Annotated in this window: 56 protein-coding genes and 1 riboswitch; of the genes, 19 read left to right on the top strand and 37 right to left on the bottom strand. The window is 71.1% G+C overall.

Annotation, left to right across the window (positions count from 1 at the left end):
- The first annotated feature begins 135 nt into the window (after positions 1-135).
- Entirely contained in the window at positions 136-336 is a 201-nt protein-coding gene (locus tag IF67_RS0135420; protein WP_030992738.1) for an N-acetyltransferase, read from the top strand.
- A gap of 51 nt (positions 337-387) precedes the next feature.
- On the opposite strand, the gene IF67_RS0135415 is transcribed toward IF67_RS0135420, so the two are convergent.
- The 7 genes from IF67_RS0135415 to IF67_RS45870 form a co-directional block, all read right to left on the bottom strand.
- Positions 388-2,061, bottom strand: coding sequence for a TraM recognition domain-containing protein (locus IF67_RS0135415; protein ID WP_030992736.1), 1,674 nt, complete (start codon positions 2,059-2,061; stop codon positions 388-390).
- Positions 2,058-3,500 carry an ATP-binding protein gene (locus IF67_RS0135410; RefSeq protein WP_030992734.1) on the bottom strand — a complete coding sequence of 481 codons (1,443 nt, stop codon included), beginning with the start codon at positions 3,498-3,500 and terminating at the stop codon, positions 2,058-2,060. The genes IF67_RS0135415 and IF67_RS0135410 overlap by 4 nt, the downstream gene beginning before the upstream one ends.
- A gap of 29 nt (positions 3,501-3,529) precedes the next feature.
- Complete coding sequence (locus tag IF67_RS0135405; protein WP_030992730.1) at positions 3,530-5,092, bottom strand: SCO6880 family protein; 1,563 nt, start codon at positions 5,090-5,092, stop codon at positions 3,530-3,532.
- Entirely contained in the window at positions 5,089-6,402 is a 1,314-nt protein-coding gene (locus tag IF67_RS0135400; protein WP_030992728.1) for a hypothetical protein, read from the bottom strand. Before IF67_RS0135400 ends, IF67_RS0135405 begins: the two co-directional genes overlap by 4 nt.
- Positions 6,392-7,246: a hypothetical protein gene (locus IF67_RS0135395; RefSeq protein WP_030992726.1), complete on the bottom strand. Its 855-nt coding sequence runs from the start codon at positions 7,244-7,246 to the stop codon at positions 6,392-6,394. The genes IF67_RS0135400 and IF67_RS0135395 overlap by 11 nt, the downstream gene beginning before the upstream one ends.
- Before the next feature lie 500 nt (positions 7,247-7,746).
- The gene (locus IF67_RS0135390; protein ID WP_006603970.1) at positions 7,747-8,055 is read right to left on the bottom strand and encodes a hypothetical protein; all 309 of its coding nucleotides are present in this window, start codon (positions 8,053-8,055) and stop codon (positions 7,747-7,749) included.
- Positions 8,056-8,350: 295 nt separating this feature from the next.
- On the bottom strand, positions 8,351-8,473 hold the full coding sequence (locus IF67_RS45870) for a hypothetical protein (protein WP_267959244.1): 123 nt from the start codon (positions 8,471-8,473) through the stop codon (positions 8,351-8,353).
- Between the two features lie 218 nt (positions 8,474-8,691).
- On the opposite strand from IF67_RS45870, the gene IF67_RS0135380 reads away from it, so the two are divergent.
- On the top strand, positions 8,692-9,696 hold the full coding sequence (locus IF67_RS0135380) for an NlpC/P60 family protein (protein ID WP_030992723.1): 1,005 nt from the start codon (positions 8,692-8,694) through the stop codon (positions 9,694-9,696).
- Between the two features lie 205 nt (positions 9,697-9,901).
- Positions 9,902-10,630: a phosphatase PAP2 family protein gene (locus IF67_RS0135375; protein WP_030992721.1), complete on the top strand. Its 729-nt coding sequence runs from the start codon at positions 9,902-9,904 to the stop codon at positions 10,628-10,630.
- A 110-nt stretch (positions 10,631-10,740) separates the two neighbouring features.
- Here IF67_RS0135375 and IF67_RS0135370 read toward each other — a convergent pair whose 3' ends face one another.
- Entirely contained in the window at positions 10,741-12,360 is a 1,620-nt protein-coding gene (locus IF67_RS0135370; protein ID WP_030992719.1) for an FAD-binding oxidoreductase, read from the bottom strand.
- A gap of 255 nt (positions 12,361-12,615) precedes the next feature.
- Complete coding sequence (locus tag IF67_RS0135365; protein WP_030992717.1) at positions 12,616-12,807, bottom strand: hypothetical protein; 192 nt, start codon at positions 12,805-12,807, stop codon at positions 12,616-12,618.
- A gap of 173 nt (positions 12,808-12,980) precedes the next feature.
- On the opposite strand from IF67_RS0135365, the gene IF67_RS0135360 reads away from it, so the two are divergent.
- Positions 12,981-13,841, top strand: coding sequence for a hypothetical protein (locus IF67_RS0135360; RefSeq protein ID WP_030992715.1), 861 nt, complete (start codon positions 12,981-12,983; stop codon positions 13,839-13,841).
- A 146-nt stretch (positions 13,842-13,987) separates the two neighbouring features.
- A complete protein-coding gene (locus IF67_RS0135355) occupies positions 13,988-14,206 on the top strand; it encodes a hypothetical protein (protein ID WP_051818956.1) in 219 nt (72 codons plus the stop codon).
- Between the two features lie 25 nt (positions 14,207-14,231).
- Here the strand turns inward: IF67_RS0135355 and IF67_RS46095 are convergent, their stop codons facing one another.
- Entirely contained in the window at positions 14,232-14,672 is a 441-nt protein-coding gene (locus IF67_RS46095) for a metal-sensitive transcriptional regulator (RefSeq protein WP_030992711.1), read from the bottom strand.
- Between the two features lie 194 nt (positions 14,673-14,866).
- Between IF67_RS46095 and IF67_RS0135345 the strand changes: the two genes are divergently transcribed.
- Both IF67_RS0135345 and IF67_RS0135340 read left to right on the top strand, forming a co-directional pair.
- On the top strand, positions 14,867-15,487 hold the full coding sequence (locus tag IF67_RS0135345; RefSeq protein WP_026170326.1) for a DUF47 domain-containing protein: 621 nt from the start codon (positions 14,867-14,869) through the stop codon (positions 15,485-15,487).
- A 9-nt stretch (positions 15,488-15,496) separates the two neighbouring features.
- On the top strand, positions 15,497-16,495 hold the full coding sequence (locus tag IF67_RS0135340; RefSeq protein WP_030992708.1) for an inorganic phosphate transporter: 999 nt from the start codon (positions 15,497-15,499) through the stop codon (positions 16,493-16,495).
- Between the two features lie 251 nt (positions 16,496-16,746).
- Here IF67_RS0135340 and pstB read toward each other — a convergent pair whose 3' ends face one another.
- From pstB to pstS, 4 genes are all read right to left on the bottom strand, one after another.
- On the bottom strand, positions 16,747-17,523 hold the full coding sequence (gene pstB, locus IF67_RS0135335; protein WP_030992706.1) for a phosphate ABC transporter ATP-binding protein PstB: 777 nt from the start codon (positions 17,521-17,523) through the stop codon (positions 16,747-16,749).
- A gap of 35 nt (positions 17,524-17,558) precedes the next feature.
- The gene (gene pstA / locus IF67_RS0135330; RefSeq protein WP_030992704.1) at positions 17,559-18,638 is read right to left on the bottom strand and encodes a phosphate ABC transporter permease PstA; all 1,080 of its coding nucleotides are present in this window, start codon (positions 18,636-18,638) and stop codon (positions 17,559-17,561) included.
- A 73-nt stretch (positions 18,639-18,711) separates the two neighbouring features.
- Positions 18,712-19,710 (bottom strand): phosphate ABC transporter permease subunit PstC, encoded by a 999-nt coding sequence (gene pstC / locus IF67_RS0135325; protein WP_030992703.1) that lies wholly within the window; start codon positions 19,708-19,710, stop codon positions 18,712-18,714.
- A gap of 133 nt (positions 19,711-19,843) precedes the next feature.
- Positions 19,844-20,956 (bottom strand): phosphate ABC transporter substrate-binding protein PstS, encoded by a 1,113-nt coding sequence (gene pstS / locus IF67_RS0135320; protein ID WP_030992701.1) that lies wholly within the window; start codon positions 20,954-20,956, stop codon positions 19,844-19,846.
- Positions 20,957-21,381: 425 nt separating this feature from the next.
- On the opposite strand from pstS, the gene IF67_RS0135315 reads away from it, so the two are divergent.
- Both IF67_RS0135315 and IF67_RS0135310 read left to right on the top strand, forming a co-directional pair.
- Positions 21,382-22,461, top strand: a complete 1,080-nt coding sequence (locus IF67_RS0135315; RefSeq protein WP_030992699.1) for a C40 family peptidase — start codon at positions 21,382-21,384, stop codon at positions 22,459-22,461.
- Between the two features lie 328 nt (positions 22,462-22,789).
- Positions 22,790-24,184 carry a PP2C family protein-serine/threonine phosphatase gene (locus IF67_RS0135310; protein ID WP_030992698.1) on the top strand — a complete coding sequence of 465 codons (1,395 nt, stop codon included), beginning with the start codon at positions 22,790-22,792 and terminating at the stop codon, positions 24,182-24,184.
- A gap of 85 nt (positions 24,185-24,269) precedes the next feature.
- On the opposite strand, the gene IF67_RS0135305 is transcribed toward IF67_RS0135310, so the two are convergent.
- The 4 genes from IF67_RS0135305 to IF67_RS0135290 all read right to left on the bottom strand — a co-directional run bounded on the left by IF67_RS0135305 (position 24,270) and on the right by IF67_RS0135290 (position 27,091).
- On the bottom strand, positions 24,270-24,614 hold the full coding sequence (locus IF67_RS0135305) for a DUF2516 family protein (protein ID WP_030992697.1): 345 nt from the start codon (positions 24,612-24,614) through the stop codon (positions 24,270-24,272).
- A gap of 189 nt (positions 24,615-24,803) precedes the next feature.
- The gene (locus tag IF67_RS0135300; protein WP_030992696.1) at positions 24,804-25,451 is read right to left on the bottom strand and encodes a hypothetical protein; all 648 of its coding nucleotides are present in this window, start codon (positions 25,449-25,451) and stop codon (positions 24,804-24,806) included.
- A 33-nt stretch (positions 25,452-25,484) separates the two neighbouring features.
- The gene (locus IF67_RS0135295) at positions 25,485-25,931 is read right to left on the bottom strand and encodes a helix-turn-helix domain-containing protein (protein WP_030992695.1); all 447 of its coding nucleotides are present in this window, start codon (positions 25,929-25,931) and stop codon (positions 25,485-25,487) included.
- Between the two features lie 155 nt (positions 25,932-26,086).
- Positions 26,087-27,091 (bottom strand): helix-turn-helix domain-containing protein, encoded by a 1,005-nt coding sequence (locus IF67_RS0135290; RefSeq protein WP_030992693.1) that lies wholly within the window; start codon positions 27,089-27,091, stop codon positions 26,087-26,089.
- A 67-nt stretch (positions 27,092-27,158) separates the two neighbouring features.
- Between IF67_RS0135290 and IF67_RS0135285 the strand changes: the two genes are divergently transcribed.
- Entirely contained in the window at positions 27,159-28,415 is a 1,257-nt protein-coding gene (locus IF67_RS0135285; RefSeq protein ID WP_199812834.1) for an MFS transporter, read from the top strand.
- 79 nt (positions 28,416-28,494) lie between these two features.
- Here IF67_RS0135285 and IF67_RS0135280 read toward each other — a convergent pair whose 3' ends face one another.
- Positions 28,495-29,358 (bottom strand): putative protein N(5)-glutamine methyltransferase, encoded by an 864-nt coding sequence (locus tag IF67_RS0135280; RefSeq protein WP_234341555.1) that lies wholly within the window; start codon positions 29,356-29,358, stop codon positions 28,495-28,497.
- 462 nt (positions 29,359-29,820) lie between these two features.
- Here IF67_RS0135280 and IF67_RS0135275 point away from each other — a divergent pair, with 462 nt between their 5' ends.
- The 3 genes from IF67_RS0135275 to IF67_RS0135265 all read left to right on the top strand — a co-directional run bounded on the left by IF67_RS0135275 (position 29,821) and on the right by IF67_RS0135265 (position 31,779).
- The gene (locus tag IF67_RS0135275; protein ID WP_030992686.1) at positions 29,821-30,240 is read left to right on the top strand and encodes a hypothetical protein; all 420 of its coding nucleotides are present in this window, start codon (positions 29,821-29,823) and stop codon (positions 30,238-30,240) included.
- Positions 30,237-30,554, top strand: coding sequence for a winged helix-turn-helix domain-containing protein (locus IF67_RS0135270; protein WP_030992678.1), 318 nt, complete (start codon positions 30,237-30,239; stop codon positions 30,552-30,554). Before IF67_RS0135275 ends, IF67_RS0135270 begins: the two co-directional genes overlap by 4 nt.
- Positions 30,555-30,786: 232 nt before the next feature.
- Positions 30,787-31,779 (top strand): aldo/keto reductase, encoded by a 993-nt coding sequence (locus IF67_RS0135265; RefSeq protein ID WP_030992676.1) that lies wholly within the window; start codon positions 30,787-30,789, stop codon positions 31,777-31,779.
- A 45-nt stretch (positions 31,780-31,824) separates the two neighbouring features.
- Here the strand turns inward: IF67_RS0135265 and IF67_RS0135260 are convergent, their stop codons facing one another.
- Positions 31,825-32,253 (bottom strand): VOC family protein, encoded by a 429-nt coding sequence (locus IF67_RS0135260; protein WP_051818951.1) that lies wholly within the window; start codon positions 32,251-32,253, stop codon positions 31,825-31,827.
- On the bottom strand, positions 32,253-32,897 hold the full coding sequence (locus IF67_RS0135255; protein WP_030992672.1) for a TetR/AcrR family transcriptional regulator: 645 nt from the start codon (positions 32,895-32,897) through the stop codon (positions 32,253-32,255). Before IF67_RS0135255 ends, IF67_RS0135260 begins: the two co-directional genes overlap by 1 nt.
- Before the next feature lie 203 nt (positions 32,898-33,100).
- On the opposite strand from IF67_RS0135255, the gene IF67_RS0135250 reads away from it, so the two are divergent.
- Together IF67_RS0135250 and IF67_RS0135245 are read left to right on the top strand one after the other, a co-directional pair.
- Positions 33,101-33,511 carry a VOC family protein gene (locus IF67_RS0135250; protein WP_030992670.1) on the top strand — a complete coding sequence of 137 codons (411 nt, stop codon included), beginning with the start codon at positions 33,101-33,103 and terminating at the stop codon, positions 33,509-33,511.
- Between the two features lie 33 nt (positions 33,512-33,544).
- Positions 33,545-34,375 carry a class I SAM-dependent methyltransferase gene (locus IF67_RS0135245; RefSeq protein ID WP_030992669.1) on the top strand — a complete coding sequence of 277 codons (831 nt, stop codon included), beginning with the start codon at positions 33,545-33,547 and terminating at the stop codon, positions 34,373-34,375.
- A 178-nt stretch (positions 34,376-34,553) separates the two neighbouring features.
- Here the strand turns inward: IF67_RS0135245 and IF67_RS0135240 are convergent, their stop codons facing one another.
- The 4 genes from IF67_RS0135240 to IF67_RS0135225 form a co-directional block, all read right to left on the bottom strand.
- Positions 34,554-35,120, bottom strand: coding sequence for an NADPH-dependent FMN reductase (locus IF67_RS0135240; RefSeq protein ID WP_030992667.1), 567 nt, complete (start codon positions 35,118-35,120; stop codon positions 34,554-34,556).
- A gap of 310 nt (positions 35,121-35,430) precedes the next feature.
- Positions 35,431-35,862, bottom strand: a complete 432-nt coding sequence (locus IF67_RS0135235) for an ankyrin repeat domain-containing protein (RefSeq protein ID WP_030992664.1) — start codon at positions 35,860-35,862, stop codon at positions 35,431-35,433.
- 153 nt (positions 35,863-36,015) lie between these two features.
- On the bottom strand, positions 36,016-37,035 hold the full coding sequence (locus IF67_RS0135230) for an asparaginase (protein ID WP_030992663.1): 1,020 nt from the start codon (positions 37,033-37,035) through the stop codon (positions 36,016-36,018).
- Positions 37,036-37,086: 51 nt separating this feature from the next.
- Positions 37,087-37,824: an ABC transporter substrate-binding protein gene (locus tag IF67_RS0135225; RefSeq protein ID WP_234341554.1), complete on the bottom strand. Its 738-nt coding sequence runs from the start codon at positions 37,822-37,824 to the stop codon at positions 37,087-37,089.
- 175 nt (positions 37,825-37,999) lie between these two features.
- Here IF67_RS0135225 and dtd point away from each other — a divergent pair, with 175 nt between their 5' ends.
- Positions 38,000-38,425: a D-aminoacyl-tRNA deacylase gene (gene dtd, locus IF67_RS0135220; protein ID WP_030085382.1), complete on the top strand. Its 426-nt coding sequence runs from the start codon at positions 38,000-38,002 to the stop codon at positions 38,423-38,425.
- Between the two features lie 67 nt (positions 38,426-38,492).
- On the opposite strand, the gene IF67_RS0135215 is transcribed toward dtd, so the two are convergent.
- The 6 genes from IF67_RS0135215 to IF67_RS0135190 all read right to left on the bottom strand — a co-directional run bounded on the left by IF67_RS0135215 (position 38,493) and on the right by IF67_RS0135190 (position 43,755).
- Entirely contained in the window at positions 38,493-39,473 is a 981-nt protein-coding gene (locus tag IF67_RS0135215; protein WP_030992658.1) for a YgfZ/GcvT domain-containing protein, read from the bottom strand.
- Between the two features lie 31 nt (positions 39,474-39,504).
- Positions 39,505-39,942: a Fur family transcriptional regulator gene (locus tag IF67_RS0135210; protein ID WP_030992657.1), complete on the bottom strand. Its 438-nt coding sequence runs from the start codon at positions 39,940-39,942 to the stop codon at positions 39,505-39,507.
- 47 nt (positions 39,943-39,989) lie between these two features.
- Positions 39,990-41,027 carry an ABC transporter substrate-binding protein gene (locus IF67_RS0135205; protein ID WP_030992656.1) on the bottom strand — a complete coding sequence of 346 codons (1,038 nt, stop codon included), beginning with the start codon at positions 41,025-41,027 and terminating at the stop codon, positions 39,990-39,992.
- A 10-nt stretch (positions 41,028-41,037) separates the two neighbouring features.
- Positions 41,038-41,835: an ABC transporter ATP-binding protein gene (locus tag IF67_RS0135200; protein ID WP_030992655.1), complete on the bottom strand. Its 798-nt coding sequence runs from the start codon at positions 41,833-41,835 to the stop codon at positions 41,038-41,040.
- Positions 41,835-42,929, bottom strand: coding sequence for a FecCD family ABC transporter permease (locus IF67_RS0135195; protein ID WP_030992654.1), 1,095 nt, complete (start codon positions 42,927-42,929; stop codon positions 41,835-41,837). Before IF67_RS0135195 ends, IF67_RS0135200 begins: the two co-directional genes overlap by 1 nt.
- A 122-nt stretch (positions 42,930-43,051) precedes the next feature.
- Positions 43,052-43,125: riboswitch (cobalamin riboswitch) on the bottom strand.
- A gap of 42 nt (positions 43,126-43,167) precedes the next feature.
- Positions 43,168-43,755, bottom strand: a complete 588-nt coding sequence (locus IF67_RS0135190; RefSeq protein WP_030992653.1) for an FABP family protein — start codon at positions 43,753-43,755, stop codon at positions 43,168-43,170.
- A 318-nt stretch (positions 43,756-44,073) separates the two neighbouring features.
- On the opposite strand from IF67_RS0135190, the gene IF67_RS0135180 reads away from it, so the two are divergent.
- Positions 44,074-44,439 carry a DsrE family protein gene (locus IF67_RS0135180; protein ID WP_030085401.1) on the top strand — a complete coding sequence of 122 codons (366 nt, stop codon included), beginning with the start codon at positions 44,074-44,076 and terminating at the stop codon, positions 44,437-44,439.
- Positions 44,440-44,512: 73 nt separating this feature from the next.
- Here IF67_RS0135180 and IF67_RS39845 read toward each other — a convergent pair whose 3' ends face one another.
- From IF67_RS39845 to IF67_RS0135150, 6 genes are all read right to left on the bottom strand, one after another.
- Positions 44,513-44,800, bottom strand: a complete 288-nt coding sequence (locus IF67_RS39845; RefSeq protein WP_030085403.1) for a DUF3099 domain-containing protein — start codon at positions 44,798-44,800, stop codon at positions 44,513-44,515.
- Positions 44,801-44,979: 179 nt separating this feature from the next.
- Positions 44,980-45,267, bottom strand: coding sequence for a DUF1416 domain-containing protein (locus IF67_RS0135170; protein WP_030085405.1), 288 nt, complete (start codon positions 45,265-45,267; stop codon positions 44,980-44,982).
- 38 nt (positions 45,268-45,305) lie between these two features.
- Positions 45,306-46,151, bottom strand: coding sequence for a sulfurtransferase (locus IF67_RS0135165; RefSeq protein ID WP_030085407.1), 846 nt, complete (start codon positions 46,149-46,151; stop codon positions 45,306-45,308).
- 540 nt (positions 46,152-46,691) lie between these two features.
- On the bottom strand, positions 46,692-47,393 hold the full coding sequence (locus IF67_RS0135160) for a DUF2993 domain-containing protein (protein WP_030992648.1): 702 nt from the start codon (positions 47,391-47,393) through the stop codon (positions 46,692-46,694).
- Positions 47,394-47,547: 154 nt separating this feature from the next.
- The gene (locus IF67_RS0135155; RefSeq protein WP_030992646.1) at positions 47,548-48,891 is read right to left on the bottom strand and encodes a membrane protein; all 1,344 of its coding nucleotides are present in this window, start codon (positions 48,889-48,891) and stop codon (positions 47,548-47,550) included.
- Positions 48,892-48,901: 10 nt separating this feature from the next.
- Positions 48,902-49,147, bottom strand: a complete 246-nt coding sequence (locus IF67_RS0135150) for a MoaD/ThiS family protein (RefSeq protein ID WP_030085413.1) — start codon at positions 49,145-49,147, stop codon at positions 48,902-48,904.
- Between the two features lie 204 nt (positions 49,148-49,351).
- On the opposite strand from IF67_RS0135150, the gene IF67_RS0135145 reads away from it, so the two are divergent.
- Positions 49,352-51,085: an ABC transporter ATP-binding protein gene (locus IF67_RS0135145; RefSeq protein WP_030992644.1), complete on the top strand. Its 1,734-nt coding sequence runs from the start codon at positions 49,352-49,354 to the stop codon at positions 51,083-51,085.
- 110 nt (positions 51,086-51,195) lie between these two features.
- Positions 51,196-53,097: an ABC transporter ATP-binding protein gene (locus tag IF67_RS0135140; protein WP_030992642.1), complete on the top strand. Its 1,902-nt coding sequence runs from the start codon at positions 51,196-51,198 to the stop codon at positions 53,095-53,097.
- Positions 53,098-53,350 lie beyond the last annotated feature (253 nt).

Raw genomic sequence — 53,350 nt, 5'->3', positions numbered from 1 at the left:
TTGTGGGAAGCCCCGCACCTTATGGTGCGGGGCTTTTCTGCGTTCCGGGGTGCCTCGTTTCCGGGTTTCGGTCCGGGGGCGGGGCATTTTCGCGTGGGGACTCGGCGCTGGGGCGGTGGGGTGTATGGGAGATATGTGGTCAGGGCGGTGCGGGCGGGGGAGTGGGAGCGGCTCAAGGAGCCGGTGGTGGAGCGCGTACGGCTGTGGGTGCACGAGGAGAACCTGCGGGCCGAGGCCTTCTATCGGGCTCTGGGCTTCGTTGCGACCGGGCTGACCCATGCCGATCCGAAGAACCCCGGTGCTGTGGAGCGGGCGATGGCGCTGCTCAGGGCGTAGCGAGCGGCCGGCCGGCGCTGGGGCACTTCCGTGGAAGGCCTCGGGCAGGCGTCAGGCCGGCAGGGAGTGGTGGGGCCAGCGGGCGCGGGCCTGTTCGCGGGAGCGCATCGTCGCCAGCGTCAGCAGTCCGCGGCTGCGGCCCGTTTCGAGGAGGCCGGGGAGTGCGGGCAGCGGGGCTAGGGCCGCGATGTCGTCCAGGACGAGGGTGAGTGGTGGGTCGAGCCGACCGTCAGATGACCGTTCGGCCATGCGGCGGCCGTGCTCGACCACGTTCGAGAGGAGTGCGGTGAGCAAGGGCATCGCACCCGGGTCGGTACGCGGATCCTCGATGGGATCGCCTACCACGTAAAGCGTTCCCCCCTCGTCGATAAATGATTCGAGGAGGGCCGAATCTGCTCGAAGTGGATTGCAGGCGTCCCGGATATGGATCGAGGAGAGGGCGGTCAGCGCGCGGCCGACCAACTGCTGTGCCGCCTCCCGGCGTTCGGGGTGTGCGGTGAGCACGGACTCCAGCTCGCCGGCCTGGCCGGCGGAGGCCTTGGCGCTGGTGCGCAGGATGCGTACGGGTTCCTGGGCGGCACCGGTGGCGTGTGCCCAGCGGTGCAGCTGGCGGAACGGGCGGCCGTCCACCGCGGCGGCGTGCAGCCAGCAGCGCAGCAGGGTCTGGGCGGCGTCCGCGACGGCCGAGTCCAGCGCCCCGGATGGGCGTACGGGGGCCAGCAGGGCGGCGGCGCGGGTGGTGGCGGTGGCGAGGTCCGTGCAGCCGGAGGTCGGCGACCAGCGCAGCCGGGCCGGGGTGTCGAGGCGGTGCGTGGGGTCGTAGGTCAGCAGCGGGCCGAGCTTGGCGCGGGAGTCCTTGGTCTCGGACCAGAGGGTGGGGTCCGTCGTGGCGACGATCAGGGGGCCCGGGGCGGCGGCCGCGGCGGTGAGGGACGCCGCGAGGGTGAGGGCGCGCTCGGTGGCGAACTGGAGGCGGGGGAGTGCGGGTTCGGCGAGAGGGTCGGCCCCCCGGGGCGTCGCGGCGGCCGGGGGAGCGGTGCGCTGCTCGGGGACGGGGCCGGTGGCCGCGGCCGCGGGTTCGAGGAGCGGTGAGGGCGTGGTGGAGGTGGCGGGCCTGGCCGGCGCATCCTCGCTGGACGCCGTGGACGCCGTGGACGCCGTGGACGCCGTGGACGCCGTGGACGCCGTGGACGCCGTGGACGCCGTGGCGGGGTGTGCCGTCTCCCGGACCGTCTCCCGGGCTTCGCGCGCCTCTCCGGCCTGCCGTGCGGAGCGTTCCGCCTCCCGGGCCTCGTGTGCCGCCTGACGGGCTTCTCGGGCCGTCGCCCGCCGGGCCGTTCGTACGGCGCGATAGCGGGTGATCGTCCCCAGGGTGAAGATCGTCAGGACCAGCAGCACCATCAGCTCGCCGATGAGGATGCCCCAGAACAGGCCGTACCCGGAGAGCTGGGCCTTGGGGGTGTCGGGCCAGGCGGCGGCCATGTCGTGCGGTGCGGAGACCAGATGGCGCAGCGCGATCGGAGTACCGGGGTAGGTGACGCCGTCGGGCCAGGCGCCGTGGGTGAACAGGCCGGCCAGACCGGTCGCGGTCCACACCAGCACGGTCAGGCCCAGCAGGAAAGCGAGCAGTCCGACCAGCAGGGAGTCGGGGATGCCGCGACCCCGGCCGCCGGGCGCGTCGCGGTAGCCGCGGCCGCCTCGTTCGTCGTCGTATCCGCGCGTCACGCCACCGTCTCGCTCGACTCGTCTCTCCACTGCCGCTCCATCGCCATGGCCTCGGCGCGTGCCTCGGCCTCGGCGTCCGCCGCCGCCTGGAGGGCGCGTGCCTCGTCCGTCGGCATCGCGGAGGCCTCGCTCATTGCGGAGGACTCGGTCATCGCGCGGTCGGTGTAGACCAGCGGGCGTTCGGCCTCGGTGATGAGGTGTTTGACGACCTGGACGTTGCCGTTGACGTCCCAGACCGCGATGCCGGGGGTCAGGGTCGGGATGATCTCGACGGCCCAGCGTGGCAGGCCGAGCACCCGCCCCGTGGCCCGTGCCTCGTCGGCCTTCTGGGCGTAGATGGTGCGGGTGGAGGCCATCTTGAGGATGGCCGCGGCCTCCCGTGCGGCGGCGCCGTCGACCACGTCGCTGAGGTGGTGGACGACGGCCACGAACGACAGGCCGAGCCGGCGGCCGAACTTCAGCAGCCGCTGGAAGAGCTGGGCCACGAAGGGCGAGTTGATGATGTGCCAGGCCTCTTCGACCAGGAAGATGCGCTTCTTGCGGTCGGGGCGGATCCAGGTGTGTTCCAGCCAGACGCCGACGATCGCCATCAGGATCGGCATGGCGATGGAGTTGCGGTCGATGTGCGAGAGGTCGAAGACGATCAGCGGGGCGTCGAGGTCGATGCCCGCCGAGGTGGGGCCGTCGAACATGCCGCGCAGGTCACCGTCGACGAGCCGGTCGAGAACCAGCGCCACGTCCAGACCCCAGGCCCGGACGTCATCTATGTCGACGTTCATGGCCTCCGCCGACTCCGCTTCCGGGTGCCGCAGCTGCTCGACGATGTCGGTCAGCACGGGCTGCCGGGTGGTGATGGTCTCGGTGACGTAGGCGTGCGCGACCTTGAGGGCGAAGCCGGAGCGCTCGTCGAGGCCGTGGCCCATCGCGACCTCGATGATCGTACGCAGCAGGGCCAGCTGGCCCGTGGTGGTGATCGACGGGTCGAGGGGGTTGAGGCGGATGCCGCCGTTGAGGGCGGCCGTCGGGTCCAGGCGGATGGGGGTTATCCCCAGTTCCTGGGCGATGAGATTCCACTCGCCGACGCCGTCCTCGCCCTGGGCGTCCAGCACCACGACCTGACGGTCACGGAACCTCAACTGCCGCAGGACGTACGTCTTCTCCAGCGCCGACTTGCCGTTGCCGGACTCGCCGAGGACCAGCCAGTGCGGGGCGGGCAGCTGCTGCCCGTAGAGCTGGAAGGGGTCGTAGATGTATCCCTTGCCGCTGTAGACCTCACGGCCGATGATCACGCCGGAGTCGCCGAGACCGGGGGCCGCGGTGGGCAGATAGACCGCCTGAGCCTGGCCGGTGGAGGTGCGTACGGGCAGCCGGGTCGTCTCCACCTTCCCGAACAGGAAGCTGGTGAACGCCTCGGTGAGCGCTCCGAGTGGATCGAGCATGGCCATGACGTACGCGCCTCCCAGCGGCTTTAGCGGCGGATCCCGGTCGCGAACGGCAGGGTGTTGACGAACGCCCGGTGGTGCTCGCGGTCGCACCACTCCAGCTTGAGGTAGGACTTGCCGGCCGAGGCGCGGATGGTGCGCTTGTCGCGCGCGAGCGCCTCGGGTGAGCGGGAGGAGACCGTGAGGTAGCCGACGAGGTTGACGCCGGCGGCGCCGGACGCCAGGTCCTCGCCGCGCTGGTCGACGCGGCCGTGGTGGGCGACGTCCCGTGGGTCGACGACCCGGTTCATCTTGGCCGCGCGGCTGGCCTCCGCGTCGTCGTTGGTCTTCTCCGTCAGCATCCGCTCGATGGCGATCTCGGTGGGCTCCAGGTCCATGCAGACCGCGACCGTACGGATCACGTCCGGGGTGTGCACCAGGAGGGGCGCGAGGAAGTTGACGCCCACCGGGGTCAGCGGCCACTCCTTGACCCAGGCGGTGGCGTGGCACCACGGCGCGCGGGTCGTCGACTCCCGCGTCTTGGCCTGGAGATACGTCGGCTCCATCGCGTCGAGCTCGGCCGGCCAGGCGTTGCGCTTGCTCATCGCCTGGATGTGGTCGATGGGGTGGTCCGGGTCGTACATGGAGTGCACGAGGGAGGCGAGGCGGGCCTGGCCGAGGGGCTGGCGTACGCGGATGTCGGCCTCGGCGAGCCGGGCGCAGATATCGGTCAGCTCACGGGCCATGACGACCGCGAGACCTGCGTCCCGGTCCAGCTTCTTGCGCAGCAGGCCGCCCTGGTGCGTCCGGGCGGCGCGCGCCATGGTGTGCGCCTCGGCGGCCAGCTCGCGGGTGTAGTGCATACAGGCGACGAGGTAGGCGCGGTGCTGCTCGGAGGAGGTGGAGACCATCGACTGGAGCTGGTCGTAGGACTCCTGGAGCCAGGCCGGGGAGGAGCGGTCGCCGCGCTGGGAGACGTCCTTGGCGTGGGCGTCCGGGTCGGCGGGCAGCGTACGGGCCAGCATCTGAATCCGGGTCACGAAGCCGTCGCCGTTGGCCACGTGCTTGAGCAGCGTCCCGAAGCGGTCGACCAGCGCCTCCTGGTCCTCGCTGTCGCGCAGGCCGACGCCCGGCCCCTCGATCTCGATGGCGGCCGTCACCGTCTTGCGGTCGGCGTGCAGCAGCACCGCGATCTCGTCCGGGCCGAACGGGGCGGAGAGCCAGTTGATCCGGCCGATGCCGGGCGGCGGGCCGATCTCGACCTCCCGGCCGTCCAGCCGGATGCCGGCCTCGGCGGAGCCGGAGCGGTAGGTGGCGCCGCGGCGGACCGTACGGCGGAAGCTGCGCCGGATCTCGAACCACTTGTAGAACGTACGGCCCTTGTACGGCACGTAGACGAGGGCGAGCCCCAGCATCGGGAAGCCGGTGAGCGACGCGATCCGCAGCGGCAGCATGGGCACCAGCAGCCCGCACATCATGCCGAGGAACGCCCCCGCGATGATCAGCGCGATCTCACCGGTCTCGCGGTTCTTGCCGACGATCGCGTTGGGCCGGGCGCGGCCGATGAGATAGGTGCGACGTGGCGCGATCGGGTGGGACTGCGTGCTCAACGCCCCTCACCTCCTGCTGTCTTGCCGGTGCGGGAGCTGCTGCTCGGGCCGGGGTTCGTACGGGGAGCGGGGGTGGCGGGTGCCGAGGAGCGGCCGCCGCCGGTGCGGGAGCTGTGCGCGGCGACACCGCCGGCCACGGCGTCGGCCGGCCGGGACTGGCCGCCCTGCGCGCCCTGGGCACCGCCGTCCCCGCCGGACCTGCGGGAGCTGTGGGTCTTGATGCCCTGGGACACCAGCGCCGCGGGCGAGGAGATCATGGCGGCGGCCTGGCTGCCGTCGGTGGCCCGGCCCTTGTTCGTACGGGCCGAGACCATCTCGTCGCCGAAGCCGGGGACGAATCGGTAGATCACCGCGCTGGCGAAGATGGCGAGGATGATGATCGCGAGGCCGGAGACGACCGCGGAGAAGGCGTTCGGGCCCTTGTCGTGGGAGAGCGCACCGGCGATGCCGAGCACGATCACGATGACCGGCTTCACCATGATCACTGCGATCATGATGCCCGCCCAGCGGCGCACATGCCCCCACATGTTCTTGTCGACCAGCCCGGCGTAGACGACCGTGCCGAGCAGCGCCCCGACGTACAGCAGCGCGGCCCGGATCACCAGCTCCAGCCACAGCACACCGGCGGCAAGGACGGAGACCAGTGACACCACGATCAGCATGATCGGGCCGCCGCCGATGTCCGTGCCCTTCGTGAGCGCCTGCGAGAACGCCCCGAAGAAGGTGTCGGTCTGCGCCCCCGTCCCCTTGGCGATGATCTCGGTGACCCCGTCGGTCGCCGAGACGATCGTGTAGAGGATGAGCGGGGTGAAGGCGGAGGCGAGCACGGTCAGCCAGAGGAACCCGACCGCCTCACTGATCGCCTCCGTGAGCCGCACCCCGCGCACGGCGCGCTTGGCGACGGCCAGCAGCCACAGGACGAGGGTGAGGATGGTCGAGGCGGCGAAGACGACGGCGTACTGCCGCAGGAAGGCCGTGTTGGTGAAGTCCACCTGGGAGGTGGCCTTCACCGCGTCGGAGAGCTTGGTGACGATCCAGGCGGCGGCTTTGGCGCAGCCCTTGGCCAGGGAGTCGAGGGGGTCGAGGGGGTTGTTGTCGAGGGGGCTGGTGGGCGGCGAGCTGCCGCCACCTTGGCTCTGCCGTTCGCAGGACTGCCGGGCAGGGCCGCTGAAGATCTTGCAGTGTGAGGTGTCCGGGTCGGGCGACGGCGCGGCCATGGCGCGTGTCGCAAGCATGAAGGTGAAGGTTTGTACGCTTGCCAGCACGGCGGCGACCGACATCGCGCGGCGGTACTTGGGTTCACCGGGCATACGTGAAACCTCCGTAGCCTTGCACGGCCTTGGTCATGTCCTCTGCCGACGCGGCAGCTTGGTCCCTCCCGATCGGAGCGGGACCGTCCTTCTGTGTGAAGTTCGTGACCTTCCAGTCCCCGCCCGTCCACTGAAGGTCGAAGGTGTTCGTGTACCAGCTCTCCGTGACGGGGTTCTTGGACTGCGACCCCGCGAGGCCGAAGAGAGCGGAATACCAGACCGATACCTTGGCCGTGTCGCCCTTGAACGATTCGGCCTTCGTGCCTACCGGGTTGGCGCGCGAAACGAAGGTCATTCCCTTGGGGGGCGCGCCGTTCGGCTCGAGACCGATCCGGCCGAGGAAGGTGCGATCGGAGTACACCTTGTCGAGGTCGTTCTTGCGCGCCGCTGCCACGGATGGCGCATAGACGGCTTGGGCGATCTCCTGCCGACTGTCGGCCTGGTACATGCCGTCGCTGGTGAGCGCCACCGCATAATTCGCCGCCGCCGACTGAGCCCCCTGCTCCGTCTTGGCGAAGCCCGCGGCGATCCCCCCGTTTTTGCCGGTGGCCGGCTTGGTGCCGGTGGGGGCGGTGGGCTGGGCGTGGTCGGCGTCCTTGGCGGAGTCGCCGGCCGGGGTTTCGCTGTTGCCGCTTCCGCCGCGGTTGGCGAAGGCGATGGCCGCGAGCAGCAGGACGATCACGCCGACGATGGTGACGAGGTTGCGGCTGGACATGCCTGCGCGCGGTCGCCGTCCCGAGCCGTAGATGTCGCCGTCGTTGTCGGGAAGTCTGGTGCGTGTCTGGCCCGTCTCGGAACCGCGGTGGCCGTCGCCGCCGTAGCCGCCGTCGTCACTGAGACTCATCGAGCCTGTGCCCCCTCTGCCGCCGTCGCGTTCGTGCCGTAGTTGTGCCGCCCTCATATGACCGTAGCCGCGCGGGCGGCGGCTCGGGTGCAGCGGTACGAGTACATCTCACCGTGACGGGTCCTCAGATGCGGTACGGCAGAGGCGAATGGGGGACTCTGGGTCATTTGTGCTCATAGTCCGCTCCACGGTTGCCGTCGCCTTCTTGTGCCTTCCTGCCCCCGGGTCCACCTGTCCCCGCGCAGCGGCCGGCCCAATCGGTCCGCTGGTGGCGGGGGTGACGAGGGCGCGGGGGCGGGGTCCGCCGGGCCGGGCATGAAGGGGCGTCAGCATGTGGCCTCGGCAGGGGAGGTGGGGCCGGTGGGAGCGAGTGGAGGCACGGGACGGCGGAGAGAGGACGGGCGGGGGCGCATGGGGGCGGCCCGGGGACGGGCGCGTGCCAGGGGCGGCGCACCGTACGGGCCGCGGTCGGGGCGGTGGCGCCCCGGGGAGTGGCCGCGCTAGACCGCCATGCCGTAGACGATGGTGAACAGCGTCCCCAGGGAGCCGATGATGAAGACGCCGGTCAGGCCGGCCACGATCAGGCCCTTGCCCTGTTCGGCGCTGAAGGTGTCGCGCAGCGCGGTGGCGCCGATGCGCTGCTTGGCGGCGCCCCAGATCGCGATGCCGAGGCACAGCAGGATCGCCACCGCCATGACCACTTCGATCATCACGCGGGCTTCGTTGCCCAGGCTCCCGAACGGGCCCCAGTCCGGGGCGATTCCGCCGATGATGGTGGTGATGTCGCCTTTTTCGGCCGCAATGAACATGTGTGAACTCACCGCCCCTTGATGGGTAGTTGTGTGCCCGCGCCGACGCGGCACAGGTCAGTCTCTATCTTCGCCGACAAACGGGCCGTCAGCTGTCGACTTGGCGGCTTTCTTTGACGGATCCCGTGGGAGTGGCGTGTGCGTGTGGGCGCATGCCGTCCATGGAGCCGATTGGTCTCACTGTGTGTATCACGGGGGTCAACCCTGAGCAATGATCATCGGAAGGGGTGGTGGCCGGTCCGGCGCGCCGTGCGGGCGGCGGGCCGTTCGGGTGGCGGCCGTGGTCCGTGCGGGGCTACTTCGGAGCGTGCGACATGGCGAAGATCATGACGAGCGCCACGAGGTGGATCGCGAACAGGAAATACCCGACGCGCCACCACAGGTGCCGGCTCATCTGCTGCTGATTGTTCGGGTCCACGGCTCTCGTCTCGTCTCGGGTCTCCCGTGCAGTGTCGCCCATCCGGCGGTGTTCCGGATGCCGCCGTGTGAGCGGAATCTCACCCCGCCCCGGAGCGCCCCCTGCGTCGTGTCATGCGCCGTGTCATGCGCCGTCGTGCTGCGCCGGGGGCGGCACGGCGCGCGTGGAGCGACCGGAAAAAGGCAGTGAACCGCGGCTGAATGGGGGAGGGTTGGGGCGTGCGGAAATTCTGGGTGGCCGGTGGGCTCGGGGTGGGGCTGGTGCTCTGCCTGCTCGGGCTGCTTGTGATCGGTACGTACACGGTGGCGGCCGGGCTGGCCGGAGTCGGCGGGCGGGCGCTCGGCCTGGCGAAGGGTGCGGTGCCGGCCGAGTACCAGCAACTGGTGCAGAAGTGGGGGACGCTCTGCCCGGCGATAAGCCCTCCGCTGCTGGCGGCGCAGCTCTACCAGGAGAGCGGGTGGAACCCCAGGGCGCAGAGCCCGGCGTCCGCGCAGGGCATGGCGCAGTTCATCCCGGGGACGTGGCAGACCCACGGCGTCGACGGGAACGGCGACGGCAAGAAGGACGTGTGGGACCCGCAGGACGCGATCGCGTCGGCGGCCTCGTACGACTGCGAGCTGGCCGGCTATGTGAAGGGCGCGCCGGGCAACGCCACGCACAACATGCTCGCCGCGTACAACGCGGGGGCGTACCGCGTGATCCAGTACAACGGGGTGCCGCCGTACCGCGAGACACAGAACTACGTGAAGACGATCACGACGCTGGCGAAGAGCTTCGAGGCGCCGTCGGGCCCGGTGGCGCCGTCGAAGCAGGCCGCGGGGGCCATCTACTTCGCGCAGGAGAGGCTCGGCACCCGCTATTTGTGGGGTGGTACCGGAACGGCGGCGCAGGGCGGGCGGTTCGACTGTTCGGGGTTGACCCAGGCGGCGTACCGCTCCGTGGGCATCGAGCTGCCCCGGGTGGCGAACGACCAGTGGAACGCCGGGGCGCACCCGAAGCGGGACGAGCTGCTCCCGGGTGACCTGGTGTTCTTCGCCTACAACCTGAAGGACCCGCGGTCGATCCACCATGTGGGGATCTATGTGGGTGGCGGATACATGATCAATGCGCCGTACACCGGGGCCGTGATCCGGTTCGACAAGATCGACACGCCGGACTACATCGGTGCCACGCGCGTCACGTCCGATGGCGCAAAAGCGCTGCCCGGTACGAACGCTGCGTGAACATAGGGCCCTGAACTGCGGTGATGAGTCAAGCTTCGATAACGTCCTGGTGATCATCCGGTGGAGAGTGGAACGCCGAGGCCGCGCATCGCGTTTCCTTGGCGTGGGGACGTAGCAGAGCTCGACGCAGCACACGCTCGACGACCACGGGGGCAGGCAGCACACGACGGCGCTTGCGAGCGCGAAAGATAAGGGGCCGCGGCAGATGGCTGGACTCGCACTCGAGGGGCCGAACCCCGACGTCGACGTGCTCGACGGCATCAACGGCCTCGCGAAGGACGCCCCGCACTGGGTCAACAAGGCCATGGAGTACATCGGCGAGTACGGCATCATCGCCGGCCTCGGGGTGCTCTGCCTGATCGCCTGGTGGGCCGCGCGCCGCAGGCCGGACGCGCCGTCCGTCGTCGCGGGCCTGGTCTGGGCGCCGCTGGCCGCGGGCATCGCGCTGCTGGCCAACATCCCGATCCGTGGGTTCGTGGAGCGGCCGCGGCCGTTCAAGGACCATGCCGGGCTGGAAGTGCTGATCCCCGGCAAGAGCGACTTCTCGTTCGTGAGCGACCACGCGACGCTCACCATGGCGGTCGGCGTCGGCCTGTTCCTCGCCCACCGCAAGTACGGCCTGATCGGGATCGCGCTGGCGCTCGCGGAGGGCTTCTGCCGCGTCTACATGGGCGTCCATTACCCGACCGATGTGATCGGCGGGTTCGCCCTGGGCACCGCCGTCGCGCTGCTGCTCGCGCCGCTCGCGCAGGCGCTGCTGGTGCCGCTGACGACGGCGATCGGCCGCTCGAAGCCGGCATGGCTGGTGCAGGCGCGGGGCGTCGAGACGGCGGGCGCGGGCGGTTCCGCGGGGCAGGACGCCGAGGGCAGCCGGGTGGTGGCCACGGGATCGGCGATGCCGCGGGGGCACAAGGACAAGGATCTGGCGGCCTGAGGGCGCGGCCGGCCGGCCGAACCGGCGCGGCGGCCCCCGGGACTGACGACCTGGCGGATGCGGACGGCCCGGACCCCATGCGGGGGCCGGGCCGTCCGTGTGTCCGCGGCTCAGAGCGCCTGCGGGAAGGTGCTGAACAGCCGCTGCGGGTCGTAGGTCCGCTTGACCTGGGCGAGACGGGTTGCGGCAGCGCCGTAGTAGGCGGACTTCCAGTCGGCCAGGCCGGGGTCGGTGTAGTTCTGGTAGGCGGCGCCCGAGGAGTGGCGGCGCATCGCGTCATGGAAGGAATTCAGCCACGCTGTGCGCGTGCCGGGCGAGCCGTTCGCCGGCCAGGACGTCAGGTACTGGGCGAGGAACTTCGAGCCGCGGTGGACGAAGGCGGTGTCCGTGCGTCCGACGCGGTTGATCGCGCCGCCCAGTGCCGTCAGCGCCACGTTCCCGCTGACGCCCTTGCGGCCGCCCGCCTCGATCTGGTCCATCAGGGTTCGGATGCCGGCCGTGGACAGCGAGCGGTCGAAGAAGTGCGAGCGGGCGGCGTAGGTCTCGCGGCCCAGCTTTCCGGCGCCGGTCTGGCCGGGCAGCGAACCCGGCATATGGCACTGCGCGGTGGACTTGGAGGAGCAGCCCGCGTAGGACTCCATCGCGTCCAGGTAGCCGGTCGGCGTGAGGTGGACGCTGGTGGCGGGGCCGGGGCCGCCCGCCTGGTCGGCGAGCTTGTCGATGGCGTTCTTCAGGTCGCCGTGGCTCCCCAGGGAGAAGGCCGCGATGGAGACGGACGGGGTGTTGCCGGGACGGGCGTCGAGATGGCAGGCGGACCATATCTCGTCGGCCTGCACCGGTCCCCACTTCTGCCAGGACGCCACGACCTTCGCCGCCTTGGCCCAGGGCCAAGTCATGTACGCCATCACCGCGCGCGGTGCCGGATGCGTACGGAAGCGGAGTTCGGTGACCACGCCGAAGTTGCCGTTGCCGGCGCCGCGCAGCGCCCAGAACAGGTCGGGGTGCCGGCTCTTGTCGCAGTCGACGGTCTTGCCGTCCGCGGTGACCAGGGTGGCGCCGACGAGGCTGTCGCAGGTCAGCCCGTACGCACGGGAGACCACGCCATGGCCGCCGCCGAGGGTGAGGCCGGATATGCCGACGGTGGGGCAGGAGCCCCCGGGTATCGTCACGCCGTGCGCCCCGAGGCCCTCGTAGACGTCGATGAGCTTGGCGCCGGCGCCGATGCGGGTGATGCCGCCGGACGGCGCGCCGACCTTGGAGAGGGCGGAGACGTCGACGATGAGCTTGCCGTTGCCGCTGGACCAGCCCGCGTAGGAGTGGCCGCCGCTGCGGATGGCGACCGGGGTGTCGTACCGCCGGGCGAAGGCGAGGCATTCGGCGATGTCCGCCGGGTGCTTCACATAGGCGATGGCCGACGGCTTCAGCGTGTCGTAGCGGGTGTTGTAGAGGCGCCGGGCGGTCGCGTAGGCGGCGTCGGAGGCCCGCACCAGCTTGCCGTCGAGGCTCTTGCCCAGCGCGGTCCAGGAGGACTGGGAGGCCCGGCCCTTGGCGGCGCCCCCGGCAGCGGCCGCCGCATTGGTCTGTGCCGCGCCGGCGCCGGTGGCGGCTCCCGTGGCGGATGTGGGGGACGCCGCACCCGCCTTGCCGGTCTTGTTGTCGCAGCCGGTGGCCAGGGCGACCGAGGCCGCCGCCAGTCCGCCGCCCGCTTGCAGGAGTGTGCGCCGCTTCACTGGGATGAATCCCCCTCGATGTTTTTTTTACGGTCCTGCCCCGCCGGCCGATGGCCCGGCCGCCGGTCGCGGGGCACGTGCCGGGAACGCCGCACCGGGCGGGTGTGGCGGCGCGCCGCCCGCACGTTCCGCTGTGCCCGGTATTGCTCCGTGCTGTCCGGTGCCGTCCTTGACGTCCGATACCGGCACGGTGCGCTTGCTTCCCTCACTAGCCAGATGCGGTAAGGGCGTTGGGGGTTCCCGGAACGGACTCCGTCATTCCAGCGGGCGGCCGGTCTTGCTGTCCGTATCCGGTCCGGCCTCGGCTTCGGACAGATGGCGCCCCGCGTCCGTACGTGCCTGTGAGCGGGCACGGCGGGCCGGTCCCCGCCAGCCGCAGGAGCAGCGGGCCGTGCAGAAGGAACCGCTTTCGGCGGTGGAGATCGCGTGGAGGACTCGGTCGGGCACCCCGTCACGCTACGCGTCCCAGGTGCCCGTGCGTGACGAGCCCCGTTAACGGTCGTTGAACCGGACGGTCGACGGAACGTCAGGTGCGGCGCCGGCGGAACGCCCGACCCTCCCGAGCGGACCGGCCGGCCCAGGCCGTTCCCGAAGACAGCGGCCGAGGGGGCTCGTACGCGATGGTGGTGCAGGACAGGCGAGGCGGCGGCGCGGCCGCCGTGGCCGTGGCGTGCGGGACGGGTCTGGCGGTCGGGCTGCTGACGACGGGCTGTTCCCCGGACGGCGCCGCGGCCGACGACCAGGAGCCGTCCGGCCGGGCCGCTGCCGCCGCGGAGGTCCGCAACAGCGCCGCCGCCCTGCTGCGGGCCGGCTCCGCCAGGGTCCTCACGTCGATGGAGACGGTGAGCGGCGGCACCCGCGTCGCCATCCGCGGCACGGGCGGCTACGACTTCGCCACGAGCACCGGGCGGCTGCGGGTCGTCCTGCCCGACCCGGCGGGCAGGCCCAGCGGCGGCCATCAGCCGATCACGGAGATCCTCGCGCCCGGTGCGCTGTTCATGAAGAACCGCGGGGCGGGGGTGCCCGCCGACAAGTGGGTGCGGGTGGACACCGCTGCACTGAGCGACGGGAATCTGGTCACCGGCGGTGCGACCGATCCGCTGGCCGCCGCCGAACTGCTGCGCGGCGCACGGGAGGTGACCTATCAGGGCGAGGAGCGGCTGGACGGCGTTTTGGTGCGGCACTACCGCGGGACGACGGACATCGGGACGGCCGCCGGGGCGGCGTCGCCGCGCACGAGGCCCGCGCTGGTCGCTGCGGAGCAGGGGTTCACCACCGACGCGGTGCCGTTCGAGGCGTATCTGGACGAGGACGGGCGGCTGCGCAAGGTGCGCCAGTGGTTCCGCTTCGCCAACGGTGCGCCGAAGGGGGCATCGGTGACCTCCACCACGGAACTGTCCGATTTCGGGACGAAGGTAGCGGTGCAGCTGCCGGACGAGCAGGACATCTACGCGGGGAAGATTGCTTCGCCCGCGCAGTAGGGCCGGACGCCGCGGGGCGGCCGGGCACGTGACCGGGGCGCGTGCCGGATGGCGGAAATGGTCCATCCGTGCCATGCGCGGAGCGTGCGCCCGTCTTTACGCTGGCGGTAACCACCCAAGGCGTGGGAAGGCGCTCGGAGGAGGAGGTGTTGTACGTGGCCGGACACCGCCCTACGACGGTTCAGGACTACGTAGCCCTCGTCGAGATCGACCTGACTGGTGAGTTGATGATCGCGGCCGCGGCCGCGAGCGAGGATCGGCTCAGCCCGGACCGTATCGACGAGGTGCTGGAGGTCGAGGGGGAGGGCGGCGGCGCGGACCGGATGCCCCCGCGGCCCGGAGCCGCGAGGCGCTCGCCCGGTTAGCGCGGTGCGCGGCGGGCCGGCCGGTTCAGGTGCGCAGCATCCGCTCGATGGCCTTGGTGGCCTCCTGGACCTTGGCGTCGATGGCCTCGGGACCCTTGACGGCCCCCGGAGCGGAGCTCTCAAGGACCGCAGCGGCGACGCAGTGCCGCAGGTGCTCCTCCAGGAGCTGGAGGCCGAAGGACTGGAGGCCCTTCGTGCTGGCCGAGACCTGCGTGAGTATGTCGATGCAGTAGACATCCTCTTCGAGCATCCGCTGGAGTCCGCGGATCTGCCCCTCGATCCGGCGCAGTCGCTTGATGTGTGCGTCCTTCTGCTTTGCGTAGCCGTGTGTACCGGATGTCGGCGATGTCTTTGCGTTATCGGTCACGGTTTGAGCTTCGCCTCGGGGGTCGGTGTCCGGCTGCTGGGGGTGGCAGGCCGCGGCGGCTGCGGCACTGCCGTTGGTGTCGGCGTCCGTGGGCGTCATGGCCGTCTCCCGTGGTATCTAGGCGATCTATATACCCCTGGTGGGTATATGGTACCGAACTTTGCGGGCACCCGTGGTACCCCGTGCAGAGCATGCTGCACGATGGGCGACACTGAAGGAATGCCGGTTAGCTGTGGCTGGATGATGCGCCTAGCATCAACTCGACCGAATCCGATGCACCCCGAGGATTTCACGTGCGCTTTCGTCTGACCCCCAGGGAGACGAGCTTCTACGACATGTTCGCCGCCTCCGCGGACAACATCGTCACGGGCTCCAAGCTCCTGATGGAACTGCTCGGGGCGGACGCCTCCGCTCGTGCAGAGATCGCCGAGCGAATGCGGGCGGCGGAGCACGCGGGTGATGACGCGACCCACGCGATCTTCCACCAGCTGAACTCCTCGTTCATCACGCCGTTCGACCGCGAGGACATCTACAACCTCGCCTCGTCGCTCGACGACATCATGGACTTCATGGAAGAGGCGGTCGACCTGGTCGTCCTCTACAAGGTGGAGGAGCTGCCCAAGGGCGTCGACCAGCAGATCGAGGTACTGGCGCGGGCGGCCGAGCTGACCGCCGAGGCCATGCCGCATCTGCGGACCATGACCAACCTCACCGAGTACTGGATCGAGGTCAACCGCCTCGAGAACCAGGCCGACCAGATCCACCGCAAGCTGCTGGCGCACCTCTTCAACGGCAAGTACGACGCCATCGAGGTCCTCAAGCTCAAGCAGATCGTGGACATCCTGGAAGAGGCGGCGGACGCGTTCGAGCACGTCGCCAACACGGTCGAGACCATCGCGGTCAAGGAGTCCTGAGCGCCGCCCATGGACACCTTCGCGCTCGTCGTGACCATTGTGGTCGCGCTCGGTTTCACCTATACCAACGGCTTCCACGACTCCGCGAACGCCATCGCCACCTCGGTCTCGACGCGGGCACTGACCCCGCGTGCGGCGCTGGCGATGGCCGCCGTGATGAACCTCGCCGGTGCGTTTCTCGGCAGCGGGGTCGCCAAGACGGTCAGTGAAGGACTGATCGCCACTCCTCAGGGCAACCAGGGGATGGGCATTCTCTTCGCCGCGCTGCTCGGCGCGGTGGTCTGGAACCTCGTCACCTGGTACTTCGGCCTGCCGTCCTCGTCCTCGCACGCGCTGTTCGGCGGCATGGTCGGTGCGGCACTCGCCGGTGGCACCGAGGTCATCTGGGGCGGGGTGATCGAGAAGGTCGTCCTGCCGATGTTCATCTCGCCGTTCATCGGCCTGGTGCTCGGCTATCTCGTGATGGTCGCCATCCTCTGGATGTTCCGTAAGTCCAACCCGCACAAGGCCAAGCGCGGCTTCCGCATAGCGCAGACCGTCTCGGCCGCCGGTATGGCGCTCGGACACGGTCTCCAGGACGCCCAGAAGACCATGGGTGTCGTGGTGATGGCCCTGGTCATCGCCGATGTCGAGGATGCGAACGACGCCATCCCGATCTGGGTCAAGCTGGCCTGTGCGCTCACCCTCTCGCTCGGTACGTACGCGGGCGGCTGGCGCATCATGCGCACCCTGGGCCGCCGCATCATCGAGCTGGACCCGCCGCAGGGCTTCGCCGCGGAGACCACGGCCGCCTCGGTCATGTACACCGCGTCGTTCATGTTCCAGGCGCCGATCTCCACGACCCATGTCATCACCTCCGCGATCATGGGCGTCGGCTCGACCAAGGGCCCGCGCGCGGTGCGCTGGGGCGTCGCCAAGAACATCGTGATGGGCTGGTTCATCACGATGCCGGCGGCGGCGCTGGTCGCGGCGCTGGTGTTCTGGCTCATCCGGCTGGCGTTCGGCTGACGGACCCCGGCTCACGGGCCGGGCCGCGGCCACCGGCCGCAGAGCACAGGCCACCGGCCATCGGCCACAGAGCACAGGCCACCGGCCACCGGCCGCAGAGCACAGGCCACCGGCCATCGGCCACAGAGCACAGGAACGGGCCCGCCCCCGGGAAGAGGGGCGGGCCCTTCGTCTTGCGGTGGCACCGCCATGCAGCACCGCAGGACGTGGTGGGGGCGGCCCGGCCGAAGCGGCCGGGCCGCACTCGCTGCTCAGCCGAAGCGGCCGGAGATGTAGTCCTCCGTGGCCTGGACCGAGGGGTTGGAGAAGATCCGCTCGGTCTCGTCGATCTCGATCAGCTTGCCGGGCTGGCCGACGGCGGCGAGGTTGAAGAAGGCCGTACGGTCCGAGACGCGCGCGGCCTGCTGCATGTTGTGCGTCACGATGACGATCGTGAAGCGCTCCTTGAGCTCGCCGATCAGGTCCTCGATGGCGAGGGTGGAGATCGGGTCGAGCGCCGAGCACGGCTCGTCCATCAGCAGCACCTGCGGCTCGACCGCTATGGCGCGGGCGATGCACAGCCGCTGCTGCTGGCCGCCGGAGAGGCCGGAGCCGGGCTTGTTCAGCCGGTCCTTGACCTCGTTCCAGAGGTTGGCGCCCTTGAGGGACTTCTCGACGATGTCCTTGAGCTCGCTCTTCTTGTACGAGCCGTTCAGCCGCAGACCGGCCGCGACATTGTCGAAGATCGACATCGTGGGGAACGGGTTGGGGCGCTGGAAGACCATGCCGACGGTGCGGCGGACGGCGACCGGGTCGACCCCGGAGCCGTAGAGGTTCTCGTCGTCCAGCATCACCTTGCCCTCGACGCGGCCGCCGGGGGTGACCTCGTGCATCCGGTTCAGGGTGCGCAGGAAGGTCGACTTGCCGCAGCCGGACGGGCCGATGAAGGCCGTCACGGAGCGCGGTTCGACGGTCATCGAGATGTCGTCGATGGCCTTGTGGCTGCCGTAGTACGCGGAGAGGCCGCTGACGTCGATTCGCTTGGCCATGGAAATCACTGCTTCTTTCGTGTGGACGGCTCGGGTCAGCGGCCGGTTTTGGGGGCCTTCCAGCGGGCAATCCCGCGGGCCACCAGGTTGAGGATCATGACGAAGGCGATGAGGACCAGTGCCGCGGCCCATGCGCGGTCGTAGGAGGCCTCGGAACCCTGCTGCCACTGTTGGAAAACGTAGAGCGGAAGTGACTGCTGGGCATCTTCGAACGGGTTGCTGTTGATCGTCTTCGCGCCCCACACCAGGAGCAGCACGGGCGCCGTCTCACCGGTGATACGGGCGATGGAGAGCATCACGCCGGTGGTGATGCCGCCGATCGACGTCGGCAGGACGACCTTGAGGATGGTGCGCCACTTGGGCACGCCGAGGGCCAGGGACGCCTCGCGCAGCTCGTTCGGGACGAGCTTGAGCATCTCCTCGGTGGAGCGGACGACGACCGGCATCATCAGGATCGCCAAGGCCATCGAGCCGGCGAAGCCGGACGGGCCGAAGCCGAGGATCAGGATCCAGACGGAGAGGATGAACAGGCCGGCCACGATCGACGGGATGCCGGTCATGACGTCGACGAAGAACGTGACGGCGCGGGCGAGCCGGCCGCGTCCGTATTCGACGAGGTAGATCGCGGTGAGCAGACCGATCGGCGCGGCGATCAGGGTGGCCAGGCCGACCTGCTCCAGGGTGCCGATGATCGCGTGGTAGATGCCGCCGCCGGGCAGTGCGTCCGGGGTGGTGCCCATCGAGTGGGACAGGAAGTAGCCGTCCAGGACCTTGGTGCCGCGGGCGACCGTCTCCCACAGGAGAGAGACCAGCGGTACGACGGCGATCAGGAAGGCGATCCAGACCAGGCTGGTGGCCAGCCGGTCCTTGGCCTGCCGGGCGCCCTCGACCACCGCGGCCAGCGCGAACGTGCCGAAGACGAAGAGCAGGGCGGCGATCAGGCCCCACTGGACGGTGCTGTCCAGGCCGGCGCCCAGTCCGATGCCGCAGCCGGCGCCGGCCGCGACCAGCGCGAGGACCGGCGGGGTCCAGCGGGGGAGCCGGGCCTGCTTGAGGGAGACCGGAAGCGGGCTGCCGCCGTTCGAGACCGCGGGGCGGTCAGTCGTCATGCTCATGCCGCCACCTCGCTGCGCGAGGCAACGCATTCGCGAAGCGCGCACCTGTTGTTGATTCGTTCGCTTCGCTCACTCATGCAGCGGCTCCCGAGTACTCCTTGCGGCGGGCGATGATCAGGCGGGCCGCGCCGTTGACGAGCAGCGTGATCACGAAGAGGACGAGGCCGGAGGCGATCAGGGCGTCCTGGCCGAATTCATCGGCCTCGCTGAACTTGCTGGCGATGTTCTGGGCGAACGTGCCGCCGCCCGGGTCCAGCAGGCTGGTGTTGATGAGGAAGCTGGGCGAGAGGACCGTGGCGACGGCCATCGTCTCGCCGAGCGCGCGGCCCAGGCCCAGCATGGAGGCGCTGATGACTCCGGAGCGGCCGAAGGGGAGCACCGACATCCGGATGACTTCCCAGCGGGTGGCGCCGAGCGCGAGCGCGGCCTCCTCGTGCATCTTCGGGACCTGGAGGAACACCTCGCGGCTGACGCTGGTCACGATCGGCAGGATCATGATCGCGAGCAGGATGCCGACGGTGAACAGCGAACGGGCCGCGCCGCCGCCGTAGGAGAAGATGCCGGTCCAGCCGAGGTAGTCGTCCAGCCAGGTGTAGAGGCCGGTCAGATGCGGGACGAGGAAGAGCGCGCCCCACAGGCCGTAGATGATGCTGGGCACCGCGGCGAGCAGGTCGATGACGTAGCCGAGCGGCGAGGACAGCTTGCGCGGCGCGTAGTGCGAGATGAACAGCGCGATGCCCACCGCGACCGGGACCGCGATGACCATCGCGACCACCGAGCTGACGACGGTGCCGAAGGCGAGCACCGCGATGCCGAACTTGGGCTCCAGCCCGCTGGCGTTCCAGTCCAGCGTGGTGAAGAAGTTGGCCTTGTCGCCGGAGATGGCGAGCACGGAGCGGTAGGTGAGGAAGACCGCGATGGCGGCCATGATCACCAGGACGGCGATACCGGACCCCCGGGAGAGCCCGAGGAAGATCCGGTCACCGGGGCGGGCCGCCTTGCCGGAGACGGCGGAGCGGCCGTCGTCCTCCGGCGGAAGCGGTGTGGCGGATGTCGAGGTAGTGGAATTCATGGATTCTCCGGTCTGCGGAGCCCGGTGAGGACTCCTGGCGCGGCGGTGCACCGGACGGGCGGCGGCCCGAAAGGGGCCCTTGTAAGGGGGCCCCTTCGGCCGTACGGCGGGATGGGGGCCGCCGCCCGGTAGGTCAGGAGAGCGTCGCGACGGTCTTGCGGACCTTGTCGGCGATCTCGGTCGGCAGCGGGGCGTAGCCGAGCTCCTTCAGGGCGCTCTGGCCGTCCTTGCTGGAGATGTAGGTCAGGAAGGACTTGGTGGCGGCCAGCGTCGCGGGCTTGTTGCCCTTGTCGCAGGCGATCTCGTTGGTCACCAGGGTGATCGGGTAGGCGCCCTCGGCCTTGGTGGTGTAGTTGAGCTTCAGGGCCAGGTCGTTGCCCTTGCCGACCTGCGTGGCCTCGGAGATCGCCTTGGAGGCGTTGTCGACGGTGGCGTCGACCGGGGCCTTGGCGCCGGTGTTCAGCTTGGCCGTCGGGAGCTTGCCGGCCGTCGCGTACGACAGCTCGAAGTAGGAGATCGCCCCGCTGGTCTGCTTGACCTGCGAGGAGACGCCGGCCGAGCCCGAGGCCGCCTGGCCGCCCTCGCCCTCCCACTTCTTCGCCGGCTCGTGCTTCCAGCCACCGGCGGCCTTGAGGTACTTGGTGAAGTTGTCGGTGGTGCCCGAGTCGTCGGAGCGGTGGAACGGCTGGATCTTGAGGTCCGGGAGCTTCGCGCCCGGGTTCAGCTTCTTGATCGCCGGGTCGTTCCACTTCTTGATCTCCGAGTTGAAGATCTTCGACAGGGCCGGGGCGTCCAGCACGAGGTTGTCCACGCCGGGGACGTTGTAGCCGACCGCGATCGGGCCGCCGACCATCGGCAGGTCGATGGCCTGGCCGCCCTTGCAGACCTGCTTCGACTTCGTGACCTCGTCGGGCTTGAGGGGGGAGTCGGAGCCCGCGAAGGCGGTCTGGCCCTGGAGGAAGGTGGTGACGCCGGCGCCGGAGCCCGTCGGCTGGTAGTTGATCTCGGTGTTCTTGCAGGCGCCCGAGTAGGCCTGCACCCAGACGTCCATGGCGTTCTTCTGCGCGGACGAGCCGGAGGCGAGCAGCTTGCCCTTGCCCTCGCACTTGATGTTCGACGTCTTGGCGGCGGCACCGCCGCCGCCGGAGGTGTCATCGGAGCCGCACGCGGTCAGGGCCAGGGCACCGGAGACGGCGAGAGCGCCAACGGCGAGGGCGCGAACCCGGTTCTTGCGCTGAAGCTTCACTGTCGAAAGTTCCTTCCTGGGGCGCGCCGCTGCGTCGGCGTGCGAAGTGATGAGTGGCGATGGTCACCGCGGTCTGCGATGCCAGCTAGCCGTGTCGCGCTTGCACATCGGGCATGGCGCGCACTCGGTACGGCTGAAATTAGGCAGATCAGGTGAAGCGGCCGATGGAGGAGAGTGAACGCACGGTGAACCTCGGCCATCGGATGGGTGCGGGGGGAGAAGCGCTCGCCAGCTCGTGCGAAACGGCCCGTCGCCCTGTTGAATTACCGGCCGGTATGGCAGCATCCGCGCCTGAGGGAACACGCGAATCGGTGCGGAACGACCGGAGGTGGCTGGTGGGGAGCCAGGGGGCACAGCAGGGCGTTCGGGGCGTACGGGGCGGACAGGGTGCACGGGGGGTGTGGGGCGCAAGGGGCGGCCGGCTCGTGGCGTGCACCGCTGTCGTCCTGTGCGTGACGGGGTTGCTCGGCGGTACGGCGACCGCCGCCTATGCCGACGACCCGAAGAATCCGTCCGCGGACACGGGGCGGGCCGCCGACGTGGCAGCGGCCTCGGATGCCGACGCCCGGCGTCTCGACGACGTACGCAAGAAGATCGATGCCCTCTACCGCAAGGCGGAGCAGGCCACCGATGCCTACAACGCCGCCAAGGAACAGGTCGAGCTCCAGCAGAAGGAGATCGTCAAGCTGGCGCGCAGCATCGACACCACCCAGCACCGGCTGGCCGCCCTCAAGCGGCAGGCGGGCGCGCTGGCCAGTGCCCAGTACCGCGGCGGCGGGCTGCCCGCCGAGGCGAAGCTGATGCTCAACGCCGCTCCGGAGGGCTTTCTCGACAACGCCACCCTGGCGCGCAAGGCGCAGCATGCCGCCAAGCGGGTGATCGGCCAACTTTCCCGTCTCAAGGGCGACTTGGAGACGTATTCGGACGCCGCCACGGACCGCTGGGAGAAGCTGGAGGCGAACCGCAAGAAGAAGGAAAGCGCCCAGCGGGACATCAAGGAAAAGATTGAAGCGGCAAAGAAGCTGGAATCCCGGCTGGCCGACAAGGAAAAGGACCGGCTGAAGAAGCTGGAGGACGAGCTGGCCTTCAAGCAGCAGCAGAAGTGGCTGGACTCCGGCGTACTGAAAGACATCAGCAACAAGGCGTCGGCCCCCGGTAAGAAGGCGATTTCGTACGCCACCGCGCAGATCGGCAAGGATTATGTGTGGGGCGCGGAAGGTCCTGACACCTTCGACTGCTCCGGGCTGACCCTGCGGGCGTGGCAGGCCGGGGACCGGACCATTCCGCGGACGTCACAGGAGCAGTGGCGGCAGCTGCCCCGGGTGGCCCTCAAGGACATGCGGCCGGGCGACCTGATCATTTATTTCTCGGATGCCAGCCATGTCGGTATGTATCTCGGTAATGGCGCGATTGTGCATGCGCCGCGGCCCGGCCGGCAGGTCACGATCACCGGCGCCGGCTCGATGCCGATCCTCGGCGTTGTCCGCCCCGACGGTGAGCGCTGACGCGATGGTGCAGATCACACGCACGATAAATGACCGGATTGTTTGCTGCCCGAGGGTTGCCGGTGCGTAGCTGAATGCACTCAAGCGGGGTGATGTTCGTCATTACCTATTCATCCCTCCCCAGGTCAAATGGCTTATCAGGTACGGCATATGACGATGGCCGATTGCCGCCGGGCATTCCATCCCCCTCCGTACTGACGCTATGGTCGCCTGTCAGTGCCCGGTGTGCGCCTCCGCTCCTTTGACCGACGAGCGGCGGGGAGCCGGGCACGGTGGTGCGCCGTCGGCGTCCGCCGCACCCCTCGGGGGGAGGGAAGGAAGCAGAGCAATGCCCGTACCCGTACCGCACCAGCGGACGGTCGTGCTGCCGCACCAGGCAGGACCGGTGGACGACGCCTGCGCGGATACCGCGCAGGTCGCCGGCGCGCCGGGCGCGGGAGACGCGACGGCTCACCCGGCCTCGCAGGGCTCTCCGGCGTCCGACCAGCAGCAGCCGGCCGAACAGCGACTTTCGGCCGACCACGGGGTGCCCCAGCAGGGCCTGACCCTGCTCCTCATCGGCGAGGACCCCAATAGTCATGTCCCCGACATGTGGGACTGGGCGGGCCGCAAGGTACGCCTGCGGACCGCCCGCAACCTCACCGAGGCCGAGCGGCTGCTCACCGACGATGTGCACTGCATCCTGCTCGACCTGCCCCCGCGCCGGCCCCACGACCGCGCGGAACGCGCCCCGGGCCACGGCAACGCCCCCGGTGACGAGCTGGGCATGCTGCGCGACGTGCTGCGGATGGCCACCTCGCACGCCGTTCTCGTCCTCACCTACGAGACGGACGCCGAGCGCGCCGCCGATGCCGTACGCGTCGGCGCCCAGGACTACCTCTTCCGCGACGAGCTCGACGGCGCGGTGCTCAGCCGCGCGGTCCGCTACGCCGTCGAGCGCAAACGCGCCGACCTCGCGCAGCGCCAGCTCACCGAGTCGCGGATGCTGGCCCAGGAGAACGCCCGACTGGAGCGCGGCCTGCTGCCCACGCCCCTGCTCGACGGCTCCGATCTGCGGTTCGCCGCCTGCTACCGCCCCGGCCGCAGCCGCGCGCTGCTCGGCGGCGACTTCTACGACACCGTCCGCACCCCGGACGGCACCGTCCACGCGATGATCGGCGATGTCTGCGGCCACGGCCCCGACGAGGCCGCCCTCGGCGTCGAGCTGCGCATCGCCTGGCGCGCGCTGACCTTCGCCGGACTCTCCGGCGACGAGCTGCTGGCCACCCTCCAGAAGGTGCTGGAGCACGAGCGGGCGGACGACGAGATCTTCGCGACGCTGTGCACCGTCGATATCTCCGCGGACGGCCGCCGCGCCGGGCTGTGCCTGGCCGGCCACCCCGCACCGCTGCTGGCCCAGGCCGGCGAGCGCCCGCAGCTGCTGCCGTACGAATTCGGCGGTCCTGCGCTCGGCCTGCTGCCGCATGCCCGCTGGCCGCGCCGGCAGGTGGAACTGGGCGGCTCGTGGAGCCTGATGATGTACACCGACGGCCTGATCGAGGGCCGGATCGGCAAGGGGAATCAGCGCCTCGGCCAGGAGGGCATGACCGAGCTGGTGAGCCGGCAGATGGCCGCCGGTCTCACGGGCGAGGAGCTGCTGGACGCCTCGGTCAGGGAAGTGCGCGACCTGAACGGCGGCGAGCTGACGGACGACGTGGCCGTCCTGCTGCTGGACCGTCGCTGAGGCGACTGCGGCTCCGCGGTGCCGTCAGCGGGCCGCGGCCCCGCGGTCGAGGGGGCCCGGTCTTCTCCGGGGCCTCCCGCTCGGCTCAGCGGCCGCCGTTGTAGGGCCCGTACGGCCCGTCCGAGCTGGAGCCGCCGCGGCGCGGGCCACGGCCGCCGCCGGTGACCTCCCGGAGCGCCGGGCGTACGTCGACGGTGTACACGATCACCGCGATCACGCCGATGACCGGCAGGAACGACATGATCGGGAGAATGAACAGCAGCGCCGTGGCCAGGGCGAGGAAGATCAGCCACATGCCCTTGGTCTGCTTGCTCGCGGCGCGATAGGCGTCCTCGCGGCGCACGGCCGCATCGATCAGCATCACGGCGGCATAGACACCCAGGGCGAGCTGCACCCAGCTCAGAATGCTCTGGAACCCGTAAATCAGCACGCCATACACCGCCCGTTCGCCGGTCGTGTCCTGCTCGGTCCGCGGCGGCCTGTATGCCGCCCATGCGGCCCCACCGTACCCGGACAACGGGCCGGGCACCCGAAGTGTGCCCGGCCCGGCCCGTGGGAAAGGGGCCTCAGCGAGGGGTGCGCGAGTGCGCGGCACCCTCGCTGCGTGTGCCCTGCGCCCTCACTTGGCGGACGGCGGGGTGCTCTTCTTCGCCGGCGCCGGCGCCGGCGCGGGGGCCGGCTTGCGCTGCGCGACCGGCTTCTTCGGCGCGGCCGGCTTGGGCTGCGTCGACGGGGTGGCCTTGGTCTCCGCCTTGGCGCCGTTCGCCGTCTGGGGCTTCGGAGCGCTCTTGACGGCCGGCTTCGGCGCGGACTTCGTCGCGGGCTCCGGCTCGATCGCCACCGCGAGGTCCTCGACCTGGTCGGCGGCCTCGCCGCGCCAGGTCGCCACCGCGCCGCGACCGCGCTCGGCCAGCTCCTCGTAGCCCTCACGGGTCCGGACGACGGCCTCGGCCGCGCGGCCCACGCCCTGGAGCGCCAGCTCCTGCGCCTGGTCACGGACCTTCTTGAGGTCGCCGTCCAGCGAGCCCAGCAGCTCGGTCAGCTTGTCCCTGGCGTCCTTGGCCTGCTTGGTGACCAGTGCCTGGACGTCCTTGGGGTCGGTGCCGCGCACGGACTCGAAGCGCTTGGGCGCCTCGACCCGGATCTTCTCGACGAACTGCGGCACCTCGCCGAGCTTCTCGGCAGCCAGGTCGACGGTGCCGGCCAGGGCATACAGCGGGGTCGCGTCGCTCAGGGCCTTGCGGAGGTCATCGGTGTTGATGGCCATGACGTTATTCCTCCTGGAAACGAAATCGGTTGCTCAGGTGGCGTGCGGGCCGCCGTCGGCCTCTGTCTCAAGGGAGTCCGTGCCGCGCCCGTCCTCAGGTCCGCTCACAACGGTGTCCTTGCCGCCGCTCCCGAGCCCGTTCTCCTTGCGGAAGGACTCGTAGATCTGTAGCAGAACCTGCTTCTGTCTCTCGTTCAGCGCCGGGTCGGTGAGTATCGCGGTCTGCACCTCGACCCCGTCCAGACCCTGCCGCTCGTCCAGAATCCCGGCCTGGACGTACAGCGTCTCCGCGGATATCCGCAGCGCCTTGGCGAGCTGCTGAAGGATCTCCGCGCTCGGCTTGCGCAATCCGCGCTCGATCTGGCTGAGGTACGGGTTGGACACCCCGGCGGCATCCGCGAGCTGCCGCAGACTCAGCTGCGCCGTGCGCCGCTGCTCCCGCAGGAACTCGCCGAGATTGCCGACGTTGAGTGATGCCATACGTCGATGGTGCCTCGAAGTGCTAACTATTGCAAGCAAGGTGCTAGCTGGAGTGGTCTGGTCGGGTGGGCGGGGCGAGTGCGGCTGAACAGCTGCCCCTGGAAGTGACCGAGTGGAAGCGACCGCGCAAGGACGGAGCCACCGGTCGGACCCGGCTAGTGGAGCCCCGGTTCCGGCTCCCGGTCGCCGGTGCCGGCCCCCGACGCCTCCACGAGCACCTCCCCGGCGGCCGTCCGCACGTACAGCACCGACCGCCCGGCCCTCCGCCGCTCCACCAGCCCCGCGCCCAGCAGCACCCGCAGATGCCGCCCCACCGACCCCAGCCCCTGCCCGGTCACGGCGACCAGCTGGGTCGTGCTCATGGGCGTGCCGAGCAGCATCAACAATCCGGCCCGCGCGGTCCCGAGGAGCGCCCCGAGCCCGGCCGGGACGGGCCGCCGGTCGTGGTCCTCGGCGAGCACCCCGAGACACGGGTAGACGACGGCGTACCGCTCCCGTCCCTCCCACGAGACCCACCCGGTCCTCGGCGTCACCGGCATGAACAGCAGCTCGGCCCCGGCGGCGATCTCCCTCGGCGGATAGGCGTTCAGGTTGACCTGGAACCGGCTCTCCCCGAGCCACCGCGTCCCCGGGCGCAGAGAATCCAGCACGGCCGCCCAGCCGCCCTGGCTCACCCGCGCGGTCCGCGCGACCATGTCGGCCTCCAGGACGCGCCGCCGACGCTCCCAGTACGGCCGCACGGTCTGTTCCCAGACGTACGTCAGGAGCGCGGTCGCCCGCTCGGGCAGGTCGTCCCGCTCCAGGGCGACGGGGAGCGGGCCCCGCAGTGACACGCGGAGGTCGGCGCGCGCCTCCCCGGCCCCGGCCGCCCGCACCCGGGCCACGCTGTCCTCGAAGCTCTCCCCGACGCACGAGGTGGGGCAGCAGAAGTCGGCGATCCAGGACGCGCCGAGCGCCGCCCGCACGAGCAGCGCGGTCACCGGGTCGGCCGCGAGGCGCGCGCGGTAACAGGGCAGGTGCGCGCGCAGCCAGGCCGCCTCGCCCGGATGGGCGCCGGTCCCCGCGTACAGCAGCTTCAGGCTTGCGAAGGTCTCGGCGAACGGCGAGAGCACGAACCGGCTGCGGGCGAGGGTGTCGGTGTCGATCTGCCATAAGCCCATGCGTACGACCTTTCGCGTGTCGGCGAAACAGTTAACACGGCCCCGGGCAGCTCCGAAACTCCGACGCATGCGCAGCTACCGAACCCTGTTCCGCACCCCGGAGTTCACCCCGTTCCTGCTCTCCTTCGCCGCCCACGCCGCGGCCCAGACGATCGGCGGCCTGGCCCTCGGCACGCTGGTCTTCCGGGCCACCGGTTCGCCGCTCCTGTCGGCGGTGAGCATGTTCGGGCCGCAGCTGGCGCAGTTGCTGGGAGCCACGTTCCTGCTCTCGGGCGCCGACCGCCTGCCCCCGCGCGCGATCCTTTCCGGCCTCGCCCTCGCCTTCGCGGCCGGTACGGCGGTGCTGGCGCTGCCCGGCCTGCCGGTCGCGGCGGTCTTCGCCGTCGTACTGGCGCAGGGCCTGATCGCGTCCCTGGGCGGGGGAGTGCGCGCAGGACTGCTGAACGAAATCCTGCCGAAAAACGGCTACGTCCTGGGCCGTTCCGTGTTCAACATGCTCTGGGGCCTGATGCAGGTGGCGGGTTTCGCGACGGGCGGCGCGCTGCTGGTGCTCCTGACCCCGAGGACGTGCCTGCTCCTGGCGGCGGCGCTGTACGTGCTGTCGGCCCTCGGCACCCGCCTGGGGCTCACGGCCCGCCCGCCGCGCTCCTCGGGCCGCCCGTCCGTCTCCGCGACCTGGCGCACCAACGCCCTCCTGTGGTCCTCGCGCCCCCGCCGCCTGACGTACCTGGGCCTGTGGATCCCCAACGGCCTGGTGGTCGGCTGCGATTCGCTCTTCGTCTCCTACGCCCCCGGGGCGGCCGGGACGCTGTTCGCGTGCGGGGCGCTGGGCATGTTCATGGGCGATGTGACGGTGGGCCGCCTGGTACCGCCCGCGTGGCGCCCCCGTCTGGCGGTCCCGCTGCGCCTGTTGCTGGCGGCGCCGTACCTGTTCTTCGTCCTCCAGCCGGGAGTGGCGCTGTCGGCCGTGGCCACCGCCGTCGCCTCCGTCGGCTACGGCGCGAGCCTGGTCCTCCAGGAACGCCTGATGTCCCTCACCCCCGACGACCTCGCGGGCCAGGCCCTCGGCCTGCACTTCGTCGGTATGTCCACCCTTCAGGGCGTCGGCGCGGCCCTGGCGGGCACGGTGGCCCAACTGACCTCCCCGGCCACGGCGATGACACTACTGGCGGCCGCATCGGTCACCGTGACGCTGACCCTCGCCGCCCTGGGCCGGCACGAGGAACGCCGGCCGGCCGCCCCCGCTACGCATCCGGGCGTCCTGCCGGAACCCGCCGCCACGGACACGCCCTGGCGCGGCGCCCGACGCGAGGGCGCGCAGTGAGCCACCGCCTCGGCCAGGGCACCGCTTGATCCTCGACCGGTACGCCGTTCGCCTCACCTCTCGTCGAGTCAGGGCAGAGCTATCCGGCCCCCTCGGCAGGCCCCCGGGTGCCGATGACGATCGTGGCGTAGAGCTCGTCGGAGTCGGCCACCCGGGGCAGCAGACCGTTGCGGGTGAAGGCCTCGACGGCCTGTGGTGCCTGGCGTTCGCTCGTCTCGACCAGCAGATGGCCCCCTGGCGCGAGCCATTGCGGGGCGCCCGCGGTCACCCGCCGCAGGACGTCGAGCCCGTCCGCGCCGCCGTCGAGCGCCACCAGCGGCTCGTACTCGCGGGCCTCGGGCGGCAGCAGCCCGACCTCTTCGCTCGGTACGTAGGGCACGTTGGCCACCAGGATGTCGATACGGCCCCGGAGGCGGGCGGGAAGCGCATCGAAGAGGTCGCCCTCGTGGACCTCGCCCCCGGCGGGGGCGAGGTTGCGGCGGGCGCAGCGCACCGCGGCGGGTTCGATATCGGCGGCGTACAGCTCGACCCGGTCCAGGACGGCGGCCAGTACGGTGCCCACCGCGCCGGATCCGCAGCACAGGTCGACGACGACCGGGGGCCGCCCGGTGCGCGCGGCCGTCCGGCGGCCGAGGCCGACGGCCTGGCCCACGAGGAACTCGGTGCGGCGGCGCGGGACGAAGACCCCGGGATCGACGGTGATCCGCCGCCCGTAGAACTCCGCCCAGCCGACGACGTGTTCCAGGGGGAGGCCGAGGGCGCGCCGCTCCACCATGGCGGCGAGTTCGTCCGCCGTACGCGCGGTGGAGAGGAGCAGCTCCGCCTCGTCCTCGGCGAAGACACAGCCGGCGGCGCGCAGCGTGGTGACGACGGCGGCGCGGGAGAGCGGTGCGGAATCGGGTGCCGGGAGGGGCGAGGAGAGTGCTGATGGGGGGAACGACATCGGAGACGACGGCATGTGAGCCTTTCGGGGCGCCGAGGGCGCTTCCCGGGTCACGTGTGTCGGACGGCCACCTGCATCGGGTGGACCGTACGGGCGTGAGCCGGGAGCGCCTGCCTGATCTGGCGGGGAATCGGTCTCACCTCCTCGGTCGGTCCGCTACTGAGGGCGCCACATTACCTGACCTGGGGCGCGGCGCACAGAGGTGTGGGCGCGGGCCGGGTGCCGTGCCCTGTCTTTGCGCGGCCTCCGTGGGGGCGCCGCGTTGCCGGTGTCAGAGGGCCGGTGGTGCCGGCCCCTCGAGTGCGGGCGGCCGAGGTTCAGGTCCGCTGTGGTGGCTACCACTCCCTGTGCGTAAGGCAGTTCGCGCTTCCATTCAATGTCTGGAAAGTACTTGCCATATCGGAAAGTACTTGTCACGCTGAATGCAGGGAGCCGTGAGAGCGGCAGTCAGGGGGGAACGGCATGGTGGAGTACGCCTCGAAGGATGCGGCGGCCGCACTGGCCCGTGCGCAGGAGCTGAGCGCGACGGTCCGGGACGGCACGAAGTGGTACGTCCGGTATCTGGTGATCTTCGGCTGCGCGTCCGCGGCCCAGGTGCTCGCTGTCGGGCTGTTGGTCCATCCGTACGGGATGGCGATCGGCACCGGGATCGGGGGTGTTACCGTCACCGCGTTGTCGGTCTATGCGGTCCGGCAGCGGGTTTCCCGGCGCGGGTTCGGGTGGTGGCATGCCGGCCTGATGGGGGTGTGGACGCTGCTCTATATCGCGGTGCTGCTCCTGGGCTTCCGGTATTTCCTCGGGGTCGCGGCGTGGTGGGTGCCCGGCGCACTGGTGGTTGCCCTTCCCGGGCTGATAGGCAGTTACTTGGAGGCCCGGCGGTGACCGACCCGTTTCATGGGGCGCATCCGCGCCACGGGCTCGACGAGGTGATCCACGCACCGGTCCGCTTCTCCATCGTGGCGACACTGGCGGCCGCCGACAAGGCCGAGTTCGCCTTCGTCCGCGACACCGTCGAGGTGAGCGACTCGGTCCTGTCGCGGCAGGTCGCCACCCTGGAGAAGGCCGGCTATGTCGCCGTCACCAAGGGGTATGTCGGCAAGCGCCCGCGTACGTGGCTCGCCCTGACGCCCGTCGGCCGTGCGGCCTACGCCGCGCACTGCCAGGCCCTGCGGGCGATAGCGGGTGACGGCGGCTGAAATGGAGGACGGTGGCTGACGGAGAGCGGCGGTTGACGGAGGAGGCCAAGTGCCCGGCTTCCGCGCCCTGATGGGTCCTGTTGACTTCGAGGGCGCTCCAGCTCATACCGTCCGGGACGGGGTTCCGGGGCAGGCCCGCCGAGCGGGCGCCGGGAGCTCAGGGAGCAAGGAGGGACCGGGGTCCGTCCTTGATCCAGATCCGTCCGCCGTACGTCCAGGAGGTAGCAGCAGCATGACCACGACGAACATTCCGACGCGTCACCTCGGTGATCTGGTGGTTTCCGCGCAGGGGCTCGGCTGCATGGGGATGAGCCATGGCTACGGCGAGTCGGACGACGCGCAGTCGGTGGCGACCATCAACCGGGCGCTCGACCTCGGTGTCAGTCTGCTGGACACCTCCGATTTCTACGGGGCGGGGCACAACGAGGAGCTGATCGGCCGGGCCATCGCCGGCCGGCGGGACGAGGTGGTGCTGGCGACGAAGTTCGGGTTCGCCAACCGGCTCGGTGAGCCGACCGCGATCCGTGGCGATGCCGCCTACGTACGGGAGGCCTGCGACGCATCGCTGCGCCGGCTCGGGGTCGACCACATCGACCTCTACTACCAGCACCGCGTCGACCCCGATGTACCGATCGAGGAGACCGTCGGCGCGATGGCCGAACTCGTCGCGGCGGGCAAGGTGCGGCACCTCGGGCTGTCCGAGGCGGGCGCGGAGACCCTCCGGCGGGCGCATGCGGTGCATCCGATCGCCGCGTTGCAGAGCGAGTGGTCGCTGTGGACCCGTGATCTTGAGCAGGAGATCGCGCCGGTGTGCCGGGAACTCGGCATCGGCCTGGTGCCGTTCTCGCCGCTCGGCCGGGGCTTCCTGACCGGGCGCTACACCTCGGTGGAGGGGCTGCCGGAGTCCGATGTGCGCCGCAGCCAGCCGCGTTTCGCCGACGGCAACCTGGAGCAGAACCTGGCCATCGTGGACCGGCTCAACGCACTCGCCGCCGAGAAGGGCGTCAGCGCCGGGCAGCTCGCGCTGGCCTGGGTGCAGTACCGCGGGGACGACGTGGTGCCGATCCCGGGCACCCGCAGGGAGAAGTACCTGGAGGAGAACCTCGGGGCGCTCGCCGTCGAGCTGACCGCCGGAGAACTCGCCGCGATCGACGCCGCGGCACCGGCCGGCCGGATCGCCGGTACGCGGTACGACGAATCCAGCATGACGTTCGTCAACAGGTGAGGGAGCGGAGGCCGGCGGTCGGCGGTGGCGGGTCCTGGTGCTCGCTCACGCCGGCGGCATGGACTCGTCCCGCGAGATGACCGTGTCCCGCGGCATGGCCTCCTCCCGCGTCATGACCTCGTAGAGGTTGTGGGAGTCGTCGCGGAAGAACAGGCCGCGGGCGCACAGCGGATGATCGGTGCGGCCGTTGTCCGGCTCGGCGGGGTCGTTGCCGTAAGGGACGCCGGCGGCCTGGATGCGGGCGAGGATTCCGTCGAAGGTCCCGGGGTCGACGTCGAAGGCGAGGTGATGGCCTTCGGCGTCCGGCACGGTCATGAAGTCGAGGGTGAGCGTCTCGTTCACGCGGACCGGGGCGAAGTGCCCCAGGCGGCCGGCCGGCGGAAGTTCCGGCAGGCCCATGACCGAGGCGAAGAAGTGGGCGGCCGCGCGGTGGTCGGCGGCCGGGACGATGGTGTGGTTGAGGGGCACGGTCATCAGGTGCTCCCGGGGTGGTGGAGGGCGCCGTGCAGCAGGACGTCGATGAGTTCGTCGGGGGTGAGCGGGGCATCGGCCTCCGCCACCGGCGTCCGGAGCCGGGTGAAGAGCAGGCCCAGGAACGCGGCGGCGACCTTCTCGGGGCTCAGACGGAACGCGGCCCGGTCGGGCTCGATCAGCTCGACGACGGCATTGCGCAGAACGGTGACGGATTCGGCCCGGCCGTCCCGCGGCGGGCCGTCGGAGTCCCGCGGCGGACCGCCACCATCCCGCGGCGGACCGTCGACGTCCCGCCGAGGAGCGTCGGCGTCCCGGGGGCCGGCCCCGGGCTCGCGGCCGCGTCGGTGCCCGGAGGCGTGGAGGGCGCCGATGACGGTGCCCAGGCGTTCCAGATGGGCGCGCAGCGCCTCGGCGGCTTCGGTCAGCCGTCCCGCCAGCGGCTCGTCCAGGGAGATCGAGGCGAGCTCGCGCAGGACGTGGTCCGTGCCGACCGCCTCGGCGACACACGCGTCCAGCACCTCGTCCTTGTCCTTGAAGGCCCGGAAGATCGTGGCCTCGCCGATCCCGGCGGCGCGGGCGATCTGACTGGTGGTGACGGCCGCGCCGTACTCCGCCACCAGCGGCAGCGCGACGGCCACGATCATGGCGCGGCGCTCCTCGACGCTCATGCCGGGGGCGCGTCGGCGGGAGGGTGGTGGTGTCATGGCCCCACGCTACGGAGTGAGTCCTCACTCCGTCAATGGAGGGGCGCATCCGTCCCCCGCTCCTTAGACTTCTTGGAGCGCGACAAGGCCGGTGCCGACGGCCGCTGTTCAGGGCCGCCGCCCGTACGGAAGGACGGCGCGCCATGGACTGGAAGCTCGAACTGGTGCCGATCCCGGTGGCCGATGTGGAACGGGCGAAGCACTTCTACAGCGAGCAGATGGGCTTCGCCGTCGATCACGACATGTGCGTCGGCGACGAGGTGCGCATCGTGCAGCTGACGCCGCCGGGGTCGGGCTGCTCGATCGTCATCGGCGCGGGCGACGGCGTCACGGAGGTGCGGCCCGGTTCGGTGCAGGGGCTCCAGCTGGTGGTACCCGATATCGCCGCGGCCCGCGCGCAATTGGTCGCACGAGGGGTGGAGGCCGGCCCCGTTCAGCATGTCGAGAACGGGGCGATGGCCGACGGCCCCGGCGGGGCATGGAATTCGTTCGTCTACTTCAGCGACCCCGACGGCAACGGCTGGGCGCTCCAGGAACGGCCCCCGGAGGCCTGAGGGATGGGGGCGGCGGGCTCCTGGGATCGGTGGATGACGACGGTTCAGGAAGAGTTTCTGCGGACCTTTCATGCCGTGCATCCCGCGGTGACCGTGCAGGCGATGGCTCATGGGCGGGCCGAGGGCGGCCGCTCCAGCTACGAGATCCTGCGGGACCGGGTGGCGGCGTGCGGCAGGGTGCTGGATCTCGGCTGCGGCGATGGTCTGTTGCTGGAACTCCTCGCTTCGGGGGAGGCCGGTGCCCGGCGCGCGCTCGCCGGGATCGACCTGTCCGCCGAGGAGTTGACCCTGGCGCGCGGCCGCCCCGGCGTCGGGCGGGCGGACCTCCGGGTCGCACGGGCGCAGCAACTGCCCTTCCAGGACGGCTGGTTCGACGGCTGCGTCTCCCATATGGCGTTGATGCTGATGAGCGAGGCGGAGCAGGTCGCGGCGGAGCTGGCGCGGGTGCTGGAGCCGGGCGGGACGCTGGCCGTGGTCGTGGGGGGCGGGGCGGCCGGCGGCGAGGCCTACGAGCTGTTTGTGCGGCTGCTGAAGCTGCTGTTCCAGGCGGCGCCGGCGGAGCGACGGATGCCGCCGCTGGGGGACCGGCGGGTGCGGAACCGCGAGGGCTTCGACACGGTGTTCCGTCCGGCCGGGTTCGGTCCCGTGGAGTGGGAGACCGTACGGATCGATCTGTCCGGCCCGCCCGAGCGGGTCTGGCGGACCGTCGGCACCACCTACGACCTGGGAATGCTCGATCCCGCGGTCACCGCGGAGCTACGGGCCCGCTTCGAGACGGAGTCGGCGGCGATGGCGCTGCCGGACGGCCGCATTCCGTGCGCGATGCGGGTGCATGTCGCGACGGCGGTGCGGCGCGGTTCCTGAGAGGTGCGGGGAGCGCCGGTACGGCCGAAAGCGGCGGAGGTGCGTCACGGGAGCGGCGGCCCGCGGGCCTCGGCCGGGCGGCCGCCTCGGCGCGCGGCGCCCGGCCCGGCGGAGGCCGCGGCGGTGCGGCCGCGCCGCCGAGCCGGGCCGGGCGCCGGTGACCGGGCTGACGGGCGGGTCAGCCGCCGTACGGACGGGCCGCGCGGGCCTCGCGGAGGGTCACCGCCCACCAGGTCAGCTGGTCGAGCAGGGTGTCGGCGGCCTGGGTGGCGGGGGCCGGGTCGTGCAGCCGGCCCGCGTCGTCGAAGAGGTTGCCGGCCAGCGTGAAGCTCACCGAGTCGCGCACCGTGGTGGCGTGCAACTCGGCGAAGACCAGCCGTAGTTGTTCCACGGCGCGCAGGCCGCCGGAGATCCCGCCGTACGAGACGAAGCCGACCGGCTTGGCCTGCCACTGGCGGTGCAGCAGATCGATGGCGTGCTTGAGCGGGGCCGGGAACGAGTGGTTGTACTCCGGGGTGATCACGACGAACGCGTCCGCCTCGTCGACGCGCTTGGCGAAGGACTCGTACTCCTCGCTGCCGTAACGGAGTTCGTACGGGCGGACGGTGTCGAGGTCGATGACGTCCACGTCGATGTGTGCGTGGGTTTCGGCGTGCCGGGTGAACCAGTTCGCGATGACGGGCGCGAACCGGCCCTCCCGGGTGCTGCCGATGATCACTGCGAGGCGGTAGGGGTGCTCGGACATGTGGGGCCCTTCGTGGGGGTGACACGTGAGTCGGTGAGCGGCGTGGTGCCGTCGGGACTCGACGCTAGGACCTCAAGCGAACTTGAGGTCAAGCGTGCCGGTGCCCTGCCTGGGGGCGTGGGGTGCCATGCCTCGGGCCTCTCCTGCGGACGGCCCGGCAGGGCCTCGCCCCACCGGGCCGTCCGCCGGTGTTTCGCCTGCCGGGCCGTCCGTCGGGGGCTCGTCTGTCGGGCCGTCTGCCGAGGTCACGCCTATCGGGCCGTCCGCCGGACTCACGCCCCCGGGCCGCCTGCCGGGCCGCCCGGGGGGATCACTCCGCCCCGAACTGCTTCAGCAGCTCCGTCTTCTCGAACATCCGGGCCGTCTCGATCGCGGAAGGGGTGCCCGCCGACGGGTCCGCGCCGTGTGCCACCAGGACCTTGATGACCTCGCCCTCGGCCTTGAAGACCGCGCCGGCCAGCGGGGTCTGGCCGCGGTCGTTGGGGCGGTCGGCGTCCGCACCGCGCTGCAACAGGGCCTCCACGGTGGCGGGGTGGCCGTGGTACGCCGCCAGCATCACGAGCGAGTCGCCCTTGTCGTTCGTCAGGTTGGCGGGGACGCCCGCGTCCACGTACGCGGCGACGGTGTCGGTGTCGCCGTGCCGTGCGAGCTCGAACACCTTCGCCGCGAGCTGCAACACCTCGGGGTCGTGCGCGTGCTCGATCGCCTCGGGCCCCTGCGGCTCGGGATTCGCGTCGCTCATGGTCGCCGGCCTCCTGCTGTCGTGGGTGGTGCGTGCGTGCACTGTGTCATCGCCACCTTATGCAGGCCGGCGGGCACGAGTGCCGGTGCCGGCCGTGGCGAGGTGGTCGTAGTGGCTGCCCCTACCCGCTGCACGCGGCCACAGCCGCACCCGTCAGAACGTCGCGCGGATTTCCCCCACCCGCGCGCCGCCGCCGAAGAGCGGGGCGTCCTCCAGGCGGGCCAGGACGGGAGCGTCGAGGCCCATGAGGCGCAGGGTGCGGGCGAGGACCGGGCCGAGGGTGCGGGTGGCACCGTCTTCGATCTTGAAGGCGAGGGCGCGGCCGTCGGGGAGGGCCAGGGCCTGGACGGCCTCGGCGCCCATCTTGGCGAGGGTGCCCGGGAGGGCCTGCATCAGCCAGGTGTCGGGGCGCCGGGTGCCGGCGACGTACTCCGGGTGGGCGCGCATCGCGTCCGCGACCCGCCGCTCAGGGGTGCCGGGCCCGGCCTGGACGAAGTACTGGAAGGCGCGGGCCAGGCCCGTCAGCGACAGGGAGAGCAGCGGCGCCCCGCAGCCGTCGGTGCCGACGTGCGCGGTGTCCTCGCCGCTCGCGGTGCGGACACCGTCGGCCACCAGCTGTTGCAGCGGGTGAGCCCGGTCGAGGTACGAGGCGAGCGGCCAGCCGTTGAGCGCGGAGGCGGCCAGCATCGCGGTGTGCTTGCCGGAGCAGTTCATCGTGAGGCGTTCGCGGACCTGGCCCGAGGCGAGGTACGCCTCCGCCTCCTCGTGGTCCAGCGGGAGGTCCGCCGGCGTCTGGAGATCGCCGGGGGTCAGACCGTGCTCGGCCAGCATGGTCCGTACGAGGTCGAGGTGGAAGGGCTCGCCGGAGTGGCTCGCGGCGGCCAGTGCCAGCCGCTCGCCGGAGAGGTCCAGGCCCGCCCGCAGCACCGCCGCGGCCTGCATCGGCTTGTTCGTGGAACGGGGGAAGACCGGGGCGGTCGCCTCGCCCAGCGACCACTCCACGCTGCCGTCGGCGGCGAGCACCACCAGCGAGCCGCGGTGCCGGCCCTCGACGAAGCCGGAGCGGACGACCTCGGCCAGGACGGGGGAAACAGGAGCAGGCGCACCTTCCGTGGACCCGGGGGAGGCGGGGGCTTCCTGGGTCGGTGCGGATATCGGCGTGGGCGAGGTCATCGGCGGCCTTCCGGGAGGTGATCTGTCGCCCCCCGGAGGCTTGTGGCCCGGTCAGGACAGCAGGTCGTCTACTTGCGCTTCGCCTTCACGGTACCTGCGGGCAATTTCCGCGCTGCAATCGTCGGTGGTGCGCTGCAATGACTGACGGCGGCGCGAGACCTGCTGTTCGTAGCGGATCAGCCGGCCCATGGCGTCATGCAGCTCCTGGTCCGTACGCGCGGTGAGATCGGACAGCTCGACCTCGCCGAGCATTTCCTCGGCGAGCCTGCGGTACTCCTCGCTGTGCGGCGTGCCGACCGTTACGTGCCGGGCCGAGGAGCGGTGCCGCGACGGCAGGTCCGTCAGGATCTCCGGCAGCCGGTCGAGGAGTGGGGAGTGCTGGGCGCTCCGGCGGGCGAGCTCGGCCCGCAGGATGTCGATCCGGCCCTGCAACAGCCGCCGCAGATAGCTGAGATCGGCTTCTTCCTGTTGCGAGTCGCGTCGTACCACCCGCAGCTCGGGCAGTCCCAGACCGGACAGCTCGGGTGTGGTGGCCGGACGGCAGTGGTCGCGCTGCTGCGGGGGGCGGGGTTGCTGAGCCTGGCCTGCCTGGAGCATGGGGCCGTCCTCGGTGCCGGGCGGCTCGACGCGAGCCGTTGCCGTGGTGGTCGTCAGAGCGGTGGGGGGTGGTGGGGTGGCTGCCGGACGTGTGGTGTCTGCCGTGGGGGCGGTGGAGGTCGTCCGACCGTTCGGTGTCGTACGGGCGGGTGGTACGGGACCGGGTGTCTGTCCGGCGCCGAGAGTGCTCATGGGTCGTTCCGTCCCCTCGTCCGGTGCCGCTTCCTGGGCATGTTGTCCATGAAACGCACCACGTGCACGCATCGTGCCACTCTGGGCGGTCCTTCCGCAGGGCCATGGCACCCGAACGGCCCCTGTAGGGGCACGGCTGTCCGAAGGAGGCGGGCCGCCCGGCATGATGGCGGGTATGCGAGCTGTGGTGCAGAGGGTTGACGGCGCACGCGTCGAGGTGGCGGGCGAGACGGTCGGGGAGATCGTCGGTGAGGGGCTGTGCGTGCTGGTGGGGGTCACGCACGAGGACACCCCGCAGAAGGCGGCACAGCTCGCCCGCAAGCTGTGGTCGGTGCGGATTCTCCAGGGCGAGAAGTCCTGCTCGGACACCGCGGCGCCGCTCCTGGTGATCAGCCAGTTCACTCTCTACGGTGACGCCCGCAAGGGCCGCCGCCCCACCTGGAACGCCGCGGCCCCCGGGCCGGTCGCCGAGCCGCTGGTCGACGAGGTCGTCGCACAGCTGCGGGCGCTGGGTGCCCATGTGGAGACCGGCAGTTTCGGGGCGGACATGAAGGTGTCCCTGACGAACGACGGGCCGTTCACGGTGCTGGTCGAGGTGTAGGCCCGGGACTCCGGGTGCCCCGCGGGGCACCCGGGCGGCCAGGGCGGCCGTGCGTCCGGGGGCGGTCCTACGGCTCGACGACGGTCTCCTGTGCCGCCGCCGTGCCGCCCGCCATCAACGGCGCGTCCACCGGGACGTTCCGCTTGACCAGGGCGAGTGCGATCGGGCCGAGCTCGTGGTGGCGGGCCGAGGTGGTGATGAAGCCGAGCTGCCGGCCCTCCTCGCCGTCCGAGGCGAGGCGGACGGGGGTGCCGTGCGGCGGCAGATGGACCTCGCTGCCGTCCAGGTGCAGAAAGACCAGCCGGCGCGGCGGCTTGCCCAGGTTGTGGACCCGGGCGACGGTCTCCTGGCCGCGGTAGCAGCCCTTCTGGAGGTGCACGGCGGTGCCGATCCAGCCCAGCTCGTGGGGGATGGTGCGGTGGTCGGTCTCCAGGCCCAGCCGGGGGCGGTGGGCCTCGACGCGCAGTGCCTCCAGCGCCAGGACGCCGATCGCCGGGCCCTTGGCCGCGGCGAAGGACTCCAGGTCGGTGCGCGGCAGGAACAGATCGCGGCCGTGCGCGGTCTCGCGTACGACGGCGTTCTCGGGCACCTCGGCGATGGAGCCGGCCGGCAGGTGGACGACGGCGATCTCGTCCGTGCGGTCGGCGACCTCGACCCGGTAGAAGAACTTCATGCTCTCCAGGTAGGCGATCAGCGCCTCCTGGCCGCCCGGTTCGGTGTGCATCCAGGTCGTCTCGCCGTCGTCGACGAGGTAGACCGCGTGCTCGATGTGGCCGTGCGCGGAGAGGATCAGGGCCTCGGTGGCGTGGCCGGGCGCGAGGTCGCTGACGTGCTGGGTGAGCAGCAGGTGCAGCCAGCTCAGCCGTTCGGCGCCGGTGACGGTGACCACGCCGCGGTGGGAGAGGTCCACGAAGCCGGAGCCGTCGGCGAGGGCGCGCTGCTCACGGAAGAGGTCGCCGTAGTGCGCGGCGACGCCTTCGTCGGGGGCCTCGGCGGGGACGGCGCCGGGCAGCGACAGAAGAGGGCTGGCGGGAGTTTGTCGCAGCATGGGGCCAGCCTACGACTCGCCGGTGACAGCCTCAGCCCTCGTCCTCGGCGGCCTTGTCGCGGCAGGCCGCACAGCGCCCGAAGATCGCGAAATGCTTCATGTCCGTATCGAAGCCGAATTGTTCGTGCAGCTGCGCCGTGAACGCCTCGGCCACCGACAGATCCGCCTCGATGACGTCCGTGCAGTCCCGGCACACCAGATGGATGTGGTGGTGGCGGTCGGCGAGGTGGTAGGTGGGGGCGCCGTGCCCGAGGTGGGCATGGCTGACCAGGCCCAGCTCCTCGAGGAGTTCCAGGGTCCGGTAGACCGTGGAGATGTTCACGCCGCCCGCCGTCTTGCGCACCTCGGTGAGGATGTCGTCAGGGGTGGCATGCTCCAGTCTGTCCACAGCCTCCAGCACGAGCTGACGCTGCGGGGTCAGGCGGTATCCGCGCCTGCGGAGGTCGCTCTGCCAGTCGGTGGTCACCACACAGCCAGTGTAGAAGGGCGGGCGGCGGGTGTGCGTGGCGTGACGTCTCAGCCGCCCTTCCGTGCGCCGCGCAGATAGCGGGCCAGGTCGCTGACGGCGGCGGGGTTGCGGGGGCTTTCCACGAGTTCGGCGTAGTCCATGACGTAGATCCGGTGGTGCTTGACCGCCGAGACGCGGGCCAGCGGCGGGTAGGACTCCAGGAACGCCTTCTTCTGCGCGGCGGAGGTGTCGCCGTAGTTGTTGATCACGATGACGTCGGGGTCGCGGTCGACGACGGTCTCCCAGCCGACCGTCGTCCAGGAGTCCTTGAGGTCCTTCATGACGTGGTCGCCGCCGGCCTTGGTGATGATGTCGTGCGGTCCGGCGTACTTGCCCGAGGTGAACGGCTTGTCGCGGCCGTCGTCGTAGAGGAAGACGGACGGACGCCGGGCGGGTGCGGGGGCCTTGGCGGCGGCGTCGGCCACCTGCCTCTTGTACTTCTTCACCAGGGCCTCGGCCCGGTCCTCGACACCGAAGATCTTCCCGAGCGTCGTCAGGTCGGTGTAGAGCGCCTCCAGGGGCGGCATGACGCCGCGGGCGCCGCCGTCCGTGCCGTTGTGGCAGGACTCGGTCAGGACATAGCTGCCGATGCCGAGCTTCTTCAGGGCGGCGGGGGTCAGGCCGTTGTCCTCGCCGAAGCCGTAGTTCCAGCCCGCGAAGACCAGGTCGGCACGGGCGTCGAGGGCCATCTCCTTGGTGAGCGCCTTCTTGGAGAGCCGGGGGACCTTGTCGTACGCGGCCTTCCAGGGGAGGCCGTCGAGATCGCCCTTGTCGTCGGGCATGACGTAGCCGGCCATCCGGTTCTCCAGGCCGAGCGCGAACATGATCTCGGTGATGCCGACGTCGTTGGTGACGACCCGGCGCGGGGCCTTGTCGTACGTGGTGCGGGTGCCGCAGTTCTCGATCGTGACGGGGTAGCGGCCGGAGGTCTTGGCGGGGTGCCGGCCGGCGGCGTCGTTGCCGCCGTCGCCGGAGACCTTCGCGCCGCAGCCGGTCAGGGCGAGCGCGAGGGCGAGGACGGTGAACGGGGCGGTGGAGCGGCGCATGGCCAGGTCCTCAGGAGTCGGCGGCGCGGGTGGGGGCGGGGGCGGCGAGACGGTCGAACAGCAGCTGGACGGCGCCGGATTCGGGATGCCGTACGCGATGGGCGCGGACGCCGAAGACCTCGGCGAGCAGCTCCGGGGTGAGGACGTCGTACGGCGGGCCCGTGGCGACGATCCGGCCGCGGTCGATGACGTACAGCTCGTCGCAGTGCACGGCCGCCAGGTTGAGGTCGTGCAGTGCGGTCAGCACCGTCAGCCGACTGTCCCTGACCAGCGCCAGCACCTCCAACTGCTGGGCGATGTCCAGGTGGTTGGTGGGCTCGTCGAGGACCAGCAGCTGCGGGTCCTGGGCCAGCGCGCGGGCGATCAGCACCCGCTGCTTCTCGCCGCCGGACAGGCTGAGGAAGCCGCGCCCGGCAAGGTGGTCCGCCCCGACCCGGGCCAGCGCCCACGCGCACCGCGCGGTGTCCTCGGCGCTCGCCCGGCCCGCGCCGCGCTGATGCGGCAGCCGCCCCATCGCGACGACCTCGGCCACGGTGAAGTCGAACTCCGTACTGGCCTCCTGGGGCAGCGCGGCCAGCAGCCGGGCGCCCTCGCGCGCGTCCATGGCGTGCAGATCGGCGCCGTCCAGCCGTACGGTCCCGGTGGCCGGGCGCAGCGCGCGGTAGACACAGCGCAACAGGGTCGATTTGCCGCTGCCGTTGGGGCCGACCAGGCCGACCAGCCGGCCGCTGCCGGCCCGTAGCGTGAGGTCGTGGACGAGCCGGTTCCCGGCCACCTCCACGGACAGGCCGGTGATATCGAGCCGCATCAGGCGCCGCCTCCGAAGGTGTAGCCGCGCCGCCGCATCAGCAGGACGAAGCAGGGCACGCCGATGACGGCGGTGAGCACGCCGACCGGCAGTTCGACGGGCGCCAGCAGCACCCGCGAGAGCAGATCCACCCACACCAGCAGTACCGCGCCGAGCAGCGGCGCGACGGCCAGCACCCGGCGGTGGTCGGCACCGGCCAGCATCCGCGTCACATGCGGCACCATCAGCCCGACGAAGCCGATCGCGCCGCTGACCGCGACCACCGCGCCGGTGACGGCGGCCGCGACGACGAACAGTTCGCGGCGCAGCCGGGGCGCGTCCACGCCGAGCGCGGCCGCGGTCTCGTCGCCCATCGCCAGCGCGTTCAGCCGGCCCGCGGAGAGCAGCAGATGGGCCAGGGCGGCGGCGACCGCGGCGGCGGCGATCGGCACCGAGTTCCAGCCGGCCCCGCTCAGGCTCCCGAGCAGCCACATCATCGCCGAGCGGGCCGCCTCACCGCGGTCGGCGCTGAACACCATGAGGGTGGTGACGGCGGAGAAGCCGTAGTACATCGCGGTGCCGGTCAGCACCAGACGCAGCGGGGTGAGCCCGTGGGCGGTGCGGGCGGCCGCGTAGACCAGGGCCATGGCGATCAGCGCGGAGACGAACGCCGACACCGACAGCGCCCAGACGCCCAGTGCGCCGAGCGTGCCGAAGAGCAGGACGGCGTTGGCCCCGACGGCGGCGCCGGAGGAGATGCCGAGGACGAACGGGTCGGCGAGGGCGTTGCGGACCAGCGCCTGCACGGCGACACCGATGGCGGACAGCCCGGCGCCGACGACGGCCGCCAGGACGGCCCGCGGGAAGCGCAGCTCCCACACAATGGTGTACGCGGAGACCTCGTCGGCCGAGATCGTGCCGCCGGTCAGCCCGGCGCCCAGATAGCGCACCACCTGGGCCCAGCTCAGCCCGGCGGCGCCCAGGCCGGCCCCGCACAGCAGGGAGCCGAGCAGGACGGCCGCGAGGACGGCGACCAGGGGCGGCAGGGGCAGACGCCGGGGCGCCGGCGATGCGCCGGTCCCCGCCGTCGTCGGATGGGTGGTGGGGCTCGCCACGGTCGGTCGGCCGCCTCGGGGTCGGGCCGCGTCCGTACGTACCGAGGGGGGCCCGGGACCGCGCTGGTCCGGCGCGTCCCCTCGCAGTCCACGGCGAGTTGAGCGGAAGCGTCGCGCACCACGGGCAATCGGGCTTGCGGAAGGAGACCTTCCGCCTACCGTTGCGGGTCAGCGCCGGACTTCGACCGGCTTCCCCCGCGGGGCGCTGGCGGGGAGAGCGGGGCTCTCCCCGTTGTGCTTACGGGTTGTAGGGCGTGCCGTCGGGACGGAAGAAGGAGACGCCGTCCGGCATGTCGTCCGGGAGGTTCTCCGCCCACTCCTGGAGGTCGGCGACCTTCTTCAGATGCGCCGACATGTAGGGCCGCAGCGGCACGTCCGGGGTGGACTTCTCGCCGACCCACATCAGGTCGCTGTTGACATAGCCGTAGAGCCGCTTGCCGCCGCTGTACGGGCCGGAGGCGGCGGTGCGCGCGATGGCGTCGGTGGCCAGGTCGATCTGCGGCTTCTGATCCGCCAGTTCGCCGTACCAGACCTCCACCACGCCCTGGTCGCGGCTCATCACGATCTCGACCTTGCGGTCCGCGTCGATGCGCCAGAAGCCGCTCTCGCTCTCCAGCGGGCGGACCTTCTTGCCCTCGGCGTCGAGCACCCAGCTGTGCGAGGTGTACTCGAGGAAGTCACGGCCGTCGTGGGTGAAGCTGACCTCCTGCCCGAAGTTGCACTTCTCGGTGCCCGGGAATTCGGCGACGCCGGCGCCCTCCCAGTTGCCGAGGAGGAAGGCGAGCGGCACCAGGGCCGGGTTCAGGTCGGACGGGATCTCGATCATGAGAGCTCAGACGATCTATGTGGAGGGGAATCGGCAGGGGCGCACGGGACGCTCCCATGAGGCCGGCGGGCTGCGCCACCCGGCGGAGCCGGTGGAGCCGGTGGAGCTACGGCTCAGCGCTGGCCCTGGTAGAGCTTCTTCCAGGTCAGACCGGCGAACGCGACCACGGCGATGCCGACCAGAACCAGCAGGGTGGTGAAGAATGCCTCAAGCACGAGCGCGCTCCTTGAACGGAGTGAGGGTGTACGGACCGCCTGAGAGTCTAGTCGGCGGCGGGGACAACGGCGCTGTGAGGTCCACCGCGCCTACTCTTGCCCCATGGCGAAGAAGCTCGTGATCAAGGTAACGGCGGGTGCGGATGCGCCCGAGCGGTGTTCGCAGGCGTTCACGGTGGCGGCGGTGGCGGTGGCCAGCGGCGTCGAGGTGTCGCTGTGGCTGACCGGGGAGTCGGTGTGGTTCGCGCTGCCGGGGCGGGCGGCGGACTTCGAGCTGCCGCATGCGGCCCCCCTGCCGGAACTGATCGACGGAATCCGCGCCGGTGGCGGCGCGATCACCGTCTGCACCCAGTGCGCGGCCCGGCGGGACATCGAGCAGAAGGATCTGATCGAGGGGGCCGGGATCGCCGGTTCCCAGCTGTTCGTCAGCGAGATCATGCCGGACGACGTCCAGGCCCTGGTGTACTGAGGCGCCGGTGTCCTGAGGGCGCCGGTGTACTGAGGATGCCGGTGTGCTCAAGGCCGGTGGGCGCCCGGCGCGCCTACTGGGGGTGCTTGTCGTCGCCCCGGTCGTCCAGCTCGCGCCACCAGCGGTCGGACTCGGGGTCGCCGGACTCGTCCCACCAGCGCTCACCGGGCTCCCGGCGGTTGCCGATGATCGCCGCGACGGGCGGAATGACCATGGCGACGACGCACATGCCCACCGCGGCCGGCACCGACCACAGCCGCACCACGCCCCAGGCCAGGACGAACAGCACCAGGCACACGCCCATCAGGACGAAGTACCTGCGATGGCGGCGCTGTACGGGCGACCGGCGGTGCGCGTCCATGAATCCACCGTAAGTCCGCGCGGGGCAGGACAGAAGTCGGCGGGGAACACCTCGCCGGGGCCGCGAACGGCACGGAGGGCCGCATCCCCGGCCAAGGCGTCCAAACCCCTGGGGTGCGGCCCTCCGGCCGTCTGCATCGCGGCGACGGCCCCTACTGCGGAGCGCGGCCACGTCCGCCGTCAGACAGCGATGGCAACCTCCGCCAGGCCGCCCTGCTGGGCGACGACGGTGCGGTCGGCGGTGCCGCCCGGGACGAGCGCACGCAGCGTCCAGGTGCCCTCGGCCGCGTAGAAGCGGAACTGTCCGGTCGCGGAGGTGGGAACCTCGGCGGTGAATTCACCGGTGCTGTCCAGGAGGCGGACGTAACCGGTGACGGGCTCGCCGTCGCGGGTCACGCTGCCCTGGATCGTGGTCTCACCGGGCTTGATGGTCGAGGCGTCCGGGCCGCCTGCCTGTGCTCCACACATAGGGGTACTTCCTTGAGGGGTTCGGGGGAGAAGCTTGCTTACTTGTTGGCGCCGAGCTCGATCGGGACGCCGACCAGCGAGCCGTACTCGGTCCAGGAGCCGTCGTAGTTCTTGACGTTGCTCTGGCCGAGCAGCTCGTGCAGGACGAACCAGGTCAGCGCGGAGCGCTCACCGATGCGGCAGTAGGCGATGGTGTCCTTCGCGAGGTCCACGGACTCACCCTCGTAGAGGGCCTTGAGCTCGTCGTCCGACTTGAAGGTGCCGTCGTCGTTGGCGTTCTTCGACCACGGGATGTTGCGGGCGCTGGGCACGTGGCCGGGGCGCTGCGACTGCTCCTGCGGGAGGTGCGCCGGGGCGAGCAGCTTGCCGCTGAACTCGTCGGGGGAGCGCACGTCGACCAGGTTGAGGTTGTCGATCGCGGCGACGACGTCGTCCCGGAAGGCGCGGATGGAGGAGTCCTGGGCCTTGGCCTTGTAGTCGGTGGCCGGGCGCTGGGGGACCTCGGAGCCGTCGACCAGGTCGCGGGAGTCCAGCTCCCACTTCTTGCGGCCGCCGTCGAGCAGCTTGACGCTGCCGTGGCCGTAGAGCTTGAAGTACCAGTACGCGTAGGAGGCGAACCAGTTGTTGTTGCCGCCGTAGAGGACGACCGTGTCGTCGTTGCCGATGCCCTTGGCGGAGAGCAGCTTCTCGAAGCCCTCCTGGTCGACGAAGTCGCGGCGGACCGGGTCCTGGAGGTCCTGCTTCCAGTCGATCCGGACGGCGTTCTTGATGTGGTTCTTGTCGTAGGCCGAGGTGTCCTCGTCAACCTCGACGATCACGACCTTCGGGTCGTCGATGTGGGCCTCGACCCAGTCGGCGTCTACGAGGACGTCGCTACGGCTCATGTTCTTCTCCTCCGGGGCAGTTGCGGGGGGTAGTGGCAGAGATGCACGCGGGTACGACGGGTGTGCGCCGGTGGCTTCCGGACGGGGGTTCCGGAGCGGCGCTGCGCCGGGACGCGTGGGGGCACGGCCTCGGCGGCCGGCCGGGGGCTGGGGCACCTCCCAGCGGGAGCTGGGGGAGGGTGCGCAAGGCCCGTCAGACAGGGCGACAGAGCATGGCGGCGATGCGGCACAGGTCTACTGCCCGCCGCTTCGTCAGTACCGCACGTCCCCGCGGACGGAGACCGCTCAATGAGCTCTGCATGCCACCGATCGTAGGGACGCGGGGCGGGGCGTGTCACCGGCGTGTCGAATGGCGAGACGCGTTTGTCCGCGATGTGGGATGCGAGTGGGCGTCGGCCGGGCGCCCACGGGCCTCCGGTGCCCGTATGCCGGTGGGGGGTCTGGCGTACGGACTCGGGTGTCTCAGGAATTGGACGGCTGTGCGGATCGGGCGGCGGCCCGGACGGCGGACCGGTGGGGCGGCCCGCCTCGGGCGTCCGGTCAGCCGGGGAGCTTGACGTTCTTGCCGGCGGCGGAGATCGAGATGCCGTCGGGCATCGTCACGACCTTCTCCAGCTTCAGGTTGCCGGGCAGCTGGTCCAGCTTCCAGTCGTGGTCGGTCTGGGCGCGCACCTTGCTCTCGCAGCCCGGGACGGCCTTGCACATCGCGGGGAGCCCGTCGGCGCGCAGCCGCACGGTGTTGCCGCCCACGATCGTGAGGGAGCCGGTCACGTCCAGCGAGCTGAGGAGCGGGAGGTTCGGCGAGATCTTGACCTGGCTGCGGCCGTTCTTCTGCCCGGCGTAGGTGATCTTGACGCCGCCGCCCGCCGCCTTGGTCAGGTCGGCGTAGTTGAGCCGGGCGTTGCCGGTGGCCGTGGCGGCGCTCTCGATGGAGGTGTAGTCGCTGGTCAGCGTGACGTCGTGGAACTGTGCCGACAGCTGGTCGATGCGCAGCGCGTGCCCCTCGGCGCGGGCCTCGATGCCCCCGAGGTCGGCGTCCACCTCCTGGAGGCTGCGGCCGGCGACCTGGGTCAGGAACGGGAAGCCCTTGATGGCGACCTCCGGGGTCTTGCCCAGCCCCTGGCTGCTGCGGATCTTGTCCGCGGCCATGTCCTCGGCGAGATTCACCGCCACCCGGTCGGCGGCCACGAACAGCCCGCTGAATATGACGATGATGATCAACAGCACGCGAAGTGCACGCATCGAACCACTTCCCCCACACCTGGGCCGGATCACGGCCGCGTCCGTACAGGCCCCCTGCCTGCGCTCCGGGGGAGCCGCCGGAAGCAGCCAGGTGCGCTTCCGGCGGCCGCCGCTCCGTATCGCTCACGGACCTGCGGGGATCGGCCTGCGGGGGCTACCCCAGCGTCCGCCCCAGGACGTACACCGCGGGCGCGGCCAGCGCCAGCGGCAGGGCCACGCCGGCCGTCATGTGGACGAAACGGGACGGGTAGTCGTAGCTGGCCACCCGCAGGCCGATGAGGGCGCAGCCGCCGGCCGCCAGGCCCAGCAGCGCGCCGGACGCCCCGAGGCCGGTCAGCTGGCCGGCTCCGATCCCGGCGCCCGCGGCCGCCACCAGGGAGATGCCGATCGAGGCGGGGACCGGCAGCGGCAGCGCACGGGCGAGCGTGGCCACCGCGACCGCGGCGGCGCCGACCGTCACCGCATGCGAGGCCGCCGCGAGCTGCCCGGCGGCGAGCACCGCGAGCGCGGACGAGGTCAGGCCCGCGGTCAGCGCGTACATCCGCTCGTCGGCGCTGCTGCGATTGCGCAGCTGGAGGACGAGGACGAGCAGACACCACACCCCGAGCGTGCCGATGCCGACCAGCGGCGCGCTCGCGCGGTCGGTGGCCAGCAGCGCGACATCGGTGGTCAGCCCGCCCAGGAAGGCGAGCGCGATGCCCTGACGGGCCGGCCACATGCCGTTGAGCCGGAACCAGCCGGCGGCCGTGACGGCCTGGAGCAGCGCCACCGGTACGGCGAGCACCGGGCGGCCGAGCGGCGCGGTAAGCGCCAGCAGCAGGGCGAGCCCGGCGGTCAGCGCGGCCGGCTGGATCCCGGGCGGGATGATCGGAGAGCGGCCCTCGGCGCGGGCGCGCTGGTTGGGCGCGAGCGGCGCGGAGGAGACCGACGCGGCGGAGACCGACGCGGCGGAGACCGAGGGCGTGGCGGCCGGTGCGGCGGGCGCCGGCCTGGCCTGCTGGGGGTGCTGGCGGGCGTACGGCTCGCCGTCCGGGCGGGCGGTCTGGTGCTGGGTGGGCAGCGGCGCGGTCTCCGCGGGGTGCGGGGTGCCGTAACCCTCCTGCCCGTAGACCGGGCGCTGCGGCTGCTGCGGTTGCTGGTGCGGCTGCCGGGGATGCTGTGGCTGCTGCTGTCCGTACGCGTCGTACCCGTACTGGCCGCGCCCGTACGGGTCACCTCCGTACGGGGCGCGCCCGTGCCGGCCGCGCCCCGGCTGCTCGGGCCTCGGCTGCTGCTGCGCGGAGGGGTCGTACGCCTGCTGGGGGTAGGACGGCTGCTGGCCGTACGGCGTCTGCTGTCCCTGCGACGGCTGCTGGCCGTACGGCGCCTGCGGCTCGTACGGCGCCTGGCCGTACGGCGGCTGCGCGGACTGCGGCGCCTGCTGGGCGTACGGGTCCTGCCGGGCGTACGGATCGTGCGGCTCGTAGGGATGGTGGTGCTGCGGCTGGTTGTCGCTCATGGTCGTGTGCTCACCCTCCCGCGAACGGCGGCAGGACCTCGACGGTGCCGCCCTCGGCCAGTGCCACCGTCCCGTGGTCGCGGGTGCCGACCGGATCGCCGTCCACCAGGAAGGAGCAGCGCAGCAGGACGCGCGCGAACTCGGGGTTGGCGGCATGCGCCGAGCGCGCCGCGTCGAGCGCCTCGGCGAGCGTCGCCGCCGCGTACGGCTCCTCAGCCGTGCCGGCGGCGGCCTTGGCCGCGGCCCAGTAGCGCACGGTGCCAGTTGTAGTCACGGCGGCCTCTTCGTCGTGTCGGTCGGGGGCGCCCCGTGGTGGCGGTACCCCGTCGTTGCCGCCTCCATGATGGCGTACGCGGCGGGTGATCCGGCTCCGGGCACGATCCGGCGGAGGGCCCGGCCCGTGCCGGGCGGACTCCGTAAATTCGATTGCCGAGGGCAAGTGTTCGCCTACCCTCATGGGGTGTTGGTCCGACTCGCGCGGGCGCATCTGCGGCCCCATAGGCGTTCGATATCCCTGATCGTGCTGCTTCAGCTGATCCAGACCCTGGCAACCCTCTACCTGCCCACCCTCAACGCCGACATCATTGACAACGGTGTCGTCAAGGGGGACACGGGCTACATCCTCGGCGTCGGCGGCTTCATGGTCGCCGTCACGCTCCTCCAGATCATCTGCGCGATCGGTGCCGTCTACTTCGGTGCCCGTACGGCCATGGCGCTCGGCCGGGACATCCGTGCCGCGGTCTTCGACCGGGTGCAGTCCTTCTCCGCCCGCGAGGTGGGCACGTTCGGCGCGCCCTCGCTGATCACCCGCACGACCAACGACGTCCAGCAGGTCCAGATGCTGGTGCTGATGACGTTCACGATGATGGTCTCGGCACCGATCATGTGCGTCGGCGGCGTGATCATGGCGCTGAACCAGGATGTGCCGCTGTCGGGCCTGCTCCTGGTCATCGTCCCGGTCCTCGGGATGCTCGTCTCACTGATCGTGCGCCGGATGCGTCCGCTGTTCCGCGGGGTGCAGGAGCGCATCGACACCGTCAACCGGGTGCTGCGCGAGCAGATCACCGGCATCCGCGTCATCCGTGCCTTCGTCCGCGACCGGCACGAGCGCGAGCGGTTCGCCGGGGCCAACACCGGTCTCTACGACGTGTCGCTGCGCGCCGGCCGGCTGATGTCGATGATGTTCCCGCTGGTCATGCTGATCGTGAACGTCTCCAGCGTGGCCGTCGTCTGGTTCGGCGGACTGCGGATCGACAGCGGCGCCATGCAGATCGGAGCGCTGACGGCGTTCCTCAGCTACCTCATGTACATCCTGATGTCGATCATGATGGCGACGTTCATGGTGATGATGCTGCCGCGCGCCGAGGTCTGCGCCGAGCGCATCCAGGAGGTCCTGGCGACCGACTCCAGCGTCACCCCGCCCGAGAACCCCGTCACCGAACTCCGCCGCCATGGCGAACTGGAGCTGCGCGGCGTCGAGTTCCGCTTCCCGGGCGCCGAGCAGCCGGTCCTCACGGACATCTCGCTGGTCGCCCGCCCCGGGGAGACCACCGCCGTCATCGGCTCCACGGGCTCCGGCAAGTCGACCCTCCTCGGGCTCGTCCCGCGGCTGTTCGACGCGACCGGCGGCGCGGTCCTGGTGGACGGCGAGGACGTCCGCACCCTCGACCAGGAGACGCTGGCCAAGGCCATCGGCCTGGTCCCGCAGAAGCCCTATCTCTTCTCCGGAACCGTCGCCACCAACCTGCGCTACGGCAATCCGGACGCCACCGACGACGAGCTGTGGCACGCCCTGGAGACCGCCCAGGCGCGGGACTTCGTCGAGCGGATGGATGGCGGCCTCCAGGCCCCCATCGCCCAGGGCGGCGGCAATGTCTCCGGCGGCCAGCGCCAGCGGCTGGCGATCGCCCGCGCCCTGGTGCGACGCCCCGAGATCTACCTCTTCGACGACTCCTTCTCCGCCCTGGACTACGCGACGGACGCCGCGCTGCGCGCCGCCCTCGCCCGCGAGACCGACCGGGCCACGGTCGTGATCGTCGCCCAGCGGGTCGCCACGATCCGCGGCGCCGACCGGATCGTCGTCCTGGACGAGGGCCGGGTCGTCGGCACCGGCACCCACGCCGAGCTGATGGCCGGCAACGAGACCTACCGGGAGATCGTGCTCTCCCAGCTCACCGAGCAGGAGGCGGCGTGACCACCGCGGACAAGGGGGCGGCCCCCCGGGCCGGGGCCCCGGAGGCCACCGACGAGACCCCCAAGGCGCCGGCCCGGGGCCCGGCCCCGGCGGCCGGGCCCGCCCGGATGATGGGCGGCCAGCCCACCGAGAAGTCGATGGACTTCAAGGGCTCCGGCAAACGGCTGCTGGCCCAGATGCGTCCCGAGCGGGGCATCATCTCCGTCGCGCTGGTGCTGGGCGCACTGAGCGTGGCGCTCACGGTCGTGGGCCCCAAGGTCCTCGGCCACGCCACCGACCTGATCATGTCCGGCATCATCGGCCGCAAGCTGCCCGACGGCCTCACCAAGGCCCAGGCCGCTGACCGGCTGCGCGCCCACGGCCAGGGCGGGCTGGCCGACATGATCGGCACCATGCCGGTGGTCCCCGGCCACGGCATCGACTTCGGCGCCGTCGGCACGGTCCTGCTCTGGGTCACCCTGATCTACGTGGCGGCCTCGCTGTTCGGCTTCGTCCAGGCAAGGATCGCCACCCGGGTCGTCCAGCGGACCGTCTTCCGGATGCGGGAGCAGGTCGAGGAGAAGCTGGCGCGGCTGCCGCTGAGCTACTTCGACAAGCAGCAGCGCGGTGAGGTGCTCTCCCGGGCGACCAACGACATCGACAACATCCAGCAGACGCTCCAGCAGACCCTCAGCCAGATCGTCGTCTCGCTGCTGACCATCGTCGGCGTGCTCCTCATGATGTTCTGGATCTCGCCGCTGCTGGCGCTGGTCGCCCTGATCACGGTCCCGGTCTCCGTCGTCGTCGCCACCAAGGTCGGCAAGCGGGCCCAGCCGCAGTTCGTCCAGCAGTGGAAGACCACCGGCAAGCTCAATGCGCACATCGAGGAGATGTACACCGGCCACAGCCTGGTGAAGGTCTTCGGCCGCCAGCGGGAGTCCGCCGAGCTGTTCCGCGAACAGAACGAAGCCCTCTACGCCGCCGGGTTCAAGGCCCAGTTCATCTCCGGGATCATCCAGCCCGCGATGATGTTCATCGGCAACCTCAACTACGTGCTGGTGGCGGTCGTCGGCGGGCTGCGGGTCGCCTCCGGGGCGCTCTCCATCGGCGACGTCCAGGCCTTCATCCAGTACTCCCGGCAGTTCAGCCAGCCGCTCACCCAGGTCGCGTCGATGGCCAACCTCGTCCAGTCCGGCGTCGCCTCCGCCGAGCGGGTCTTCGAACTCCTCGACGCCACGGAGCAGGAACCCGACGCCGCCCGGCCCGCCCGGCCCGACCGTGTCGAGGGCCGGGTCGCGTTCGAGGACGTCTCCTTCCGCTACGCGGCCGACAAGCCGCTCATCGAGGATCTGTCGCTGGCCGTCCACCCCGGCCAGACGGTGGCGATCGTCGGCCCGACGGGCGCCGGCAAGACCACGCTCGTCAACCTCCTGATGCGCTTCTACGAGGTGCGCGGCGGCCGGATCACCCTCGACGGCACCGACATCGCCGAGATGTCGCGCGAGGACCTGCGCTCCCACATCGGCATGGTCCTCCAGGACACCTGGCTCTTCGGCGGCACGATCGCGGAGAACATCGCCTACGGAGCCCCCGCGGGCATCTCGATGGACAAGATCGTGGCGGCCGCCAGGGCCACCCACGTCGACCGCTTTGTACGCACCCTGCCGGACGGCTACGAAACGGTCCTCGACGACGAGGGCAGCAATGTCTCCGTCGGCGAGAAGCAGCTGATCACCATCGCCCGCGCGTTCCTCGCCGAGCCCGCGATCCTGGTCCTGGACGAGGCCACCAGCTCGGTCGACACCCGCACCGAGGTACTCATCCAGCACGCGATGGCTCAGCTCCGCAGCGGCCGCACCAGCTTCGTCATCGCCCACCGGCTCTCCACGATCCGCGACGCGGACGTCATCCTGGTGATGGAGAACGGCGCGATCGTCGAACAGGGCTCCCACGAAGCGCTGCTGGCCGCGGGCGGTGCGTATGCGCGGCTGTACGCGGCCCAATTCGCGGAACCCGTCACGGAGACGGGCTGATTCCCACGTTCCGCTGCGCTTTGCCTTCGGTCCCACGTTGTTGTCCGTCCCGCCGTGGTGGTTTTGCCGCCGTTGCGCCTGCGGCGGGCGGGTGGGTGTCGGGTGCGGTGACGGACCTCCGGGGCCTGGTGTGTGGACTGCTTCGCTTTACGCGCCGCTGCGCTCCGCCTTTGCTCTTTCTTGGAGCCTTCGGAAGCAAAGCCCACACACCAGGCCCCTCCGGCCCGTCCCCTCCCGTGAGTGGAGAAAGTAA

The organism is Streptomyces sp. NRRL S-1813, assembly GCF_000719605.1.
GTDB lineage: Bacteria > Actinomycetota > Actinomycetes > Streptomycetales > Streptomycetaceae > Streptomyces > Streptomyces decoyicus.
The sequence above is the reverse complement of the archived record's forward strand: the minus strand, read 5'-3'. Positions and strand labels throughout refer to the sequence as shown.

Bases quoted from the DNA above. Each gene is read 5' to 3' on its own strand.
- IF67_RS0135215 (WP_030992658.1), bottom strand. From the start codon at position 39,473: ATGCTGCGACAAACTCCCGCCAGCCCTCTTCTGTCGCTGCCCGGCGCC.
- IF67_RS0135225 (WP_234341554.1), bottom strand. From the start codon at position 37,824: ATGAGCACTCTCGGCGCCGGACAGACACCCGGTCCCGTACCACCCGCC.
- IF67_RS0135375 (WP_030992721.1), top strand. From the start codon at position 9,902: ATGGCTGGACTCGCACTCGAGGGGCCGAACCCCGACGTCGACGTGCTC.
- IF67_RS0135165 (WP_030085407.1), bottom strand. From the start codon at position 46,151: ATGAGCCGTAGCGACGTCCTCGTAGACGCCGACTGGGTCGAGGCCCAC.
- IF67_RS0135265 (WP_030992676.1), top strand. From the start codon at position 30,787: ATGACCACGACGAACATTCCGACGCGTCACCTCGGTGATCTGGTGGTT.
- IF67_RS0135180 (WP_030085401.1), top strand. From the start codon at position 44,074: ATGGCGAAGAAGCTCGTGATCAAGGTAACGGCGGGTGCGGATGCGCCC.
- IF67_RS0135400 (WP_030992728.1), bottom strand. From the start codon at position 6,402: ATGCCCGGTGAACCCAAGTACCGCCGCGCGATGTCGGTCGCCGCCGTG.
- IF67_RS0135230 (WP_030992663.1), bottom strand. From the start codon at position 37,035: ATGACCTCGCCCACGCCGATATCCGCACCGACCCAGGAAGCCCCCGCC.
- IF67_RS0135310 (WP_030992698.1), top strand. From the start codon at position 22,790: ATGCCCGTACCCGTACCGCACCAGCGGACGGTCGTGCTGCCGCACCAG.
- IF67_RS0135240 (WP_030992667.1), bottom strand. From the start codon at position 35,120: ATGTCCGAGCACCCCTACCGCCTCGCAGTGATCATCGGCAGCACCCGG.
- IF67_RS0135170 (WP_030085405.1), bottom strand. From the start codon at position 45,267: ATGTGTGGAGCACAGGCAGGCGGCCCGGACGCCTCGACCATCAAGCCC.
- IF67_RS0135260 (WP_051818951.1), bottom strand. From the start codon at position 32,253: ATGACCGTGCCCCTCAACCACACCATCGTCCCGGCCGCCGACCACCGC.
- IF67_RS0135140 (WP_030992642.1), top strand. From the start codon at position 51,196: ATGGGCGGCCAGCCCACCGAGAAGTCGATGGACTTCAAGGGCTCCGGC.
- dtd (WP_030085382.1), top strand. From the start codon at position 38,000: ATGCGAGCTGTGGTGCAGAGGGTTGACGGCGCACGCGTCGAGGTGGCG.
- IF67_RS0135200 (WP_030992655.1), bottom strand. From the start codon at position 41,835: ATGCGGCTCGATATCACCGGCCTGTCCGTGGAGGTGGCCGGGAACCGG.
- IF67_RS0135285 (WP_199812834.1), top strand. From the start codon at position 27,159: ATGCGCAGCTACCGAACCCTGTTCCGCACCCCGGAGTTCACCCCGTTC.
- IF67_RS0135205 (WP_030992656.1), bottom strand. From the start codon at position 41,027: ATGCGCCGCTCCACCGCCCCGTTCACCGTCCTCGCCCTCGCGCTCGCC.
- pstC (WP_030992703.1), bottom strand. From the start codon at position 19,710: ATGAATTCCACTACCTCGACATCCGCCACACCGCTTCCGCCGGAGGAC.
- IF67_RS0135410 (WP_030992734.1), bottom strand. From the start codon at position 3,500: ATGCTCGATCCACTCGGAGCGCTCACCGAGGCGTTCACCAGCTTCCTG.
- pstA (WP_030992704.1), bottom strand. From the start codon at position 18,638: ATGAGCATGACGACTGACCGCCCCGCGGTCTCGAACGGCGGCAGCCCG.
- IF67_RS0135300 (WP_030992696.1), bottom strand. From the start codon at position 25,451: ATGGCCATCAACACCGATGACCTCCGCAAGGCCCTGAGCGACGCGACC.
- IF67_RS0135295 (WP_030992695.1), bottom strand. From the start codon at position 25,931: ATGGCATCACTCAACGTCGGCAATCTCGGCGAGTTCCTGCGGGAGCAG.
- pstB (WP_030992706.1), bottom strand. From the start codon at position 17,523: ATGGCCAAGCGAATCGACGTCAGCGGCCTCTCCGCGTACTACGGCAGC.
- IF67_RS0135360 (WP_030992715.1), top strand. From the start codon at position 12,981: ATGGTGGTGCAGGACAGGCGAGGCGGCGGCGCGGCCGCCGTGGCCGTG.
- IF67_RS46095 (WP_030992711.1), bottom strand. From the start codon at position 14,672: ATGACGCCCACGGACGCCGACACCAACGGCAGTGCCGCAGCCGCCGCG.
- IF67_RS0135255 (WP_030992672.1), bottom strand. From the start codon at position 32,897: ATGATCGTGGCCGTCGCGCTGCCGCTGGTGGCGGAGTACGGCGCGGCC.
- IF67_RS0135275 (WP_030992686.1), top strand. From the start codon at position 29,821: ATGGTGGAGTACGCCTCGAAGGATGCGGCGGCCGCACTGGCCCGTGCG.
- IF67_RS0135340 (WP_030992708.1), top strand. From the start codon at position 15,497: ATGGACACCTTCGCGCTCGTCGTGACCATTGTGGTCGCGCTCGGTTTC.
- IF67_RS39845 (WP_030085403.1), bottom strand. From the start codon at position 44,800: ATGGACGCGCACCGCCGGTCGCCCGTACAGCGCCGCCATCGCAGGTAC.
- IF67_RS0135290 (WP_030992693.1), bottom strand. From the start codon at position 27,091: ATGGGCTTATGGCAGATCGACACCGACACCCTCGCCCGCAGCCGGTTC.
- IF67_RS0135235 (WP_030992664.1), bottom strand. From the start codon at position 35,862: ATGAGCGACGCGAATCCCGAGCCGCAGGGGCCCGAGGCGATCGAGCAC.
- IF67_RS0135280 (WP_234341555.1), bottom strand. From the start codon at position 29,358: ATGTCGTTCCCCCCATCAGCACTCTCCTCGCCCCTCCCGGCACCCGAT.
- IF67_RS0135390 (WP_006603970.1), bottom strand. From the start codon at position 8,055: ATGTTCATTGCGGCCGAAAAAGGCGACATCACCACCATCATCGGCGGA.
- IF67_RS0135395 (WP_030992726.1), bottom strand. From the start codon at position 7,246: ATGAGTCTCAGTGACGACGGCGGCTACGGCGGCGACGGCCACCGCGGT.
- IF67_RS0135155 (WP_030992646.1), bottom strand. From the start codon at position 48,891: ATGAGCGACAACCAGCCGCAGCACCACCATCCCTACGAGCCGCACGAT.
- IF67_RS0135250 (WP_030992670.1), top strand. From the start codon at position 33,101: ATGGACTGGAAGCTCGAACTGGTGCCGATCCCGGTGGCCGATGTGGAA.
- IF67_RS0135190 (WP_030992653.1), bottom strand. From the start codon at position 43,755: ATGATCGAGATCCCGTCCGACCTGAACCCGGCCCTGGTGCCGCTCGCC.
- IF67_RS0135160 (WP_030992648.1), bottom strand. From the start codon at position 47,393: ATGCGTGCACTTCGCGTGCTGTTGATCATCATCGTCATATTCAGCGGG.
- IF67_RS0135245 (WP_030992669.1), top strand. From the start codon at position 33,545: ATGACGACGGTTCAGGAAGAGTTTCTGCGGACCTTTCATGCCGTGCAT.